Consider the following 56,899-nt stretch of genomic DNA (forward strand, 5'->3'; position numbering starts at 1 on the left):
AAACCCATAGGCATGGATTGTGTCATTGCCATTGCCGGCATTGTAACGGCCTGTAAAAAAATACTCGATCGACTTACCTACCGAACCCATGGCTCTTACCCTTTTCCCGGGACCGCGTGCGGTCCAGCCTTCCGCGCCCAGATTGAGCGCGCAAAAATCCTCTGGCCGCCCCGTATCCGGGCCGGACCTCATGTTCCATTCAGAATGATGTTAATGCGCGGTTATTCGGCCGCCTGCTGGTCTTCGACCGGCGGCAGAAGGCCAGCGTCCTGATATTGCTGCAGAAGGGCCTGGAGCTTCTCATCCTCCAGGAAGTTCCGCATCACGGACACCGCATAAAGAAAGCCCGGTAAGGGCATGGTCACGCATTGCCGTATTTCGGGCGGTGTGGTTTCGTCTTGCTCGCCGGAGGCCAGCTTTTCTAAATCCTGGCCGACAAAAAACAGCCGGACCACACCGTTGGCGCAATTCACGGCGGACAGTGTCTCGACAAATGTTTCGTTGATACGGTCTGTGGACATTCCAGTCTCTTTCCCCAATCATCAATCCGGCGCTGTTTGTCCTGCCCCGGATCTATTCTTGAACCCTCACCGCGTGCCCACCTCCCAACGCGGTACTCACCTGCGCCTCTATACCCAATTCCGGATTCGAAAACTGTGAAAAGTTTGTTAAATTTTTGCGGGGAACTGAAGTTTTTGTAATTATCTATGGTTGTTGATCCGGAATGTAAAAATTCCTGTCGGAAACCAGCAAAGCTGCTGTTTCAATCAGGCGGGTTTGGAGCGGTATCGGTTTATAAAAACTGAAATGGTGCTGCATTGCTAACCCTAAAATGACGGGTGCCGTATCGGTTATCCTGTCTTTCCGATTTATGCGCATGTTTTGTTCCAATTGAAACAATAATAGTTTCATTTGAAATGATTGGCGGCTATAGTGAGGGGAAATCAGGAACAGGTTCCGGCCACCATCAACGGCTGGAAACCAGGATCAGGGAGTGGCACGACCATGAGCAAGACATTCGCATCCACCGGGGATCTGGGCGAAAAGCAGATCACTTTCGCAAAGCTGGGGGAAGGGGCCTATGCCTACACGGCGGAAGGCGATCCCAACACCGGGATCATCATCGGTGATGACGGCGTGATGGTGATTGATACCCAGGCGACCCCGCATATGGCGGAAAAGGTGATGGCCAGGATTCGTGAAGTGACCGACAAGCCGGTCAAATATGTGCTGCTCAGCCATTATCATGCGGTTCGGGTTTTGGGGGCGGCGGCCTATGAGCCGGAAAATATCATCGCAAGCCGGGGCACCTATGAAATGATCGAAGAGCGCGGCCAGCAGGATTGGGAATCAGAGCTGGGCCGTTTTCCGCGCCTGTTTGAAGGCCATGAAACCATCCCCGGCCTGACCTGGCCGACCATCGTGTTTGAAAATAAGCTCACCGTGGATCTGGGCAACCGCAAGGTTGAGATCATGCATGTGGGCAAGGGCCACACCCAGGGCGATACCATCGCCTGGCTGCCGGAAGAGAGGATCTTATATGCGGGCGACCTGGTGGAATATGGGGCGACACCCTATACGGGGGACGCCCATCTGACCGACTGGCCGCAAACCCTTGATAATCTTTTGGCCCTGAAGCCTTCGAAGCTGGTGCCGGGGCGCGGCGACGCGCTGGACAGCCCGGAAAAATGTGAAGAGGCGATCGCCATGACAAGGGCCTTTATCTCGGACTTGTATCAGAATGCTCAATCCGCGGTGCGTGAAGGTCTGGACCTCAAGGGGCTGTTCGATAAATGTAAGATCGAGATGGACCCCAAATATGGTGACTGGGTCATTTACGAGCATTGCATGCCCTTTGATGTGGCCCGGGCTTTTGACGAGGCGGGCGGGATGGTGCGGCCGAAGATCTGGACCGCCGAACGCGACCAGGAAATGTGGGGTGCATTGAACAGCTAGCCCCTGATCGCCCGTCGTGCCAACCGGCAAAAGTTAACTGACGGATGGATCCTAACAGGAAGAAGGCCGCTCATGAAAAAGAGCGGCCTTCTTATTATTGGGTGTTTCTATCATCCGAGCCGATCCAACCCGTGATTGGGATTAGTCTGTCGCCAGGCGCATAGCTTCCTTCAGGATCTCCCGGTCGCCGATATGGTTTGCCAGCAGCAGGATCAGCTTGGCATTGACCCGGGCGCTTTGCTCATCGCTTAAATCCCGGTGGAGATCGATCAGTTCCTGATAAAAATCGTCCGGGCCGATAATGTTGGGATCCGTGTTTATCATAGTCATTCCCCTTCCTGCAGGCGGCCTGCCGCGCGATTGGTTGCCTGGCGGATTGCATCGGTGTCAAAACGGTGCCATCTAGCGGCAACATATTGATCCGGCCGTATCAGGTATGTGCTCCCCTGGCGCAGGTCATAGCGGTCGCGGACCAGACCGTTGGTATCTTCCAGATCGCGGCCGATCACCAAAACATCCACCGTAATGCCATCTACGTCGACCTCGGTGACGCCGGGCTGGTGATCATAGGTGAGGGCGACGAAACGGCCCCCCAGATGATGCAGCAGCCAACCCTCGCCCGCGCGGCTGCGTACGGGGGCGTCCAAGCAATTGCTGCCTGGGGTGAGCGGGCTGTTAAATGTGTCGCTTTCCGGAGTGTTTAGAGAGCTGTCTTTATACGGGGTCGGCAGGGAAAGCCTACCGGAATTGACCAGGGGTCTGGCAAAGCTATGGTCTTTTGCCAGATCCAGCACCGCATCCCGGAAGGCCCGGCTGACCGCGCTTTTGGGGGTGATGAAATCGGTGGACCGTGTCGAATTCATGATATTGTCGTCAGCAGCCAGCACCCGTTCATCGCTGTAACTGTCCAGAAGCCTGTCCGGGGCATGGCCCTCCAGAACCAGCTTTAATTTCCAGCCCAGATTATCCGCATCCTGCACCCCGCTGTTGGCGCCTCTGGCGCCGAAGGGGGAAACCTGATGGGCGGAATCACCGGCAAACAGAATGCGGCCATGGCGGAATTTCTCCATTCTGCGGCAGGCAAATTGATAGACCGAGGCCCATTCCAGCTCGAAATCCGCATCGGGACCGAGCATGGCCCGCAGCCGGGGCAGGATATTCTCTTCCCGTTTTTCCGCATCCGGGTCGGCATCCCAGCCCAGTTGAAAATCAATCCGCCAGACATTGTCGGCCTGGCGATGCAGCAACACGGATTGGTTTTCATGGAAAGGCGGGTTGAACCAGAACCAGCGCTCGGCAGGAAAGTCCGCCTTCATCACCACATCGGCAATAAGGAAACGGTCCTGGAAGGCCTGGCCGGTGAAATCGAGGCCCATCATGGTGCGAATATCGGACTTGGCACCATCGCAGGCAATGACCCAATCGGCTTCCATATGATAGAGGCCGTCGGGGGTTTCCACGCCCAGTGAAAGATGATCATCACATGTTTCAAGCATGGTTACTTTTGATTTCCAGCGGATATCCAGGAGGTCCGGAAAATCTTCGGCGCGCTTCACCAGATATTCCTCCAGATAATATTGCTGGAGATTGATGAAGGCCGGTTGTTCATGGCCGGATTCCGGCAGCAGGTCGAATTGGTAAACCAGATCCTCTTCCCGGAAGACCTTGCCGACTTTCCATAGAACGCCTTTATCCACCATCGGCTTTGCGCAACCCAGCCGGTTCCAGATCTCAAGAGGGCGTTTGGCGTAACAGACCGCCCGCGAGCCGACCGAGACCGTATTATTGTCATCCAGCAAGACAACCGAAATGCCCTGGCTGGCCAGGTCGATGGCCATGGTCAGGCCCACCGGCCCGCCACCGACGATGACGGCTTTGTGCCGTTTTATAATTCCCTCTCGTTGCTCATCCGATTGGATATAGTCAAATTCGGGAAAGTCATAGGTATTGAGCATCAAATCCTCCCTGTTCAAAAGGAAAGGGCCGGGGCTTGTTTTGTTTTCTGCCCCGGCCCTGTCTGCCCGCTTATTCCGCGTTGATGTATTTCACGACCTCTTGGTCGATGCGGCCAAAAATCGACTGGCCGGCTTTGTCTTTCATCTCAATCGAGATCCGGTCACCGAATTTCATGAAGGATGTTTCCGGGCTGCCATTTTGAATGGTTTCGATCATGCGAATTTCGGCAATACAGCTATAGCCAAGGCCGCCCTCTTTGACAGGGCGCCCGGGATCACCGTTTTCCTTGTTGGAAACCGTGCCGGATCCGATGATAGCCCCCGCACCCAACGGCCTGGATTTCGCGGCATGGGCCACCAGGGTGGGGAAGTTGAAGGTCATATCAACGCCCGCTTCCGGCTTGCCGAAAAGATCGCCATTCAGGGTGGAGAGCAGCGGCAGGTCCACCTTGCCGTCAATCCAGGCATCCCCCAATTCATCCGGGGTAATGGCCACGGGGGAGAATGCGCTGGACGGCTTGGACTGGAAGAAACCAAACCCTTTGGCCAGTTCACCGGGAATAAGGCCGCGCAGGGATACGTCATTCACCAGCATCAACAGTTTGATATGACCAGCGGCCTTTTCCGGGGTGATGGCCATGGGCACATCATCGGTAATCACCGCGATCTCGGCTTCGAAATCAATCCCCCAATCGTCGCTGGGCAGGGGGATCTGGTCGCGCGGGCCGATGAAGCTGTCGGAGCCACCCTGATACATCAGCGGATCGGTCCAGAAGCTCTCGGGCAGTTCCGCGCCGCGGGCTTTGCGCACCAGCTCCACATGATTGACATAGGCAGAGCCGTCCGCCCACTGATAAGCACGTGGCAGCGGACTTTCACAGGCCGTTTCGTCGAACGGCTCACCGGAAACGGCGCCGTTGTTCAGCTCATTATAGAGCGCCTGCAATTGCGGTTCAGCAACCGTCCAGTTATCCAGGGCCTTCTGCAAAGTGGCGGCGATATCCGCGGCGGCGACACAGCGGGTCAGATCCTTGGAGACGATGACCAGCCGGCCATCGCGGCTTCCGTCTTTTAACGTTGCGAGTTTCACGGGCTATATCCTCTTAACCGGTAAATTCTTTTTCATGCAGGAAGGATGCATGGCGCGGCGGCTGTTTGGTACGCGCCCATTCATCCAGCATCTCCGGGGCCAGTTCCTTCAGCTTTGCATGGGTCTCATCTGTGCCGGTGACACAAGTCAGTTCCAGGCGGTGTCCGTTCGGGTCGAAGAAATATATCGACTTGATGATGTCATGGTCGGTCGGGCCGATGACATCGATCCCCTGGGCCTGGATTTCGGCCTTGGCTTTCAAGAGGGCCTCTTCGTCGGCAACCCGGAAAGCGATATGCTGGACCCATGCCGGAGTGTTGGGGTCACGGCCCATGGGTGGTTTGCCGGTAATTTCAAAAAAGGCCAAGATGTTGCCGTTTCCGGCATCCAGGAACACATGCATGTAGGGGTCGGGTTCCTTGGTGGAGGGAACCTTATCCTCGGAAATTGCCACCAGGAAATCCATGTTCAGCACCCTCTGGTACCATTCAACGGTTTCCTTGGCATCATTGCAGCGATAAGCCACATGGTGAATTTGTTCGATCTTCATCGCTTTTCTGCCCTCAATATGTTCCGCCCGTTTTGCGTCGGCCGGCGTGAATTTGCAGTTTCTAACCCAAACTCGATTTTTTGCGGGTATCTGGTCTTGATAATAGTTGCAAATGAAACGATTGCAATATGAATCTGTTGTATATCAGTTATTTTGGCAGTTTTCTTTGTAAAAACAAGGGGAAGAGGGATGAGTGTGTGTTGGTAATATAATTACTCATCTGGTGGTGGTGTTGAACAAAAAATCCGCTTAGCCGTGGATTCTCCTTGCTTATTCGTTTTATACGAAATTATATTGTTTCAAACGAAACTAATAAGCCGGATGGCAGCCGGCATCGCAGTGCGAGGACACGAAAGTCCCGGAAGTTTTTGTTGAACAGGAAGGTGAAAGCCATGAAACGAATGATCTCTTTAGGGGCCGCCATTGGTGTGGCCATGGGCGCAGCGGTGCTGGGTACGGGGGCTGCCGCCGCAGAAACAATCCAGCTGAAACTCAGCCATTTCCTCCCGTCTTCCCATCCGACCCAAAAGGATTTCCTGGAACCCTGGGCGAAAGAACTGGAACAACGTACCGGCGGCAAGGTGAAGATTGAGATTTATCCGGCCGGTTCCGCCTTTGGTCATGTGGCCAAACAATATGACCAAGTGCGCGCCGGCGTGGTGGATATCGCCCACGGCCTGACCGGTTTCCCGCGCGGCCGCCTGCCGCGCACATTGATTATGGATTTGCCTTTCCTGGCTAAAAGCTCGGATGCGGCATCGCGCACGCTTTGGGAACTTTATCCCGAATATCTGGCAGAAGAATATAAAGGCCTCAAGGTGCTGGCACTCCATGCGCATAACCCGGGGCTGATTCATACGCGGGGCAAGCAGGTCAAAACCATTGATGATCTGAAAGGACTTCGTCTGCGCACCCCCAGCCAGGCGATTTCCATGATGCTGGAACAGCTGGGTGCGACCCCGGTTGGCCTGCCGCCGACACAGGTCTATGAAAATCTGCAAAAGGGTGTAATCGACGGCAACGTCTTCCCTTATGAGGCGGTCCACGGGTTCAAGTTGTTTGAAGTGCTGGATTATCATCTGGATGCCAAGGCCTATACCACCAGCTTCTATTTCGTCATGAATGAGAAGAAATACAACGCCCTGCCGGACGAGGTGCGTGCGGTGATCGATGATATTTCCGGGGAAAGTCTCGTGGCGAAATTCGGCCCCTGGTGGAACGAATGGGACAAGCCGGGCATCGAGGATATCAAAGCCAAAGGCAACCCGATCACCACCCTGGATGACGCGCAGCGCGCCGAATGGCGCAAGCAGCTGCAGCCGACCATTGACGGTTATTTGGATGCTGCGGAAAAAGCCGGTGTCGGCAATGCCCGCGAAATTTATGACGCGGCCGTGGACACGGTTGCCAAATACGACTGATTCTGAAGACGGGCCGGGCTTGCCGTTTTGAAAGCGGCAGACCGGCCCTAACCAGCTTGAGTGTTTTTATATGTTTGACCGGTTTCATCGCCTGCTGTTCCTGATAACACGCGCGGTTGCCTGGATCGGGATGCTGTTCCTGTTGGGGGCCATGTTCGTGACAACAGCTGATATCATCCTGCGCAAGATCAATACCGAAGGGATCTTCGGCACGATTGATCTGGTGCAATTGATGATCGTGGCGGCAGCCTATCTATCAATCCCCCATGCCTTCATGACCAAATCCCATGTGGCGGTGACCATCCTGTCCGACCGGATGCCGGCTCGACTGGCGGCTTTGACCGGTCTGGTCGGCATGGGGCTTTCATGTGCCTTCATGTTTTCGATCGCATGGTTCGGTTATGACCAGGCGGCCATGCAGCATGAATATGGTGATATCTCCCAAACCTTGGGAGTGCCGCTGATCTATTATTGGATCCCGCTTCTGTTCGGGGCGGGTCTAGCGGCGTTTGTGACCTTGGTCCTGAGTTTGGAATTTGTCGTGGGCCTCCTGACCGGCGGTGACGAGTCAGCGGCGGGGAGGGATTGAACTTATGTCTTCCTATATGATTGGCCTTGTGGCCTTTGCCTGTCTTTTTGGTCTGATCGCGATCCGGGTCCCGATCGCCATTGCCATGGGTATGGTTGGGCTGGTTGGCGGCTGGGTCCTGAACGGGCCTGACAGCATTGCCTTCATCATGGGATCGGTTCCATTTGAATCGATTTTCCCCTATTCCCTTTCCGTGATCCCGCTCTTCATTCTAATGGGGGTGTTTTCCGCCCATGCAGGGCTGTCGCGCTCGCTCTATGATGCGGTTCACGCCTTTATCGGCCATTTCCGGGGCGGTTTAGCCATGGCGACTGTTGGGGCCTGTGCGGCCTTTGGCGCGATCTGTGGATCGTCATTGGCAACAGCGGCGACCATGTGCCGGGTCGCCATGCCGGAAATGCGCCGACGCGGCTATGATGACGGCCTGGCCAGTGCCACCATTGCGGCGGGTGGCACCCTGGGCGTCTTGATCCCACCCAGTGTGATTATGGTGATCTATGCGATCCTGACCGAACAATCGATCGGCCGGATGTTCGCGGCTGCCCTGATTCCCGGCATTCTGGCGACGGTTCTATATATGCTTGCGGTTCGGATCCGCACCGGACGCAATCCAGCCTTGGGCCCGCCCGATGAGCGTGTGGATTGGTCCGGCAGGTTGCAGACCCTGTTGAATGTCTGGCCGGTCCTGTTGTTGTTTGGTGTGGTGATCGGGGGTATTTATGCGGGCTGGTTCTCACCCACCGAGGCGGCGGCGATCGGGGCCATTGGCGCGTTCCTTCTGGCGCTGGTCCGGCGCCAGCTCAATCTTGCGGTCTTCAAGGATTGCTTGGGGGAAACCGCCAGCACCACGGGGATGATATTCCTAATCCTGATCGGTACGGCGGTTTTCAACTATTTTGTTGAAACCACCGGCCTGCCGCAGGCGCTGGTGGCCTATGTCACGGGACTGGGCTGGAACGCCTATCTGATCCTGGTGCTATTGGTCCTGTTTTACATTATCCTGGGGTGCTTCATGGATGCGCTTTCCATGATCCTGTTGACCCTGCCTTTCGTGTTCCCGCTTGTGACATCTCTTGGATTTGATCCGATCTGGTTTGGTGTGATTATGGTTTCCGTGGTCGAGGTCGGCCTGATTACACCGCCGGTTGGCATGAATCTCTTTGTCATCATGGCTTCGACGCCAGGCCTGAAGTTGCAGACGGTCAGCCGCGGGGTGGTGGCTTTTCTGTTGGCCGATGTGGTGCGTCTGGCCCTGCTGATCCTGTTTCCGGCCCTCTCGCTCTGGCTGCCGGCCATCATGATGGATTGATCTGATATGAACGAAGAAATGCCTGAATTCGACCTTCACGCCTTTTTCCCCTATCAGGTGCGGGTTTTCTACCGCACGGTCAGCCAGTCGGTGACGGAGGTTTATGCCCGCCGCCACGGCCTGTCGGTACAGGAGTGGCGCGTGATGGCGGTCATGGGCAATGACCAGCCCATGGCGGCGGGTGATCTGGTGGAAAAATCCAGCATGGATAAGGTCCAGATCAGCCGGGCGCTCAAACGGCTGGAGGAAACCGGCCTGCTGCACCGGCGGGAGGACCCGGCCGACCGCCGGCGCGTGATCCTGACCCTGACTGATCAGGGTAACGCCATTTTCCGGGAACTTGTGCCCTTGGTGCTGAAGCTGGAACAGGATCTGCTCGCTGGATTGGATGCAAAGGAACGGGCAAGCCTGCTTGGTCTGATGGAAAAAGTGAAGGCAAATGCCGAACGGGCCATGTCAGCGGAAAAACAAGAACCTTAATCCAGGGATGGGAATATGAAACTATACACCTATTGGCGGTCTTCAGCGGCATACCGGGTGCGTATTGCGCTGAACCTGAAAGGGATTGCCTATGAGGAAGCCTTTGTTCATCTTGTCCGCGACGGGGGTGACCATCTGAAAGCGGCCTATGCGGCGCTCAACCCGCAAAAACTGGTGCCCAGCCTGGAGCTGGAGGATGGCACGGTGCTGACCCAGTCCCTGGCGATGATCGACTATCTGGAAGAAACCCATCCGACACCGGCCCTGTTGCCGGATCAAGCGGTCGGGCGGGCACGTGTTCGGGGGCTTGCACAACAGATTGCCTGTGACATTCACCCGGTCAACAACCTGCGTATCCTGAAATATCTGACCGGCGAGATGGGCCTGTCTGATGCAGACAAGACCACCTGGTATCGCCATTGGGTGGAGGTCGGGTTCGAGGCCCTGGAAAACAGCCTCGCTAACAGCACGGAAACCGGCCGCTTCTGCCACGGAGACCAACCGGGGCTGGCGGATTGCTGCCTGGTGCCCCAGGTTTATAATGCGCGCAGGTTTGACGTGGATATGGCCCGATATCCGGTGCTGGCCGGGATAGATGCCGCCTGTCTGGAATTGGAGGCGTTCCGACAGGCAAGTCCGGAAGAGCAGGGGGATGCGGCCTGAATCCGAGGCCGGGCTCAGCGGAACTCGGCGGGGATGCAGTTGCCGCGGTCGCGGGAGCCATAGCGTGCAAAAATGTCCGCCATCGTGCCATTCTGCCGCAATCGGTTGATGCTGGTTGTTATTTTGCTGGCCTGTTCCAGTGCGGGTGAATTCATGGCGATGGATAAATGGGTTTCGAGAATGTCGATCCGGATCGGCTCGGCCACATGGTCACGCCAGTTTTTGGGAAGGTCCACGGGGGATTCAAAAAAATAGAAGGCGTCATAGACTGCGGAATTGATGACAAAACCGTCGAGGCGCTGCCGGACCAGCATTTTGAGCATGGCCTGGTTGGACGGCACCGATACTTCCTGATAGGCTATTTTATCGCGGAAACGTTTCTGGAAATATCCGCCGCTGATGGTGCCGATCCGCCGGTTTGACAGATCCTCCATGGATTTGATGTCGCTGTTCCTGGCCGGGATCACATTGGCGGTCAGACATCCCACATTGCCGATAAAGACGACATTCGGAACCATCAGCGGATCCTTGTAGGAGATCAGCATATCAACCTGGCCGTTGGAAGCATCCCGCAGGGCGCGAGGCACCGGCATCAGGCGGGCATCGATTTTTATGCCGCTGTCATTTGCGATGGCCTCGGTCATATCGAAAAACATGCCCTTAGGCGTGCCACTCTGGTCGCGATAGCCAAAGGGGAAAAAATCGATCACAGCCAATGTGGGAGCGTTATCCGCCTTGGCGTGGAGGGTGGAAAGCAGCAGGCAAAGGGCGAAACCCGCCAAGACGTGCATGGATCAAATACTCCTTCCTTAGGACGTGCATCCTACGCCTGATCGGGCCTTAGTGCCATAGGTCAGCCGCGGGCCAAAGATTTGCCTGCGGTATTGTGGTCTGCTGACAGAAGGCTGTCAGCAGACACCGGATAAGCTGTTTGCATCATCAAAAATTTAGGGAAGACAGTGTCATGAGCTTTAAACCGGAACATTTTATTGTTTGGGGGGAACTGCCGGTAACCAATCTGGAAAAATCGATTGATTTTTATCAGGCGGTATTCAAAACCGAATTGCGGATCGATGATACCGGGCCGCAGAAAATTGCCATGTTCGTGGCTGCGGATGGTGATGGAGGGGTGGCAGGCCATCTCTATGAAGGCAAGCCGCCGGCAAGCGGCACCGGCCCGACCCTTCATTTTATTGTCCCCGATCAGCTGGAAGATGCGATGGCGCGTGTGACGGAAGCCGGCGGCAAGGTGGTTTCCGATCCGATCGGCATCCCGCCGGGCCGTTTTGCCTATGCGGAGGACCTGGATGGCAACTCTATCGGGCTGTTTGTTTTCAATTGACCCAGTTTATCGGCCGGGCGGGGTGGTCAGCGCTTCCAGAAGATCCGCGCAGACCGCTCTGTCCCGGAAGGTTTCCGATGTGATGAAATGATATCCCCGGTCACTGGTGAGGGGCGCGAACGGCAGGGATGCCAGGGTGCCCGTTTCCAGGAAATCGGTAACCACCCCTTTCCAGGCGAGCGTGATCCCATGCCCCATGAGGGCGAGATTCAGCGCGATCCCATGGTTGGTGACGGTCATGGCCGGTTGAATAGCAGGCTGGGATGGGGCGTGTTTTTCCCGCCAATCCTCCCAGGTCAACCATCGGTTTTCCGGATCCTCCAGTGCTATCAACGGGGCTTCGGACAGGAGGGATTCTACACTTTTGCCGGCCCACATCTCGGCCTGGGCGGGGGCGGCCACCGCGATCACTTCCTCGTCCAGCAGTTTGCTGGTCACAAATCCCGGCCATTGATCTGACCGGCCGAACAGGATGGCGCAATCACATTCATTGAGATCGATATCCGCATCCAGATCCGCACTGACGAGGCGGACATCCAGTGATTTTTTGATGCGTCGGTAGGTTTCGATGCGCGGCAGTGCCCAAAAAGCGCCAATGCCCGGATAGCTGGCCAAAGTGATGGCCCGTGTTTGTGAATGGCGGCGCATGACCTGACTGGCGCGGGCAATTTCGCCAAGGCCGGTGCGGATCGCGTCATAATAATCATGGGCCAAACGGGTCGGCAGGATGCGGGCTCCCTTTTTCTCAAAAAGCTTTACCCCGAGGTCCCGTTCCAGCAGGCGAATTTGATGGCTGATGGCCGGCTGTCCCACATTCAGGCTGCCCGCTGCCTGGGTGAAGCTGCGCAGCCGGTAACAGGCTTCAAAGGCACGGATGGCTTTCAGGGGTGGCAGGTCTTTCATGCTTCATCATCGAAAAAATTGATAATGGGATGAGAATTACAGATATTCCTCTTTCCCGCAATCATCGGATAGTCTGCATGTCAGACGATATTTTACCGATCAAGAGGGAAAGGGACCATCATGTCCGCACCGATTCTGGCGATTTCCCGCCGCACCCGCCGCACACCCTACACCGACCGGATCGAAGCGCTCGGTGTGAAAGCCTATACCGTCTATAACCATATGCTGTTGCCGACGGCGTTCATTTCCCCGGAAGAGGATTATTGGCATCTGCGCCAGCATGTGCAGCTATGGGATGTTGCCTGCGAGCGTCAGGTGGAGATCAATGGGCCGGATGCGGCCCGCCTGGTCCAGTTGATGACACCCCGCAACCTGAGCAAGGTCGTGGTCGGCCAGTGTGCCTATGCCCCCCTGGTGGATGAAAAGGGCGGCATGATCAATGATCCAATTATCCTGAAACTGGCGGAAGACCGCTATTGGCTTTCCATTGCCGATTCAGACGTCCTGCTCTGGGCCCGAGGGCTGGCGGTTGGCATGGGACTGGATGTGGCCATCTGTGAACCCGATGTGTCGCCCTTGGCGGTGCAGGGGCCGAAGGCCGATGATCTGATGGCGGATGTCTTTGGCGAGGATGTGCGCGACATTCGTTTCTTCCGTTTCAAATGGCTGGAATTCAGGGGTCATCCGCTGCTGATCGCGCGCTCCGGCTGGAGCAAACAGGGCGGGTTTGAGATCTATCTGGATCGGTCTGATATGGGCGAGGATCTTTGGGACACGATCTGGGAGGCGGGCGCACAGTATGAAATCCGGCCGGGATGCCCCAACCTGATCGAGCGAATCGAAGGCGCGCTGTTGTCCTATGGCAATGATTTTACCAATGACCACAATCCGCTGGAATGCGGGCTTGGCCAATATTGCGATCTGGATAGCGAGATTGACTATCTGGGAAAACAAGCCCTGTTGGCTGCGCGGGACAAGGGAATTACCCGCCAGTTTCGTGGGGTTTCCTTTGAGGGCGAGCATTGCCCGTCCTGGCGGCAGGCCTGGCCGGTTCTGAAAGGCGGGCAAAAAGTGGGCGAGGTGATGTCCGTTTGCCGGTCTCCCGCATTGGACAGAAATATCGCGATTGCTATGATGGATAAATCCGCTTGGGAGGGCGGAACGGAAATTGAGGTGGAAACGCCGGAAGGGCGACGCCGAGGCATGGTTTGCGATCTGCCGTTCAAGGTGCCGCCGATGGAATAAAAAAAAGTACGAAGGGAGCCGTGAATGAATGATGAAATGCCGGTCTGGGATTACGCCCCGACCCCAGCGAACCATGTGCCGCTCTCGCCGCTTTCTTTTCTGAAACGCACCAAGGATGTCTACCCCGACCGCACCGCACTGATCTATGGCACGCGCCGATACAGCTGGGCGGAATGTTATCAACGCTGTGTAAGATTGTCGGGTGCGCTGAAAAAGCATGGGGTTGGCAAGGGGGATGTGGTCTCTCTCTTTGCCGCCAATACGCCGGAATTGTTCGAAGCCCATTTTGGGGTGCCGATGGCTGGCGCAGTGCTCAATACTATCAATATCCGCCTGGATGCAGATACGGTTGCCTATATTCTGCGCCATGCGGAAAGCAAACTGTTGATTACGGATGCGGGATTTGCCGCCACGGTTCGTGAGGCGCTGGAAATATTGGGACGGGATGACCTCACCGTCATTGATATCGTTGACGGGCAATTTGGGCCGGAAGAATCGGAATTGCTGGGGTTGATGGAATATGAGGCCTTTCTGGACACCGCGGACGAAGCCAGCCACTGGGTCTTGCCGGATGATGAATGGCAAACCCTGGCATTGAACTATACCTCCGGTACCAGCGGCCGGCCGAAAGGGGTCCTATATCATCACCGCGGCAGTTATCTGATGACCATGGGCACGGTTCTGGGCTGGGGCCTATCCGGCCATCCGGTCTATCTTTATACGGTGCCGATGTTTCACTGTAACGGATGGGGGCATGCCTGGACCATGGCGGCCCTGGCCGGAACGGTGGTTTGTTGCCGTGCGGTGACGGCGGACGCGATCTTTGAAGCGATCGAGACCCATGGGGTCACTCATCTGGGGGGCGCGCCGATAGTTTTATCCATGCTGGTCAATGCCCCGGATCACGAAAAACGCCCGGTCCGCCATCCGGTCAAGGTGATGACCGCTGGTGCACCGCCCCCGGCGGCAATCCTGGAAAAGATCGGTGCACTGGGCATGGAGGTGATGCAGGTCTATGGCCTGACCGAGACCTATGGTCATGTGGTGCAATGTGCCTGGCAGCAGGAATGGAATGATCTCCCCGCAACTGAACAGGCGGAGATCAAGGCGCGCCAGGGTGTTGGTTTCCCGATGAATGAAGAGGTTCGGGTGGTGAACCGGGATAATGGTTTGGAAGTGCCCCGTGATGGTGAGACCATGGGCGAGATCCTGATCCGTGGCAATACGGTGATGAAGGGGTATCTTAAGAATCCGCAGGCCACCGACGAAGCCTTTGTTGGCGGCTGGTTTCATTCCGGTGATCTGGCGGTGGTGCATCCTGATGGGTATCTGGAAATCCGCGACCGGCTGAAGGATATTATCATCTCCGGGGGCGAGAATATTTCATCCGTTGAGCTGGAAGGGGTTCTTTATCACCATCCCGCGGTCGCCTTTGCCGCAGTGGTGGCGAGGCCGGATGAAAAATGGGGCGAGAGCCCCTGTGCCTTCCTGGAGTTGAAAGAGGGTGAAACCGTGTCGGAAGCCGATATCATCGCCCATTGTCGGGAGCATCTGGCCGGGTTCAAAATCCCCAAATCCGTGGTGTTTTGTGAATTGCCGAAAACCGCGACGGGCAAGATTCAGAAATTCATGCTGCGTGACAAAGCCAGATCACTATGAGGGGTGCCTACCAGGGAACCCGTTGCCCTTTGTGATCGAAAAAGCCGCCACTCTCCTCCGGGGAAAGACCATCAATGACAGCCAGCAATCGTTTGGCGGCTTCGTCCGGGCTTAAGGTGGCATGGCGGCCGCGATAAGGTTGGCTCAATGGCGTATCCACGGTGCCGGGCTGCAAGGCCACGACCAAAGAACCGGTCTTCTTCATTGATAGCTCGATGGCAGCGGTGTGGATGATCTGATTAAGGGCCGCCTTGGAGGCGCGATACCCGATCCAGCCGCCGCTTGCATTGTCGGTGATGGAACCGACACGGGCGGACAGGCTGGCAAAGATCGATTTGCGACCGCGCGGTAAAAGAGGGGAAAAATGTTTCAATAGCAGGGCCGGGCCGATGCTGTTGACCAGAAAGGCTTCTGCCATCCGTACCGGATCGATCTGGCGGATGGTCTTTTCCGGGCGCGCGCCCTTGATGGTCAGGACACCGGTCGCATCGATCATAAGATCAATCTCCCCCTGCCGGGACTGGATGAAGGCGGCTGCCTCGGCCAGGGTATCTTCATCGGAAAAATCGATTGCCGGACTGCCGGTGCGGCTTAGGGCAAAACACTGTGCGCAGTTTTCCATTTGCTCAATCTGGCGGGTAAGTGCGCGACCGATGCCGCCCGTCGCACCAAAAACAATGACCGTGAAGCCTGGACGAAGACTTTCCATGGAATGCTCCGGGGATGTGATAATCCTGTTCACCTTACGGATGGAAGGAAAAGCCGGATCAGCTGTAATCTCGTAACAAATTGTTAACCGTACAGTCATTAATTCCGCATGCTGGCTAACTAACGTGCCGCACACTGTTTTTAGAGTGTCTTGAATTCAAGAATTATTAGGGGAAGTTCAACATGCGCGTTAACCGCCATCAATTGATGGGTGTGCTGGCTGGTCTGATGACTGCCGCAGGCACCGTCCAAGCTGCGGATGAGGGGAGTTATTTCCAGCGGATCAACACCTATCCGGTATATGAAACCCTGGATGCCGGTGTGGACAAGAAAACCGAAACCGTTGCGGAAATCATCTATGCCAGCAAAGACGGCAGGACCCTGGTTTTCACTGACAGCCCTGGTGAGGCCGTAGTCTTTGTTGACGCTGCTGATCCGGCAAATCTGAAGTCGCTTGGCCGCACGGCCCTTGGCGGAGAGCCGACCTCCGTCGCGGTTGCCGCCAAATATGCGCTTTCCGGCACAAATACGTCCAAAAGCTACGTTGAGCCGTCGGGCCATCTGACCGTGATTGACCTGGCAACCCGCAAGGTTGCGGCCACCTGTGATGTGCAGGGGCAGCCGGATTCCGTGGCCATCAGCCCGGACGGGAAATTTGTTGCCATTGCCATTGAAAACGAGCGTGACGAAGACCTGAATGACGGCGTGATCCCGCAGATGCCGGCGGGCCATGTGGCGATTTTCGATCTCGACAAGGACGGCAAGCCGACCAACTGTGATAATGCCCGTATCGTTGGCATGACTGGCATGGCGGAAGTGGCCCCGGAAGATCCGGAGCCGGAATTCGTTTCCATCAATGAAGATAATATCGCGGTTGTGACCCTGCAGGAAAACAACCATATCGCTTTAATCGACCTGGCCAAGGGCGAAGTGATCAACCATTTCTCTGCCGGTACCGGCAGTGCCCAGGCCATTCCGGTCAAGAAAGCCCGGATGAGTGATGCCAGCGGCGCGATCAAGGATGTGCGCCGTGAGCCGGACGCCGTTGCCTGGATCGATAATGAGCGTTTTGTGACCGCGGATGAAGGCGATTACGAAGGTGGCTCGCGCAGTTTCACCATCTTCAACAAAGACGGTGATGTTGTTTATACAAGCGGTGCCGATATGGAGCATCTTGCGATGTCTCATGGCCATTATCCGGCCAAGCGGGCGCATAAGAAAGGCTCTGAGCCGGAAGGTGTCGCGGTTGGAACCTTCAATGGTGAACGCCTGATCTTTGTGAACAGCGAGCGCGCCAACTTTGTGGCCGTTTACAAAGACACCGGCGTCAAGCCTGAGTTCAAACAATTCCTGCCGACCCACGTGAAGCCGGAAGGCCTGCTGGCCATGGGCGATCAGGGCCTGTTTGTTGTGGCCAACGAAGAAGACAGTGTAAAAGACGGTGTCCGTGCGGCGCTCAGCCTCTATCGTTTTGGCGCTGATAAAGCGGAATATCCCACCATTGTTTCCGCCAAGGACGGCCAAACAGGCGCGCCGATCGGATGGGGGGCCCTGTCCGGTCTCGCAGCGGACCCGAATGATCACAAAACCGTCTATGCGGTTTCTGACAGCTTTTATGATGAAGCCCGGATCTTCAAGATCGATGTTTCCAAGAGCCCGGCCAGGATCGTGTCCCATATGGATCTGACCGGTGGTGCTGAAAAGAAATATGACCTGGAAGGCATTGCGATCGCCAAGGATGGCGGTTTCTGGCTCTCTTCCGAAGGCCATCCGAAAAAAGAGATGAAACATCTGCTGCTCAAGGTTTCCGCAAACGGCAAGATGGAACAGGAAATCTCCATTCCCGACGATCTTCTGGCCCAGGCAAAGCGTTTCAGCCTGGAAGGGGTCACATCCTATGAAGACGCGGGTGAGACCAAGGTTGTGATCGCCGTTCAGCGCGAATGGAAGGACGATCCGAAAGGCATGACCAAACTGGCGGTCTTCACGCCCTCCAAAAATGAATGGGGTTATGTTCATTATCCGCTGGATGCGCCGAAAAGCCCGGCTGGCGGCTGGGTTGGCCTCTCGGAAATCACCCATGTGAAAGATGGCACTTTCGCCGTGATCGAGCGTGATAACAAAGGCGGTCCGGATGCTGCCATCAAGCAGGTGACCCTGGTGTCCCTGAAGGATGTTAAACCGGCCCCGCTTGGCGGCAGCCTGCCCGTTCTGGAAAAGCGGGTGGTCCTGAACCTGCTGCCGGCCATGGCGGCCAATAACGGCTGGACCCCGGATAAGGTGGAAGGCCTGGCCATTACCGCCAACGGTCGTATCCTGGCTGTGACTGATAATGACGGTGTGGATGATGCGACCGGCGAGACCCAGCTTCTGGATCTCGGCCCGGCCAGTCAGCTGCAATAACGGCTATTCATAATCTGCTTTCCGGCAGAGAAATGAGGGAAATGCCCGGCTTTCGCCGGGCATTTCTTTTGTTGAGTTAGTTAGATGCAATTTAGATAAAATTATAATTAAATTGCGTCGGATTCCCTTACATTAAAACAATATGATGCTATCTAATAAAAGTGCAAGCCATTGAAGACATGAAGAAACCTCCAAATGGCACATATCCTGCGATATCGGGGGAGAGGCTGTATCCCGCAGAAACATTAGGATACGCTTCATTTTCATGAATGGGGGAGTAAGCACATGAGTTTGTCCAACCTTTGTAAAACAGTTATCATGGCCGGTGCGCTGGTTGTATTTGCCGCCGGCGCACAGGCGGCGATTGTCGGTGTGTCCGGTGACGGTATGATGATCGCACCGCCGGCCAGTGTCGAAGACGATCATGCCGCCAACCAACATCAGACTCTCCAGCTCGGCTTTGACGAGCGTCAGTCAGTCACCCTGGGTGCGGATCTGGCGGTTGATGGCGGTATCATAAGTGCCGGCACAACGGTCAGCAGCCATATGATTTTGTTCAATACTGATGGTACTGATCGTGCGTCGGCATTGGCTGAATGGACCTTTGACGGTGTAATCCTTGGGGTCATGTCCGATGCAGGTGGCACGTTGGAAGCGGCCAGTAACGCCATCCTGGGCCTTGGATCCGTAATTTATCCGGGGGCGTTCCCGGCACGCGGTTTTGAAGGTCGGGATTATTATTCCGTTGTGGGCGCTAGTCTTGAGGTCCTGATGGAAGTGACCGAACCGGGCGACTGGATCCGTGTGGTGACCGCCTCTCGGGATGTCCCTGCACCTGAAAGCATGTTGTTGTTTGGTCTGGGCCTGTTGGGGCTTGGCCTTTACGGCCGTCGGCGCCGTTCCGCTTAAGGGCGTTTCCACAGTCGAAGATTATGAAGGGGCGGCCTGATGGCCGCTCCTTTTTTTGGCGGACCTAGTTCGTTGTGATGGGGGCTTGTACCTGGGCACCCAGCTCGACAAACTTGCTAAAATCAAATCCTGTATGGTTCCGGTAAATCGCATCGACGGTCCCATCCTCATGCATGCTGCCCAAGGCATTGTCGATCCGGTCCCGCTCGCTTTTCAAAGAGGTGTTGAAGGAAGGGTATAGTGCCTGGACATTATGCACGGGCAAAAGCGGTTTCACGGCAAAGCCTTTGTTTGAAATGATATTTTGCATAACGACAGCATCGGCATAAACCAGATCCAATCGATCAAGAACCAACATTTCCGCTGCATTTTCTTCCGTACGCAGCCATTCGATCACACGGAAACCCGCATTCAAGATCTCCGTGCTATATTGAAAGCCCTGGATCAGCCCCAACCGTTTGTTGGTCAGTTTGCCGATATATTCAAAACGCCCGTAATCATCACCCTCCCGCATCCAGAAGGCTTGGATGTAGAGTGCACTGGGGTGCTGGCCATGGATGTATCCTGGCCGGTCGATCGCATCCATGGCAAAGGCCATCTCCGCCCGCTGGACCAGCGCCAGGCAGCGTTTCCAGGGCAGGCTGGTCAGGCTCAGATCAAAACCCGCTCGGTAAGCGGCCTCTTTGATCAGATCCACCGTGATGCCATGGGGTTCATTATCGCGCATGCCGGTGTAGGGTTCCCAGATTACAAAACATCCCTTCAGCGGTTCCGATTGCGCGGGTGTTGTCCAAAGGCCGGATAGAAATGCGGCCATTATCCCAAATCGCCAAATCCTGAATATCATGGATAGTGCCTCCCAAGCTCATTTCCATGTCTCGGGCAGTCTATCATAATTAGCTTGTTACTTGGTTAACGGTGGCTCAGACAGTATCCGGCTGACCATGATCGGTATCATGGCACAGGCTGTGATCGCTCAACACCTCCACCACCCGGCAGCTTTTGATTTTACCACCCTTGCATTGTTTGATCATGCTTTCCAATTCCCCTTTCAAGGATTGCAGGCGGGCAATCCTATGCTCGACTTCGGCCAGCTGCTCCTTGGCGATCACATCGGCTTCGTCACAGGAATGGTCGGGATCATCTGATAGGCTGAGCAGTTTACGGATCGCGTCCAGATGAAAGCCCAATTCCCGGGAATGGCGAATGAAGGCCAGGCGGTTGCGGTCATCCTGGCTGTAGACCCGCTGGTTGCCGGCGGTGCGCATGGCGGGCGGCAGCAAGCCGATTTGTTCATAATAGCGGATTGTCTGCACTTTGCAGCCGGTTTCCCTGGCCATGCGGCCGATCGAATATTCATGCGCCATGTGCATTTTTCCTCTTGAAGCTCTAGTCGCTGTAGCTCCTATCTTGATCTGAGTTGATAAAGTTTCAAGGAGTTTTCGCTGTGGAAATCGCAGGAAACAAAGCACTGGGGGAAACGGACAAGCGCACCATCTGCTGGTCGGTCGGCGGCATGGATTGTGGTAGTTGCGTGAAAAAGATTGAGGGGGCGTTGTCGATCCTGCCGGGGGTGGCGGAGATCCAAGTTTCAATGATGGCGGAAAGCCTAACAGTTCACTTCGTCAGTGATCAAACCGATCCGGATGCGGTGGAAAAGGCCGTGCGCAAGCTGGGTTTCACCCCCAGTCGCATGGATAAGGAGCTGCCCGAAAAGACAGAGGAGGCAGCCTGGTATCAATCCAATAAGGGGAGGCTGGTGGTCATCAGCGGTGCCCTGTTGCTGGCCGCATGGGGCGTCAGCGCTTCAATGGCGGCGCCATACGGCCAATGGGCTTTTGCCGGCGCCTGCCTGCTGGGTTTGGTGCCGATTGCGAAAAAAGCCTTTGCGGCCTTGCGCGCCGGCATGCCCTTCACCATTGAGATGCTGATGACGATTGCAGCCTGCGGCGCGCTGGTGATCGGTGAGGCGGCGGAAGCGGCTTTGGTGGTCTTTTTGTTTGCTATTGGTGAACTGCTGGAAGGAGTGGCGGCGAACAGGGCGCGGGCGGGCATTCGTGCGCTGGGTGATCTGGTGCCGAAAACAGCTATGCTTCTCATCGACGGGAAACTGTCGGAAGTACCGGCTAGTTCCCTGGCCATTGGCCAGTCAATCCTGGTCCGGCCCGGTGACCGGATTGCTGCGGACGGTATGGTGGCATACGGCATTTCCGCTGTGGATGAAAGCCCGGTCACGGGCGAATCCGTTCCGGTCACAAAAGTTGCGGGGGATCAAGTCTTTGCCGGTTCGATCAATGTGGAGGCTGCGCTGACGGTAACGGTGGCCAAGGCCGCGGCAGACAATACCATTGCCCGGATCATCCGCATGGTAGAGGAAGCCGAGGCGGCCCAGGCACCGACAGAGCGTTTCATCGACCGGTTCAGCCGTTATTACATGCCGATCATTGTCGGGATGGCAATCCTGGTAGCCCTGGTGCCGCCGCTTGGATTTGGCGGAGCATGGGAAACCTGGACCTATCGGGCGCTGGCCCTGCTGCTAATCGGCTGTCCCTGTGCGCTGGTGATTTCGGTGCCGGCCTCCATCGCATCGGCCCTGTCGGCGGGTACAAAACGTGGATTGCTGATGAAAGGCGGCTCGGTCATCGAGGCGGCGGCGGAAACACGGCTTGTGGCGTTTGATAAGACCGGCACCCTGACAGCGGGTGAACCGCGCGTCACTGATATTCTGCCAAAGGCCGCTAACGTGACCGAGTGCCTGGCTCTGGCTGCCGCGGTGGAGTCAGGATCCAGCCATCCGCTGGCCAGGGCAATTCTTGACCGGGCGGCAGAGGGGGGCGTTTCCCCGCTCTCCGCCAATGATATCCGGGTCATTCCCGGGCGCGGCCTGGAAGCTTTGGTGGAAGGGATAAAGGTTTTTGTCGGCTCTCCCCGCCAGATGGCGGAGGACGGCTTGCTGGCCAGCACGGTAGAAACTGAGATTATGGCCTTGGAAGAACAGGGGAAAACGGTTGCTGTGATTACCCGCGACGGCCAGCTATGCGGTCTGGTCGCCCTTCGGGATGAGCCGCGGGACGACGCGGCTGAAACGATATCCGATCTGAAAAGCATGGGGATCCAATCGGTGATGCTGACCGGGGATAATGCGCGGACCGCGGCGGCCATTGCAGGCGGGCTTGGCCTGGAATACCGAGCTGAACTTCTGCCCGATGACAAGGTTGCGGCTATCCGCGAATTTTCTATGGACCGACCGGTCATGATGGTCGGTGACGGGATCAATGATGCGCCTGCCCTGGCCCTGGCCAATGTCGGGGTGGCCATGGGCGGTGGCACGGATGTGGCGCTGGAGACGGCGGATGCTGCTCTGCTGAGCAACCGGGTTTCCGATGTGGTCGCCAAGATCCGACTGTCCCGGGCGGCCATGGGCAATATCCGCCAGAATATTGTGCTGGCCCTGGGCCTCAAGGCGATCTTCCTGGTGACCAGTGTGCTGGGTGTCACCGGCTTGTGGCTGGCGATCATGGCCGATACGGGCGCGACGGTTCTGGTGACCTTGAATGCGTTGCGCCTGCTGGGTTACAGGCCGGAACGGTAGGCGGAGGGGCTGGTGCCATATTCGTCCCGGAAAGCACTGGCAAAATGGGCGGAACTTGCAAAACCTGTGGCAAGCGCCACATCGGTGATCGTCAACGGGGTCAGCGTTAGCAGGCCCCGTGCCTTTTCCAGTCGCAGGCTTCGATAGAATCCCATGGTGCGACATCCCAGCTTTTCCTGGAATAACCGATTCAGCTGGCGCGGGCCGGTGCCGGAAAAAAGGGTGAGCTGATCCAGCGAGAGCGGGTCGGCAATATGATTTTCCATGGCTTCGATTGACTGGATCAGGGCCGGACTGGTGATGTGATAGCGCTCTGCGATGCCCGCTCGCTGAGGCCCACCGGATGGGCGGATGTCGGTATGCATATACCAGTCGCTGACCTGGCGGGCGAAATCAGGACCGTGATGTTCTGTGATCAGGGCATGCATCATGTCCAATGGCGCGATCCCGCCTGCCACCGTGATACGGTCCCGATCCATGACATAGAGGCTGCGTTCCACAATAAGCTCTGGATGAGATTCTTTTAGCATGGCGGCATGTTCCCAATGAACGGTCATGCGTCTGCCCTGCATCAATCCGGCATTGGCCAGAATCACCGGACCGCCGGAAACCCCGCCTAAACGCACCCCGCGCCGGTCGAGCCTGCGCAGCCAGGCAAAGATATGCCGATCCTGGAATTGATTGGGGTCACCACCTGCAAAGACTAACAGGAGGTGATAATCCTCTTGCCGGCCTGCCGGTTCGGTTGCGGGAATCAAGGCTCCACTGGAAGTTTCTGATTGCTCGCCAGCGGCGGGAATCTGCCGGATATCGTATAATTCCGCACCCGCTAGCAAATTGGCGGCACGAAGGGGTTCAACCACGGCGGAATAAGACATCAGCGCAAAGCCGTCGACCAGCAGCAGTCCGAACCGGAATGGGGCCGTATTTGTTGAAGTGATGTCCATAATGGAAAAGTTATAGGCTGTTTTAAGAAAGTCAATTGGGCTGCGCGGGGAGATGATGCCGGGCAGGAGGACAGCCATGCATTTTTCCGGTTTCAAGATCATCAAAGAGGCGCTTACCGGTCATAAGGGCTGGAAGCCGACCTGGCGCACGCCGGACCCCAAGACTGAATACGACATTGTCATTGTCGGCGGCGGGGGGCATGGCCTGGCAACGGCCCATTACCTGGCCAAGGTTCATGGCATCACCAATGTGGCGGTGTTGGAAAAAGGCTGGCTGGGGTCCGGCAATATCGGGCGCAACACCACGATTGTCCGATCCAACTATTTGCTGCCGGGGAATGAGCCATTCTATGAATGGTCAATGAAATTATGGGAGGGCCTGGAACAGGACCTTAATTACAATGCCATGATGTCCCAGCGCGGGATCCTGAACCTGTGTCATTCCGATGCCCAGCGCGATGCCTTTGCCCGGCGCGGCAATGCCATGATCATGGCGGGGGCCGATGCGGTTCTGCTGGATGAGACGGGGGTGCGCGATATGTGTCCCTATCTTGATTTTGACAATGCGCGTTTTCCCATCAGGGGCGGCCTGCTGCAGCCGCGCGCCGGCACCGCCCGCCATGATGCGGTTGCCTGGGGCTATGCCCGCGGGGCCGACAGCCGGGGCGTGGATATCATCCAGATTTGTGAGGTCACAGGCTTCCAGATCGAAAAAGGTGTCTGTAAAGGCGTTGAAACCAGCCGGGGCCGGATTGGCGCGAAGAAGGTGGCGGTCTGCGTCGCCGGGTCTTCCAGCCGGGTGATGGAACAGGCCGGCATGCGCCTGCCAATCGAATCCCACGTTTTGCAGGCCTTTGTCTCAGAAGGGCTTAAACCTGTGCTGCCCGGTGTGATTACCTTTGGCGCAGGACATTTTTACATCAGCCAGTCGGACAAAGGCGGCCTGGTCTTTGGCGGTGATATCGATGGGTATAACACCTATGCCCAGCGCGGTAATCTGCCCGTGGTGGAAGATGTCTGCGAAGGCGGCATGGCGATCATGCCGATGATCGGGCGGGCCAGAATGTTGCGCATGTGGGGCGGCGTGATGGATATGTCCATGGACGGTTCCCCATTCATCGACAAGACCCCTATCGAGGGCCTCTATTTCAATGGCGGATGGTGTTATGGCGGCTTCAAGGCGACCCCGGCCAGTGGCTGGTGTTATGCCCATTTGCTGGCAACGGATCAGCCCCATCCGGTGGCAACGGAATACCGGCTGGACCGGTTCCGGCGCGGGCGCATGATCGATGAACGCGGCGCTGGCGCCCAGCCCAACCTGCATTAAGGGGAGAAAAGGCAAATGATCATTCATCATCCATTGTTGGGCCCCCGGGATGCGGCTGAATTTTATGTGCTGGGTGACGCGGCCCTGATCGACCGCCCGGACGGGCAGGCGGAGGATGCGGCAGAGCGGTTCTATGGCTATCTCTATCTCAGGGACAATCCGGCGGGTGAACATCGCGAGCTCTGGTATCATGAACAGGGCGACCGTTCCTGGCTGGTGGTGACCCGCGATACGCTGACCCATGAAATTAAGAAAGTGGAGCTGGCGCGCGATGTGGCGCTGCAAAAAGGGCGTGGCCAATGACCCAGGTTTTCAGGATTGAGGGCGGGCTGATCAACCGCGCCAAACCGCTTAGTTTCCAGTTTAATGGCCGGGCGATGCAGGGCTATGAAGGCGACACACTGGCCTCCGCTCTGCTGGCCAACGGCCAGCGACTGGTTGGTCGCTCCTTCAAATATCACCGGCCGCGCGGGATCTTCACTGCTGGATCAGAAGAACCCAATGCCCTGGTGCAATTGCGCGAGGGCGCATTCCAGGAACCCAATACACGGGCAACGGTGGCGGAATTGTTCGACGGGCTGACCGCCCGGTCGCAAAACCACCGTGGTTCCCTGGAATTTGACCTGATGGCGGTCAACGATCTTCTATCTCCTTTCCTGACAGCGGGTTTTTATTACAAGACTTTCATGTGGCCCAAGGCTTTCTGGGAGACGCTTTATGAGCCGGTGATCCGCGCGGCGGCTGGCCTGGGGCGGCTCTCGATGGAAGAAGACCCGGACAAATATGACAAGGGCTTCCTGCATTGTGACCTGCTGGTGATTGGTGCAGGCCCGGCGGGGTTGAGCGCGGCCCTGCTCGCCGGCCGATCCGGCGCGCGGGTGATCCTGGCGGATGAGGATTTCCGCATGGGCGGGCGGCTGAATGCGGAAACGCTGGCGATCGGGGATCAGACCGGGGCCGATTGGGCGGCATCAACGGTGGCGGAACTGGCGGCCATGGCCAATGTTAGCCTGATGCCGCGCACCACTGTCTATGGCGCTTATGATCATGGCATCTATGGTGCGTTGGAGCGGAGAACCGACCATCTCGCCCACAGCAATGGTAAGCCCCGCCAGGTCCTGTGGCGGATCTATTCCAAGCGAACGGTGCTGTGCGCCGGGGCGACCGAGCGGCCCATCGCCTTTGGCAATAATGACCGGCCTGGCGTGATGCTGGCAGGGGCGGTCCGTGCCTATGTGAACCGCTATGGTGCGGCGCCGGGCAAACGGGTTGCGGTTTTCACCAATAATGATGATGGCTGGCGCACGGCGCATGACCTGGCGGCAAAAGGGATCGCGGTGGCCGCGGTCATTGATGTGCGGGAAAAAGCCGGTGTCACAGCGCCCAACGGCGTGGAAAGTTTCTTGGGCTGCCGGGTGGTTGATATAAAAGGCCGCAAAGGGATTAAATCTGTGATCCTTTCAAACGGCCAGGCAATCCTGACGGATTGTCTGGCGGTATCAGGCGGATGGAATCCCAATGTGCATCTCACCTGTCATCAGCGTGGCAAGCCCGTATGGCGCGAGGAATTGAATGCCTTTGTGCCGGGGAGGGACCTGCCGGTGGGCATGGTTGTCGCGGGGGCGGCGAAGGGCGAGATGACCCTGGGCGCGGCCCTGAAGGATGGCGCGGACCAGGCGGCAGAGGTTTTAACAGCACTCGGGCGTTCCGTCCCCGCCGGGGATAGGCCGACGGCAGAAGATGAACCTAGCACCGGCACGGCTTTTTGGTATGTGAAAGAGAGCAGTAAACGCGCCTGGCTGGATTTGCAAAATGATGTGACGGTCAAGGATGTGAAACTCTCCCAACAGGAGGGGTTCCGGTCAGTTGAGCATCTTAAACGTTATACCACGCTGGGCATGGCGACCGACCAGGGCAAGACCGCGAATATCCCGGCCCTGGCGGTGATGGCGGATTGCACCGGAAAAACCATTCCGGAAACCGGGACCACCATTTTCCGACCGCCCTATACACCGGTGCCTATCGGTGCGCTCGGTGGCCGGGCCAGGGGGCGGAATTTCCGCCCGACCCGCCTGACCACCAGTCACCAATGGGCGCAGGATCAAGGTGCGGTTTTTGTCGAGGTTGGGCCGTGGCTGCGGGCGCAATGGTATCCTAAAGAGGGGGAAACCCATTGGCGCGACAGCGTGGATAGGGAAGTCAAAGGCACCAGAAGGTCGGTCGGGATCTGCGATGTGACCACCTTGGGCAAGATCGATGTCCAGGGCCGGGATGCGGCGGAATTTCTTAACCGGGTCTATGCCAACGGCTTTGCCAAACTGGCGGTGGGCCGGGTGCGCTATGGCCTGATGCTGCGCGAGGATGGCATGGTCATGGATGATGGCACCACGGCCAGGCTGGGGGAATGTCACTATGTCATGACCACCACGACCGCCAATGCGGTCAACGTCTTCCGTCATTTGGAATTCTGCCGTCAGTGCCTGTGGCCGGGCATGGATGTCCATATCATTTCTGCAACCGAGCAATTTGCCCAATATGCGGTGGCGGGACCCAATGCCAGGAATGTGCTGCAAAAGATCGTTGATCCGGAATTTGACCTCTCCAACGAGGGGTTTCCCTTCATGGCCTGTGGCGAGGTCACGGTCTGCGGCGGCACACAGGCCCGACTGTTCCGGATCTCCTTTTCCGGTGAGCTGGCGTATGAAGTCGCGGTTCCGGCCCGTTATGGTGATGCCATGATCCGTGCCCTGATGCAGGCGGGGGCAGAATATGATGCCGTGCCGTATGGCACGGAGGCGCTTTCGGTCATGCGGATCGAAAAGGGCCATCCTGTGGGCAATGAGCTGACCGGCCAGACCACGGCGCGCGATCTGGGGATGGCGCGCATGGTTTCCAAGAAAAAAGACTGCATTGGCAATGTATTGTCCGAACGGGACGGCCTGAATGACGAAGACGGACTGGCCCTGGTTGGGTTCAAGCCGGTGGATCGTTCAAGAAGCCTGAAGGCAGGTGCACATTTCGTCGCAAAGGGTAAGCCGGTGACCACAGAAAATGATGAAGGCTGGATGAGCTCTGTCGCCTATTCGCCGGAACTGGGCCATGCCATCGGCCTCGGGTTCATCAGGCGCGGGGCAGAGCGCCATGGTGAGATTGTGGTGGCAGCGGATCTGCTGCGCGGGGAACTGACCGAGGTCGAGATTACCTCGGCCCATTTCATTGATCCGGAAGGGGAGCGGTTGCGTGGCTGATATTATTTTGAAGGCAAAGAGCCCGCTGGATGGTTTTTCCCGGGATTGGCCCGGAATCACCCTGCGCGAAGTGACCGGGCGCGCTCTGGTTTCTGTTTCCATCCCACATGGCGGTGAGGCGGCCTTGGGGCAAAAACTGTCCCAGGTTTATGGCACTATCATCCCTGCGGTCGGGGAAAGCACCGCCAGTCCGGTGGATAATGCCCACCTGTTGGGATTGGCCAGGGATCAGTTTTTCATATTGTTCGACGAAGGCGGGCAGGCGCCCTTGGCGGCGGTATCGGCGAAACTGGCGGAGGTGGCCTATCTGACGGATCAATCCGACAGTTGGGCGATGTTGCACATCTCCGGGCCCAACAGCCGGGCGGCGCTGGCGCGTATCTGCCTGCTGGATCTGCATCCGGACCATTTCCAGACCGGGCAGGTAGCCAGAACGGTAATGGAGCATCTGGGCGTAATCATCCTGCGGGACGGGGCGGATTCCTTCCTGTTGCTTTCGGCCCGGTCCTCGGCGCAGAGTTTTTTGCATGCTGTGACGGTTTCAGCAGAGAATGTCACCTGACGTTTAAAGGCCCAGAGGGTGGGCCGTTTGCCAGGAATTGGCCAGCAGGGATCCGCCCAATGCGACCAGCAGTAAACCGCCGGACAGGGCGACGGCCATGCCGCCGACCATGAACAGGCGGCCACTGCCCTGCGCCACCAGGCGACCGGCCAGGTTCCTTGCATTCACCGCCACCAGGGCCAGAACCGCCACGGCGATGGCGGTGCCCAGCGACATGGCGGCAACCGCCGCGACACCGGCGGCCGATAGTTTCAGCGCCTTGGCAAAGACCAGCACCAATACTGCGCCGCTGCAGGGGCGAAGCCCAATGGACAGAATCACGCCAAGCGCGGTTTTCCAATTGCCCTCCAACTGGTCGGCGGTGGGGGCATGGGCATGACCGCAGCTTGAACAGGTAGTATCATGCCCCTGATGATGGTCATGATGGTGGTGGTCATGATGATGATTATGGCTGTGTGACGCTGAAGCGGTCCGCAGACCAATTACCGCCTTGGCCGCCCGCCAGACCAGCATGATGCCGATCAGGGCGACCAGGGCATAACTCATCCGTTCCGACCAGGTGACCGCTTCCGAGGTTTCCCTCGGCAGCCAGCCTGCCAGATAAATCAGGCCGTATACCAGGACCAGTGCCACCAGTCCCTGGCAGAAGGCGGCCAGCGTGGCCAGCAGAATTCCGCGTCCGACCTTTTCCTTTTGTGTGACCAGATAGGTGGTCAACACCACCTTGCCGTGACCGGGGCCGGCGGCATGGAACACCCCATAGAGGAAACTGGCCAGGATCAGGGCCCAGGCCGCTGAAAAGCCGCCATCATTCTTCAAGGTCTTCAAACCTTCGGTCAGATCCGCATGAAAGGCCTTTTGCTGGGCAATCACCCATTGCAGGAACTCTCCCCAGATGGAGACATCATTACCGGCACCCGCGGCGGCCATGGCTAGACCGGACAAGAGCAGGAGGGGGATCACGAACCGCATGAAACCGTCACCTGTTCCGCGAAGCTGAGACCAAGGTCATTACCGCCGCTCTCGGTCTTGTCGAGCGATGCGGCATAGGAGGCAACCGACGGGTCCGGGTTCGGCTTGGTCAGGGTGAAATCACATCCCGTCGGCGCGCCATCCATGATCACGGCGTCATTCCCATCCACATGCAGCATCTCCACATAATAGCTGGGGTCAAAAATCGCGTAGGTGAAAGGGCTCTCCGATAGGGGGAGTGGCGTTTCAAACGGCAGGGTAAAGCTCATTTCCAGCCGGTCCTGACGCATGCTGCTGACGATATTGTCAGGCAGACCATAGGCGGGTTGTGCATCATTCTGGCGGGCCAGGGTGAAATAATCATAGTCGCGCAGGTTGCTCAGATTTGATTTCGCCAACAGGTCCAAGGCGTCCTGATCGGGTTTGCCGTCACCATCCTTATCCTGGCCGTCGGTTGCATACGCGCTGTAAAATTCGTCAAACAGCCAATGCTGGCGCAAGGCCGTGATCCGGCCTTCCTGATCGAACAGCACTTCGACCCGGATATCGACAAATGCGTGGGGATGTGCCAACGCGCCGGAGAGCGGAATTAGTGTCGGTAACAGGACAATCAAATACTTGAAAAACGGACGCATGAGGGACTTTCACTGATAATTTGACGTTACTATGTAACATGCCGTCCAAGTGACGCAAAGTCCTCAATTGTGACATTTCTTGGATATGCCAGCTGCCGAGTTAACGCCTATGATTGATTTGCCGTTATTTTCCTTCCCATGTCAGTATTGGCACATTTTGAGGCGCTAACGGAAAACCTGCTTGCCATCGTTTCAGGCTCACTAAGAGACATCGAGCCGCGCTTGTCGCGGGTTGAACAGAAACGGAAAGGCGGGCGAAAATGGCACGCGAAAGACGGCGGCGGTCCAGAAATGGACAGTCTGACCGGACAGACAATCACATTCCCCAATTGCCCTGGCGGATGATCAGAAATCCGAACAAGCCTTATGAGCTTTTTGATGAGGATCAGATCGACGCCATCCACAAGACATCCATGCGCATCCTGTCGGAGCTTGGCCTTCGGGTGATGGGCGATAATGTACTGGACCTCTTCGAACAGGCCGGTGCCAAGGTTGACCGGTCTGAAAAGACGGTCAGGATTGATGAGGATCTGGTCAACGATGCGCTTGCCACCGTGCCTTCATCCTTCACATTGACCCCGCGCAATGGGGATAAAAAAATATCATTGGGTGGCGATCATATGGTGTTCGGCCTGGTGGCGGGGCCGCCCAATGTCCATGATCGGGTCAATGGCCGCCGGTCGGGCAATTACCAGGATTATGTCAATTTCACCAAGCTGGCCCACCATTTCAATGCGATCCATATGATCGGCAACCAGGTCTGTGCGCCGATTGAAATGCCGGCCAACTCCCGCCATCTGGATACCTATAATGCCAACATCACCTATTCTGACCTGGCCTTCCATGTGACGGCCATCGGGCGCGGCCGGGCGCTGGATGGGATCAATATGATGGCGATCAGCCGGGGCATCTCGGTTGAGGATATGAAGACTGACCCGGGTGTAATCACGATCATTTCCGTCAATTCACCCAGATTGCTGGATGACGCCATGGCCGATGGTCTGATTACCATGGCCGAACATGGCCAGCCCTGTTCCATCACGCCTTTCACCCTGATGGGGGCGATGACGCCGGTGACCCTGCCGGCAGCACTGGCGCAGCAGAATGCCGAGGCATTGTTCGGCGTGGTGCTGACCCAGCTGGTCAATCCGGGCGCGCCGGTCATGTATGGTTCTTTCACCTCCAATGTGGATATGAGGTCCGGCGCGCCGGCCTTTGGCACGCCGGAAAATACCAAGGCCAATATTGTCGGCGGCCAGTTGGCCCGCCGCTATGGCATTCCTTACCGCACGTCGAACGCCAATGCGTCCAACTGTGTGGATCTGCAGGCGGCCTATGAAACCGGGAATGCCACCTGGGGTGCGGTCTTAGGCGGGGCCAACATCATCTATCATGCAGCGGGCTGGCTGGAAGGCGGCCTGACCGCCAGTTACGAAAAACTGGTGCTGGATGTGGAAATCTTGCAGCAGATGATGGAATTCATGACGCCTGTCAAATTCGATGAGGATGAATTGGCATTCGAAGCCATGAAACAGGTCCCGTCCGGCGGTCATTTTTTTGGCATCGATCATACCATGCAGCGCTATGAAAACGCCTTTTACCGGCCCATGCTGTCCGACTGGACCAATTATGAAAACTGGGAGCTGGCGGGCGCCAAGGACGCGCTCACCCGGGCGACTGAAATCTGGCAGAAAGCCTTGGTGGAATATGAACAGCCCGCCCTGGACCCGGCGATCCGGGAAGAACTGGACGCCTATATGGCCAAACGCCGGGAAGAGATCGGTGACGGGGAACCCTAAGAGACAAAAATCAGGTCAAACAATCGCGTATCGTTTAAGGGATCAATTGCGATGGAAATGAATAATACGGCCCAGGCCGTTGTGATTGGTGGCGGGCTTGTCGGCTGCTCCATCCTGTATCATCTGGCCAAGCTGGGCTGGACCGATGTGATGCTGCTGGAACGGTCTGAATTGACCTCCGGCTCCACCTGGCATGCGGCGGCGGGGGTGCATGGGCTGCATGACAATAACAATATTTCCAAGCTGCAATATTACACTATGAAGCTCTATGCAGAGCTGGAGCAGGAAACCGGACAATCCTGCGGCATCCACAAAAACGGCTATATTTATCTGGCACAGACGGAGGATCGCGAACATCAATTGCGTATCCAGGCGGCCAAGGCGAAATATTTCGGTGTCGATTTCTACGAACTGTCCCTGGATGAGGTGCGCAAGATGCATCCGTTGGTCAATCTGGAAGGGATCCGCTGTGCCTTTCATGAACCGGACGCCGGACATGTAGACCCCAGCGGCGTCACCTATGCCTATGCGCAGGGCGCGCGGCAGAGGGGTGCTGCGATCCACCGGTTTACCCCGGTGATTGAAACCAACCAGCGAGCCGATGGCACATGGGATGTGGTCACCCCCAACGGGACAGTCCATACCCAGGTGGTGATCAATGTGGCGGGCCTTTGGGGGCGCGAAGTGGCCAAGCTGGCCGGTTTCGAGTTGCCGCTGATGACCATGGAACATCAGTATTTTGTGACGGAAAACATCCCCGAGATCGAGGGGCTGGATTACGAATTGCCGGCGGTCGCGGACCGGGACGGCGAATATTACCTGCGCCAGGAAGGCAAAGGTCTGCTGGTCGGGGCCTATGAAAAAGACGGGCGTTTCTGGGCGGAAGAGGGCACACCCTTGGATTTCGGCCATGAATTGCTGCCTGATGACCTGGACCGTATCACCGAGAATGTGATGCGAGCCTGTGAGCGCATCCCTGCACTTGGTGAGGCCGGGATCAAGCGGGTCATTAACGGGCCGATGATCTGGACCCCGGATTCCGCAGCCCTCTTTGGACCGGTACCGGAGCTGAAAAACTATTATTGCTGCAACGGCATTATCCCCGGTTTCTCGCAATCGGGCGGCCTGGGCATGATGCTGGCGCAATGGGTTGTCGAGGGCGAGCCGGAATTGGATATGTTCCCCTGGGATCTGGCGCGCTATGGCAAATGGGCGGACAAAAAATTCACTAAGGAGCGGGCGCTGGATTGTTATTCCCATCGCTTCAAGATTCATTTTCCCTATGAAGAACGCGCGGCGGGCCGCGCGGTGCGCACAAGGCCGCTTTATGAAATTCAGAAGGACATGGGCGCTGTCTTTGGCCTGAACTATGGCTGGGAGCATCCGCTTTGGTTCGCCGGTGAGAGTGTCGAGCCGAAGGAGGATTACGGCTATACCCGTCAGAACTGGCATGGGCCGGTGGGCGAAGAATGCGAGGCGCTGCGGGCCGGGGCCGGTCTGATCGACATTTCCAACTTCGCGAAATATGAGATCAAGGGTGCTGGTGCCGCCGATTGGCTGAACCGGATTGTGGCCAACCGGGTTCCTGGCGTTGACGGCCGTTCCTGCCTGACGCCGCTTTTGTCCGTGCGTGGCGGCATTGCCGGTGATTTCACCATCACCAAACTGGCCGATGATCATTTCATGATGTTCGGATCGGGTATGGCGGAACGCTATCACCAGCGTTTCTTCCAGATGGTGGAAAAGCCGGAGAGTGTCACATTCGAGAGCCTAACCGAAAGCCATTGCGGCTTTAACCTGGCAGGCCCCAACGCTCGGGAAATCCTGTCCCGATTGACCGAGGGGGAGGATCTATCCAATGAAGGGCTGCGTTTCATGCGCTCCAGGCCAATGAAGGTGGCTGGCTGTGACGCGCTGGTGCTGCGGGTCTCCTTCACCGGAGATCTTGGCTATGAAATCTATATGAAGGAAGAAGATCAGGTCGCGGTCTATCAGGCGATCCTGGAAGCGGGACAGGATCTTGGCATTCGGCCGGTCGGTGGCCGGGCGCTTCTGAGCCTGCGTGTTGAAAAGGGATATGGATCCTGGGGTCGGGAATATTCCCCAGAATATTGGCCGCAGGAAGTGGGGCTGGACGGACTGATCAAGTTGGATAAGGAAGAAAATTTCCTGGGCAAGCAAGCCTATCTGGCGCTGAAAGACAAAGCGCCGCGGGAGAAACTTGTCTCACTTTCGGTTGAAACACCGTTCAACGCCGATGCAGTTGGTGGTGAACCGATCTTTGCTCTGGATGGCACCCCCGTGGGGCGGGTCAGCTCCGGTGCTTTTGGTCACACGGTGGGGACGTCCCTGGCGCTGGGCTTTGTGAAGACGGCTCATCTTAAACCGGGTGCGGAATTCGATATTGCGATCCTGGGGAAACCGCACCGGGCCAAATTGTTGGAAACACCGTTGTTTGATCCGAAAGGGGAGCGGCTTCGTAGTTAAGTTCGTTCAATTTTGACATCTGTCAAAACCTATTGGGGCGCTGATCAGCGCCCCTTTCTTTTTTTGGCTGCCGAGCCTGGTTAGCCAGCCTAAACAACTATCGAAAATCAATCGTTTCCCTGATTGGGGTGCCGTGCGTTAGGTTGTGGCCAGCAACTTTGAACAAACCGGGGATCTGCGGAATGATTGGTGAGACACATGGCCTGATGGGGGCGGTGCGGGATCGTTTTCATCATGTGGATGAATGCCCTTATCAGGGCGAGCGGGTGTTTTTTGAAAATGCCGGCGGGGCGCTGACCCTGAAATCGGTGGTGGATGTTTCGGCAAAACTGGCCGCCGTGCCGGATAATCAGGGGCGCGACAACCCGGCCTCCAAAGAATTGATGCGCCTGATCGATCAGGGCAGGTCGGATATCCACACCTTTTTTGGCGCAGGCTCGGGCCGGGTCTTTGTTGGGGAAAGTGGCACCGAGCTGCTGTTCCGCCTGATTTCGGTTGCCTGTTTGGGCGCGGAGAAACCGGGCCGGGTGGTTGGCAGCACGCTTGAACATCCGGCCACCAGCAGTGCCTGCACCCGCTGGGCATCGGTTGCGGGCCATGATTATGTGCAGGTGCCGCACAATAATGAAACGGGAACCGTAACGGCGGCTGATTATCTCGCGGCCCTGACGCCGGATACAAAAGTTGCCACTATCATTCATACCTCGCCCGTGACCGGCATGGGGGTTGATGTGGGGGGAATTGCCCGTGAGATCCGCAAAATCTCGCCCGACTGCTTCATCATCGTGGATGGTATCCAGCATGCCGCCCATGGGGGGCTGGATATCGATCGTTATGACATCGATGGTTATGTGATCTCGCCCTATAAGGTCTTTTCCCGCCATGGTTATGGCATCGCCTGGGTTTCTGATCGTTTTTCCAAATTGCCGCATGATGTCTTGGTGGGCGCACCGGAAGGGCAGTGGGAATTGGGCACCAGGGATACAGCCTCTTATGCCACTTTTTCCCAGGTGGTGGATTATTTCGATTGGCTGGGCGGGCATTTCATCGAAAGCCAGGACCGTCGGGACCGGATCAAAGCGGCAGGACATGCCATTCATGATCAGGAACAGCACCTGACTGATGCCATGCTGCATGGCACGGGCAACCTGCGCGGGCTTGCGGAAATGGACCATGTAAATGTCTTGTTCGGTATTGATAATCCGGCGCGAGAAGGGTTGGTCGCCCTCACCGTTGAGGGCTTGGGCGCCGTGGAGGTGGTTGCGGCCTTGAATGAGCGCGGGATCCGCACCCATGCAAGGAAAGCCGACCATTATTCCGGCAATGTGCTGAAGCCAATCGGTCTGGACGACTGTGTCCGGGTATCGCTCTGCCATTATAATTCAGAACAGGAGGTGGCCTCCTTCCTGGCGGCCATGGCTGAAATCGGCCGATGAGATAAGAAAGGGGGAGAGAGCAAATACTCTCCCCCTTTCCTGCCTGCCCACGACTGGTTGCCCGTTAAAGCCCGATGATCGGCTGCAGAAGCCTTGGCAACAGGCCCTTGAATTTCAGATTACCGTCAACGGCGATCAGGCAGATGCAATCTTCATCCGAGTCCGCGATCGGCTGGTGCGAAACCTCGCTGTCCAGGGTGGCGATGTCGCCGCGTTTGAACCGTCCCATTTCATCGGTATAAGACCCGTGCAGGATCAGGGTCAATTCCGATCCATTATGCGTATGTTGCGGAATGGTCGTGCCGGGCGCGATTTTGAGCAGTTTCAATGTCTGGTCAGAACCACCCTCCGGCGTCAGGTCGAACTGTTTGACACCCGGGACCATGGATTGCCAGGGCAGGCTTTTCAGGTCGCTGTGGGGCAATAGTTGCGCCAACGGCCCCGGTACATCGGAAAGCTCCCTGCCGGATGGTCTGGATTTCGGTGCCTTGGCAATGGGGCCGGCTTCTGCGATCTGCGCAAAAATGCAATCCAGGCTGTCCTCATTGACGGCAACGGGCTGCTCGTGTTCCATCAACTGGCCGGCAATTGCTTCATGCTGTGCCATGCGTTCCCGGCAGACCGGGCACAGGGTCAGATGGCTGGCAAGCACCACCTCAAAGGCGTGGCTTGTGTGGCCTGCGGCATAGGAAAAAAGAACTTCCTCAGAAATGTGATGTCTTGGTTCCATCACGCATCCTCCAATGCCGCTTTGATCCGGGCAATAGCCAGTCTGATCCTGGATTTCACGGTTCCGATTGGAATATCCAGTTGGTTGGCAATCTCGGAATGCGACATATCACTATAATAACAAAGTTTAATCACTTGCAGCTGCTCATGGGACAGGTCCCGCATGGCGGCTGAAATTCTCTCGCGGTCCTCGGATCTGGCAACCACCGCCTCTCCATCCTCCAGCGGGTCCGGGACCAGGGCCGGGTCCGTCAGGTCCACATCCGCCCGAGCCTGTTTGCGCAGCCGGTCAATGCGCCGGTTCCTTGCGATCGTGAAGATCCAGGTGCTGGCCCGTGCCTTTGCAGGGTCGAACTGATGGGCCTTTTGCCAAATCGTCACCATGGTTTCCTGCATCAATTCCTCCGCCTGGGCCAGGGATGCCCCCTGTTTAAGAAGGAAGGCTTTGATGCGGGGAGCGAAATGTTGAAACAGACGCGCGAAGGCGTCGCGATCTTGGGATTGGGCGACCGACTGCATGTCGGCGGCGAAATCCGGATCCGCTGCTGGATGTCCAGGCATGCGCGCTTTTTCTGTCACTACAATGTTTCCGTGCAGCATTGAATGTCCCCATTCTAATCTAGAAGGGATTACGCTCAACCCGTGAAATTGGATCAATGAAGAATCATGTTAATCCAAAATTTGTTCCTTGGCGTAGAGGGATCAGACACTTAACAAAGCTTGGAGGTTCTATGTCCCAGACGCGTCGAAAGGTTGCAGTCATCGGTTCCGGCATTGCCGGACTGTCGGCGGCCTGGCACTTGTCCAGGCATTGCGATGTCACTCTGGTTGAAAAGGATGATCGTCTGGGCGGGCACAGTAACACCGTTGATACGATCGACGGTCCAGTGGATACGGGATTCATTGTTTATAACGAGAAATGCTATCCCAATCTGGTCCAGCTTTTTCGGCATCTGGATGTGAAAACCTGTGAAACGGAGATGTCTTTCGGGGTGTCGGTCAATGAAGGCGCTTTGGAATATGCCGGCCGGGATTTGGCGGGTATGTTTGCGCAGAAGTCCAATTTCGTGAAACCGGCCTATTGGAAGATGATCAGCGATATCCTGCGGTTTTACCGCAACGCAGGCATGGCCTTGGCGCAGTCCCGGGAAGGTGAGGAAACCCTGGGTGACTATCTCAGCCGAAACGGTTATGGGCAGATGTTCATTCAAGATCATATCATCCCCATGGGAGCGGCGATCTGGTCGACCCCGGCAAATCAGATGCTGAAATATCCCCTGCGCAGCTTCCTGGTTTTTTGTGAAAATCATGGATTGCTGCAACTGGAGAACCGGCCGCAATGGCGGACCGTGGTCGGCGGCAGCCGGAATTATGTCAATCGCCTGATGGAGGCGTTCAGTGGTCGTGTCCTGACGGACCGGCCAGTGAAAACGGTGGAACGCCTGGCGGATGGCGTCCATGTGGAAAGCCATAGCGGCTGGCAGCAGCGGTTCGATGATGTGGTTTTGGCCTGTCATGCTGATCAGGCCCTGGCCATGATGAAAGACGCCGGGCATCAGGAACGTGATCTGCTCGGACGCTTCAAGTATCAGCGTAACCGGGCCATCCTGCATACGGATGAAAGTCTGATGCCCAAACGGCGTTCGGCCTGGTGCAGCTGGAATTATCTGGCTGAGGGTGAAACATCGGACCGCGAACTCTGCGTCAGCTATTGGATGAATAATTTGCAGCCCATTGCAGGCAAGCGGGACTATTTCGTGACCCTTAACCCGATCCGGGAACCGCGCGCTGGCAGCATTGTGCGCAGTTTCCTTTATGACCATCCAATTTATGATTTGGACTCTGAAAAAGCCCAGCATCAGCTGTGGCATTTGCAGGGCAATGGCGGCCTGTGGTTCTGCGGCAGTTATTTTGGCTATGGTTTTCATGAAGATGGTATTCAATCCGGCCTTGCCGTTGCGGAGGCAATTTCCGGCATTGCCAGGCCCTGGTCTGTCCCGGCGGGGTCGGACCGGGTCAACCTGCCGGAAAGCTGGCTGGAGGCATGGCCGCATAAAGAGGAAGCGGCATGACGTTGGCTCTCAACAGCGCGCTCTATCATGGTACGGTGATCCATCACCGCCTGGCACCAAAGCGCCATCGGCTGAAATATAGTGTTTTCAGCTGGCTGATCGATCTTGATGAATTGCCGGATCTGGACCGCTATCTACGGTTATTTTCCTGGAACGGAGCCAATCTTTTTTCCTTTCATGACCGTGATCACGGCGCGCGCTCCGGGGAGGCTTTGAAGGATTATGCGCAAAGGCTCTGCGCAGAGGCTGGCAGTGAAGACATGATCGAAAAGGTGTTCCTTCTCTGTTACCCGCGCCTTTGGGGCTACAGTTTCAACCCGCTTTCGGTCTATTTCTGTTACCGTGCGGATGGGGAAATGGCCGCCTGCATTTATGAAGTGCGCAATACGTTTGGTGAAAGCCACAGCTATGTCATGCCGGCAATCCGGCCCGGTGTGATTCGTCACAGCTGTAACAAGACCTTTTATGTTTCACCCTTCCTGCCCATGGAGGCGCGCTACCAGTTTCATATCCGCCCACCGGGGGAAACCGTGACGCTTGGGATCTGCCACGAGGCAGAGGATGGCGCGAAACTAACCGCGGTCTTTGCGGGCACTCGCCAGCCGTTGGGCGACCGCCATCTGCTCACCGCACTGGCAGGCAATCCCATGATGACCGTGAAGGTGATGGCAGGCATCCATTGGGAGGCGTTGAAAATGTGGCGCAAGGGCTTTGCCTTTCATGCCCGCCCGGCCCCGCCGGAAACGCCCTACACCGTTATTTCTACTCGCGATATTGCCGGAAAATAAGCATGACCCAGATAGAAGAAATCTCCCCGATCGGACAAAATAGTCCCGCCCGCAAACGGTTTTTCCCAAGTCTTCAGGGGATTGCGGAACGTCAGGCCCGCAAGGCACTGGCGGAATTGAAACAAGGACAGCTTGATGTTGTTTTCCCCAATGGCGATGCGCGGGCCTTTGGGATGGAAGAAAGCCTGCGCGCCGATATCACCATCCATGACAGCCGGTTGTTCCGGCGCGCCCTGACTGGCCGTGAAACCGGACTGGCGGAAAGCTATATGGATGGCGATTGGGACAGTGGGGACCTCACCGCGTTGCTGCGGGTGTTGTTGCGCAATGAACCGCATTTTGTCTCCGCGCTGCCGGGCGGGGTATTGTCCCGGGTCGCCGGACGGGTGCGCCATCTGGTCAACCGAAACAGTCTGAGCGGTAGCCGGAAAAACATTGCCTATCATTATGATCTGGGGAACGCGTTTTATGGCCTTTGGTTGGATAAGACCATGACCTATTCTGCCGCGCTCTATGAAGGGCTGTCGCTAACCCTGGCGGAGGCTCAGAACCGGAAATATGACCGGATCGCCGAGTGGGCGGAGATTGGTGCAGGGGACAGAATTCTGGAAGTCGGCTGTGGCTGGGGTGGTTTTGCCGAACGCGCCTGCCTGGGAAAAGATGCGCATATACAGGGCCTTACCCTGTCCAAGGAGCAATGGGTCTTTGCTCGGGAGCGGGCCATAGAGGGTGGTTTTACAGATCGCTCTCAATTCCTGCTGCAAGATTATCGGGACAGCCAGGGCAAGTTTGATGCGGTTGTTTCCATCGAGATGTTTGAGGCGGTTGGCGAGGCCTATTGGAATCAGTATTTCACCATGCTGAAGGACCGGTTGAAACCTGGTGCGCCGGCGGTGCTGCAGGTAATCACCATTGATGAAGACCGTTTTAAACGCTATCGGCGCGGTGCGGATTTTATCCAACGCTATATTTTCCCAGGCGGCTTCCTGCCCACGATATCAAAGATGCGCGAATTGGGGCTGCGCCATGGTCTTGAAATGGAAGACAATTTGATGTTCGGGATGGACTATGCCCGTACGCTGTTGCTTTGGCGGAAGGATTTTGAGGAAAACTGGCCAGCCCTGGAAAAGATGGGGTTTGACGAAAGGTTCCGGCGCATGTGGCGTTTTTATCTCTGTTATTGCGAAGCCGGGTTCCTGGAAAATTCGATCGATGTCGGCCTCTTCAAATTTCGTCAAGCTGATTGACCGGGCTCAGTTGGCGCTGTACGGCGCCCCGGCATTTGCGCTCGCAATCCCGCTGATCCCGGCCCAGGTTCTGCTGCCGGAATTTTATGCGGCCAATACCGCGGTGGCACTCTCTGCGGTGGGGCTGGCCCTTTTGCTGGCGCGGGGGCTGGACTTTCTGACCGACCCCCTGATTGGGGCCCTGGTGGACCGGAGCCTGATGGCCGGGCGCGGTCTGCGCCGGATGATCGGCGGTGGGGCAATGCTCTGCGGCGGCAGCCTTTATCAGCTTTTCACCCCTGAACCGGGTGCGACGGCGCTTTATCTCTTTATCTGGTCTGCTTTGCTATTTTGCGGATGGTCATTCATCCAGATCCCTTACACGGTTTATGCGGCAAGATTGTCTGCCGTGCCCAAGGACCGGTTGCGTTTGAATGGTGCCCGGGAGGCGGCGGGTATCCTGGGGATCATGGCGGCTTCGATATTTGTTGCCATATGGGCAGTGGATGATCCGGCCCGGCAATTGCGGGATCTGGCGCTGCTGACCATGATTGCAGGAGGTGGGGCTCTTCTTTTTTTCTTATGGTTTATGCCGGTATTGCGGGCGGCACCGGACGACTTTCCCATAAAGCGGGATGGTTGGTTTTCGATGCTGGGTTTTGCACCGGCCCGGCGTCTGGTCAGCGCATGGTTTTTGAACGGGATTGCCAACGGGTTGCCGGCGGTCTGTTTCCCCCTCTATCTGGCACTGATCCTGGAAGGAAGCAGTACGGAAAAAGGGATTGCCTTAATGCTGTATTTCCTCTCCGCGGTTTTGGCGGTGCCGGTTTGGGTGCGATTGTCTTCATCCGTGGCCACGCACCGCGTCTGGTGTTGGGCGATGATCCTGGCCTGTATGGCATTTGCCTTGGTGCCGTTTCTGGGGCCTGGCGATATGGTGTTTTTCTCGCTTGTCTGCCTGGTGACGGGTATTGCCTTTGGCGCGGACCTGGCGTTGCCGCCTGCTATCCAGGCGGATGTTTCCGACTGGGACCGGGATCAGAATGGCCGGGACCGGGCCGGCAGTCTGTTTGCGCTCTGGGGCATGACCACCAAGCTTGCGCTCGGACTTGCGGCGGGCATTGCATTGCCGGTTCTGCAATGGGCCGGTGTTTCCGCCGGGGCGGAAAGCGCGACCGAGGCCGGGAAAACCGCTTTGATCCTGATCTATTCAGGCATGCCTGTCGTAATCAAGATAAGTGCCATTTGCCTGGTCTGGTCCTTTCCCAATGCATATCGGCCAATGATGCATCCTACGGGTTTTTCAGGAGAACGAGAATGAAACGGGTTTTGATGGCTTTTTTTGCAATATTGGCCATTCAGGGATGCAGTGGAATGCAGCCGGAGGATTTCGCCGGTCAGGAACCGGAACTTGATCTTTTTGAGTATTTTGACGGTCAAACGCAGGCGTGGGGCTGGTTCGAAGATCGCTTTGGAACGGTCCGGCGTCAATTTCATGTGTCCATTTCCGGCACAATTGATGACGGTGTGCTGACACTTGATGAAGATTTCACCTACCGCGACGGGGAACGGTCAAAGCGGGTTTGGCGCATCCGGAAGGATGGAAAAAGCGGTTATGCGGGCGAGGCTGATGACGTGATTGGCCGGGCCACGGGTCGTGTGTCGGGCAATGCGCTCAATTGGCGATATACCTTGGCGCTGCCCATCGGTGACAATGTCTGGCATGTCCAGTTTGATGACTGGATGTTCCTGCAGGAAAACGGGATCTTACTCAACCGGGCCGTGGTCCGAAAATGGGGGCTGGAGCTGGGCCGGGTTTCAATTTTTTTCTCTAAAGGGAAAGACGTTTCCTGATCCAGGCCATGGGCAGGCGCAGCAACGGCAGCCGACCATAAAAGTAAACGCCGGAATCCCAGTAATCCACATGCGCACTGATCCGGCCGGAAGGGTCCAGGCTGATCTCGCTGAAGCCTTCGAAATCCATCTTGCCGATCACGGGCGCTAACCCTGAGAAACGCCATTTAACAACCCGGTTCTCCTCTGTCGGGCTTTCCCAGATCGACAGGATTTCAAACCTGGGCGAACGCACATCCTTGCGGGTTTGTTCAAGCAGGCGGATCAGTTTTTCGGATCCCCGGAAGTCATTGAACGGGTCTTGAAACCGATAGTCATTGCTGACCAGGCTGTGGGCCTGGCTCAGGTCTGTACTGTCAATCTGCCGGAACAGGTCGAGATAGGCATTAAGGCTGTTCATTGTCATGATGCTCGGGGGTTCCGGTCAGTCGGCGTGTGAGGGGGAAAAAGAGACCATAAGGCAGGATTGCCAAGGCTTTCAATATCCAAACAAATTTTGCGGGAAAGGCAATTTCGAACCGTTTGCTGTTCAGGCCATGTCGGATGGTTTGTGCCGCCTGGTCGGCGGTTATCAGGAAAGGCATGGGAAAATCATTTTTGGCGGTCATGGGGGTTTCGACGAAACCCGGATTGATGATCTGGATCTGAACCCCCCGGTCCCGGCATTCTCCATGCAGGCTTTCGGCATAGCTGATCAAGGCCGCTTTCGTTGCGCCGTAGATCCCAGCGTTGGGCAAGCCGCGATAACCGGCAACAGAGCCGACAATGGCAATCCGGCCCCGTCCGCGTTCCAGCATGGCGGGCAGGATGCTGCCCACCCCGTTGACCACCCCCGTCAGATTGGTGGCGATTTGCTTTGCCGCGTCTTCGGGATTGATTTCACTGGTGGGGCCGGGCTGATAGATGGCGGCATTGAAGATGACAAGGTCGGGCAGGCCATGGTTTTCCATGATCCGGTCATAAGCCGCCCTGAGGCTTTCCACATCGGAAACATCGGCTGGTTGGCCATGAAAATGCGGATGGCCGGCGACCGCGGCCTCGAGCCGTTCAGAAGGGCGCGCGGTGAGACAGACCTGACTGCCTTCATCGGCCAGCAAACGGGCAAGGGTCTGACCGATCCCGCTGCTGGCGCCGGTGATCCAGACGGTCGGGAAGGCGGGGCCCGTCATGAAAGATGCCCCAGGCATTGGCGGCATCGATATTGGATGGTTGATCCGTCACTGGCCTGGAATTGCAGGGCGACCCAGCGGCCCTGGCGGTCGTACCAGACTTGGGTATCCAGCTCACCGCTATAAACATATCGGGTTGCCTTGATCTTACGGCCTTCCGCTTCAATCCATTCCTGCCCGGCGTTGGTGATGGTCACTTTGTTCAGATTGCCGGTGAGGGTGTTGAGCACCTGGTTTTGCTCTGTCACCGCCGCATTCCAATGATTGGTGGTGAAGATCGGGCCTGGAATATTGTTGGTGCCGTCAGGGCTTTTGATTTGAAGGGTCTTACCCCGCCGCATGGCATTGATTTCCCGGCGATCGTCATTTTCCTCTATGCGGGCTGACAGCCGGACCAGGGTGCTGCCATCCCAGGTTTCTTCAGACTGATAGGAAAAATCATACACAGGGAACATCATGAATTTCACTTCCAGGGACATATCTGCCTGGATTTTCAGGAAGCCGTCCTCCCGGCCAAACCGCATCACCTGTTTACCCACCGGCAATCCGTCCCGGAAAATATCATATTGGGCACGGGGACCATAAAGGCTCAGGGGATCGGTTTCGGCCTGGACAGCAGCCGACGAAAAGGCGGCAATGCCAGTGATACAGAAGACGAGCAGTTTGGCCGTGGCTCTCATGATTTTTTCCCAGAAAATGAAAGGTCATTTATGCTACGGATTTTCTGCCATTTCGGATTACCATTTTGACGGTTCCCCCTTTCATTTTCGCCCTATTCGACTATGATTTCGCCATGATTGAAATCGAACGAAAATTCCTGGTCCGTCATACCAATTGGGGCCAGCCGGAATCCAGCAGGAGAATTGAGCAGGGCTATCTGTTCATTGCTGAAGGACGGAGCATGCGGGTGCGCCGTACGGGGGAAGCCTACGAAATGACCTTGAAGGTTCAGGGCGAAGGCCTCATGCGCCACGAGATCAACACTGATATCGATGCGGCCCAGGGTCAAAAGATCCTGGACGAGCTTTGCGTTGAGCCGCCGATCCAGAAAACCCGGCATGTGATTGCCTTTGCCGGCAAGACCTGGGAAGTGGATGTCTTTGATGGGGCCAATGACGGCCTGATCATGGCTGAGATCGAGCTTTCTTCCGAAGATGAACAGTTCGACTTGCCTGATTGGATCGGTCCCGAAGTCACCGATGATGACAGGTTTTTCAATTCCGCCCTGTCCAGCCACCCTTTCCAGGATTGGGGCGTCAGCTATGATGATCTGATTGCCAGTAAGGAAGCGGCCTGACCGCTCGCCTGTTACGGTATGAATGTAAATAAGAAGCCCCGGCGATGAGCCGGGGTTTTTTCATTTGAAGGCAGTTGCCAGATCAGTCCAGTTCCTTGTTGATTTCACGCCATAGTTCCCGGTAGGAAAGCGCCGGTGCTGTCCGGGGGGCAAAATCACCGACCGGGGCCCGCTCGATTCCCATTTTCTCGACCGCGCTGGCATAGGGAATATTGGCCTCGATATGGCCTTTTCCCTTGGCGGCAAACTCTTCTATGATGTCCTTGTGCATTTTCTTGCGCCGATCGACCATGGAGAAGAAGGTGCGCAGCTTAAGCCCTTTGATTTTTTCCTCTTTCAGGAAAAGCCTGATCTGATCCAAGGTCCTGATGGACAAAGTGGTGGGCAGCATCGGCACGATCAGCATATCGCTGGCGCGGAAGATTTGCTGGGACAGTTCGGAAATGCTGGGCGGGCAATCGAATACGATCAGGTCATATTCTTTTTTCAAAGGCGTGATCAGTTTTTTCAGCCGGGAGTCTTTCTCATCGGCAAAGCGCAAATCCAGGTCACGATAGGAAAAATCGGCCGGCAGAAGGTCAAGGTTGGTGTAATCCGTGCCTTTGATCAGATCATCCAGGTCGGACTTGCCCTTGACGATTTTCTTGCCGCCGCCTTTGACTTTGGGTTTGACGCGAAAATAGAAACTGGTCGCGCCCTGGGGATCCAGATCCCAGATCAGGGTGCGCAACCCGGACTGGGCCGCCTGGTAGGACAGGTTGACGGCTGTGGCGGTTTTGCCGACCCCGCCCTTCATATTATAAATGCTGATGACTTTCATGCGGCCTTACCCCCGGCTTTTGAACAGTTTCTTGAAAGAATCCTTCACCTCGTCGGTGCTGAACGCGTCAAAACGCACATGAAACGCCCGTCTTGCCCCGCCTTGTTTCTGCAGGATGGAATCGGCAACCATGCCCATGGCCATCTGGGTTTCCACAGGTGCCTTTTTCGCTTCGGCCATGTCGCGGCCCAATTGTAAAATGGCGTTGGACTGAACCTCGGTATCCTGAAATTCCCCCAGGACATTCTGGAAACTTTTTAAGGCCTTGATCAGCTTGCCGATCTCACCGGCGGGATAAAGACTTTGGAAAAACTCCAGCAGATAGCGCAGTTTCTTGCAGGTGATGCGCAGGTCATGCAGCATTTCAGCGGGCGAATCCTCATCAATGGCGCCGCCTTCCTTCATCACTTTGCGATAGGCTTTCCAGATCCGGCTATCGGCCAACTCCTTGACCGGTAACTCGGCATCCTCGCCGCGCGAACTTTTCTGGTGTCCTTCAGTCAGATAATGACGCCAGTCATTGAGGATCTTGCGATAGCGCGCACTGCCGATCAGTCTTTGCACCTGAGCATGGGCTTTGCCCTGCTTGGAGACAAGGTAATCCTTGAATGGGGTCAGATAGTCCCGGTAGCTTTCGGAGATGCTGCCCTGGATTTTCGGGAAATCAAGCAGGTAGACATCAAGGTCGCGCATGTCGTTGGTTTGTTGGCCGATCCATTTGAAATCATCCTTGGCCTTGGCAATCACCTTGGGCGGCAGCACGCCTTTGTCCAGTTGGCTGAGCGCGGATCTTGTGCGGCGTATGGCGACACGGAAATCATGGAGGAATTCCGCGTCGATATTGGCGGCCGTTCCTTCTTCATTGCGCTCGATGGTGTCCAGCAAGGTGAGATGAACCAGATGGGATGCCTGCTGGGCGGTCATATGAGGTTCAAGATGCAGTTTCAATTTTGAACTGTAGTCACCCGGGGTGACTTTGATCAGATCAAGCCCTTTCAGGAATGGGGCACGGTCTTCGGTTTTACGCTGGTAGCTGTCATCCAACAAGGCCATGGCCTTCTCAGCGGCTTTGGCATAACCGCGGATCGGCTCCAGAACCAAACGGACGCCTAAGGCTTTCCGGGCGCGGGAACCGGGTTTGGCGGCCTCGATAGATTCCAGGTTCAACCGGAAGAGGGCTTTGCCCTCTTTGTCGCGCACTGCCATCGCTGTGCGCAGGGCATGCAGGTCCAGCCTGGCCATCAGGCGACGGACATCGATCAACTCTTCCACCATGTCCCTGATCCGCCCAGAGCCGAAATCATCGGCGAAACCGGTTTTCAGGCGACCGGGCATGGAGGCGAGGATTTCATCAGCGTTCAAAGATTCAACCTGGATATCGGATTGGTCCTCATGCTGGCTGACACAAAGGGCTTTGCCAGCGTCGAAGAGCCGCCAGTCAAAGGTGTCATAGTAGCTGAGCTTGAACGAACGCTCCGAGGCGGTCTCGACCTTGCCAACGCCTGCAAGAAGTTTGGCAATATCCAGTGCTGTGTCGGTATCGGCCAACTGGTAAGATACGGTTTCCCTGCTCACGATTTTAAAAACTCCCGTCGGCAAGGTGAAGCGGGAGTAGCTGGCCGAACGGCGGCCAGGGCATATGAAAATCGATCAATCGGTTACTCCCACGCCAGAACTGATTGTCGAGAGGGTGCTGCAAATATGTTTGGAAATCAAGGGCGATAGGGGAATAACTTGTCTCGATACAACCGGCCCCTGGCTCAATAAAAAACACCCGCGCTCTTAAGGCTATAGATAGTCTGTGAAGTTTGTGTGGCGGAAATATAGTTGTAAATGAAACTATTTCAAGCCTCCTTTGGGGGGAGGGTATATGCATCCCTTAAAAAGCCGCACTGACAACGCAGGGTCGTTTTATTGAGGGCGGCGTTTTTGTTGAGGGGGAACATCATGTTAGTCTTGCTGGGGCCTTTTCTTTTAACTTCATCCCGACTTGGGAGGCAGGTTTGAAAAATCTAGTGCCGGGTGTTCGAAATGCGGTGCGTGCCGTCATTCTGGAGGGCGGCCGGTTGCTGGTTCAACATAAATTCTATGCCGATGGTCGGGAACGGTTTGTGCTGCCAGGCGGTGCGCCTGAGGGTGGAGAGACCCTGGAACAGGGGCTAAAACGGGAATGCCGCGAGGAGATTGGCGCGGATATCACTGTTCTCCGGCTGTTGCATGTGGCGGACTTCCTGAAGCCGAGGGAAACCGACCCGGTCACCTACCGCCAGCAGGTGGAGTTTCTTTTTTTATGTCAGCTGCCGGAAGGCTATGTTGCCGGCAACGGCCCCCATCCGGACAAGCATCAGCAGGCGGTTTTGTGGCTACCGGTGGCCGAACTCTGTCATAAAAACTTCTTTCCCGGGGGCTTGAGCCGCCTATTGTCAAAGCCTATACAGGCTGAGCCCGTCTATCTGGGCCTGATTGAATGAAAAGTGTAAGGACCGCATGCAGTTACCCATCGCCGTCCGCGACAACCTCTTTTTCCTGCTCAGTGAAACCGCCTCCCAGGTGGCCAATCTGCAGGTCTTGCTGGAAACCCTGTCGGACTCTGTCGGCCAGCGCATCCTGGACCGGACCGGTTACAGCTATAATCTGAACATGCGCATCCATGACGGCTGCGCCAGGACCCTGCGCCGGTCGAAAAAGGACGATGTGGATATCTATTCCCTGCGCGCGGCGGAGAGCATTGCCTCCAGTCTGGAACAGATCACCGCGCTGACCCATGATTGTGTGCGATTGGTTCTGAAGCTGGATCAGGCCGACAAACTGAAAAAGCGCCCCCATGCCGCCCAATTGGAAGAGGTGATGAAGGGGATTGGCCTGATTGAAAAGGCGGTTGAGAAATATGATACCCGCCTGGCGCTGAAAATCGGCAATATTGAGCGCAAGTTGGATCGGGCCTATGACAAACTCTATCAGGAACATCTGAAGGAACTGCGCAAAACCAAACATGCCGAAGAGGTGGTGACATCGCTTTTTGTTGGTCAGCGGATTGCAGAAATGGGTGACGTTCTGTTGCTGATCAGCGAGGCAATCATCTCCGCCAGACTGGGCCAGCCGATGCATATGGAACGCTTTCGGTCGTTGGAAACGGCGCTATCGGATCTGGGGCTGAAAAAGGCGCGGGTTGAACCTCTGGCGGCGACCAAATCAGGAAGCGGCATCTCCGGGATCTCGGATCCCGATGCTGATGACAAGGATTACGTGGCGATCTTCAAGGACGGCAAGAAAGACAAGATGCTGGAAGAGCGCGACAGCGTTGAGAGTTGGCACGAGATCTTTCCTGGCCTGGCGCCGCAGATTTTTTCCTACAAGAAACAGGGTAAGCATGCGTCCCTCCTGATCGAGCATCTGCCGGGCCGCACTTTCGAACAGATCGTGCTGCAAAATGAAGATGATCTGCTGGGAAAAGCGCTTAAGCATTTGACCAAGACCCTGAACGCGGTCTGGGTGGAAACCAAATCGAAAAAGATTTATCCGGCATGCCATATCGGCCAGCTGCGTAAACGCCTGGACAGTGTGATTGATTTGCATCCGGATTTTCGGCCGGGACCGGTTAATATCAACGGCTGTTCGATCAAATCCATGGACCAGTTACTGGATCAGGCAGAAAAGCTGGAAGAGAAGTATCCGCCGCCCTTTTCCGTTTACATCCACGGAGATTTCAACCTGGACAATATCATTTTCGATCCCCAGGAGAAATCGATCCGCTTCATTGATCTGCATCGGTCGCGTTATATGGATTATGTGCAGGATGTGGCCGTGTTCATGGTGTCGAATTACCGACTGCAGGCGCTGGACAAGCCCACCCGGGAGCGCATCCGCCTGGTTGCGTCGCAAATTTACGCCTTTGCTGCGGATTTCGCGGATAAGAATAAAGACAGGAATTTTGAGATTCGCCTGGCGCTGGGCCTGGCGCGGTCATTCATCACATCGACGAGGTTCATTCTGGACCAGACCCTGGCCAGCAACATGTTCTGGCGCGGCCAGTATCTGCTGAAACGGGTCGGTGAGATCAAGCCCAAGACCGCCCGTGCCTTCCGCCTGCCTGTTGAGGAGCTGTTTAAATGAGCAATCTTAAAATCGCCGTGATCGGCATTCCCGGGAAATGGTCCACTGAAGTGCTGGGCGACGCGCTGGAACAGCGGACCGGTTATCGGTTGGTTTTGGATATGGCCGAGGTGACGGCGGATCTGGCCGATGGAAGACTGCATGCGCGTGGGGTGGATCTCACCATGCTGGACGGTATCATCGTCAAAAAAATCAGTCAGGAATATAACCCCAACACCCTGGATCGGATCGAGTTACTGCGCCTGGCGGAAAATAAAGGCGTGCGTATCTTCTCACACGCCGAAACGATTGTACGCATGATCGACCGGCTATCTTGCACCATGACGCTTCATAATGGCGGCATCCCCATGCCCGGCACCATCGCAACCGAAGATATCGAAGCCGGTGTGGATGCAGTTGAACGATTTGGCGGCGCGGTATTCAAACCGCTGTTTTCCACTAAAGCGCGCGGCATGTGCGTGATCGGCGCGGACCAGCCGGAACCGGCGATCCGGGCGGCGGTGGGGGCGTTTAAATCGGAAAACCCGATGATGTATATTCAGCAACGCCTGGACCTGCCCGGGCGCGACTATGGCATGGTTTTTCTGGGGGGCGACTATCTGGGGACCTATGCCCGTGTGTCCCAGGGCGACAGCTGGAACACCACCATTCAGGATGGCGGAAAATATGCGCCCCATGACCCGCCTCAATCTACCATTGATCTGGCCTCAAAAGCCGAACGGCTGTTTGGTATGGATTTCACCACGGTGGATGTGGCGGATACAGATGAAGGGCCGATTGTCTTTGAGGTTTCCGCATTTGGCGGTTTTAAGGGCGCCAAGGAAGGCATTGGCATCGACGCGGCAGGCCTTTATGCGGATTATGCGATTAACAAAGTGAGCAAGGGATGAAGGTAATCGAAGCAGCCGAACGCTTGATCAATGGGCGAGAGCTGATTGAAGGCTCGGTGACCCTGGATCTGGACGGTTTCACCGTTGCGGTCTATTCCAACGATGAACGGATGTTGGAACGGCTGGGAATTTATTTCTCTTCAGTGCTCGGTGCCGGGGAGCCGGACGTGGAAATCCTGGTGTTGGAAGGGGCAGTGCCGGAGCTGGAGCTGGCATTTGCCGACTGGAGCCGGGAACCGGGAAAGACGGGGCGCAAGGACGCGATCGCGGATCTGGAGGATGGCCGAATACTGCGCAAGGTGCGCACCGGCATGACCTTCCTGCAAAGCCGGTCCCATCTGATTGCGGCGGGTGCTTGTCTTGCCAATGACAATCAGGTGATCAATTTCATCCTGAACCAGCAGATGAGCCATATTCAAAACCATGGCGGCCTGATCTGCCATGCATCAGGGCTGGTCCGCCAGGGGCGCGGTCTTGGCATTGCCGGTTTTTCCGGTGGCGGCAAATCGACCTTGATGTTGAAAATGATGGAACAGGATGATGTTGATTTCCTGACCAACGACCGGCTTTTCCTGACCCCGGAAGCCGGTGCGGTGACGGCTCACGGCATTGCCAAGATGCCGCGCGTCAATCCGGGCACATTGCTGAATTCCGACCGCCTGCGCACGCTTCTTGGGGAAGAGCGATGCCGTGAGCTGGATAGTTTGCCGGTATCCGCGCTTTGGGACCTGGAAGAAAAATATGATGTGGATATTGAGGATTTCTATGGTGAGGGCCGGATTGCGGCCAGAGCGCCGTTTGGGGCCTTCCTGATCTTGAATTGGAAGCGGGATGGGATGGAGGATTGTGAAATTGCGCCGGTGGAACTAGATGAGCGTCCCGACCTGCTGCCGGCTGTGATGAAATCACCGGGGCCGTTCCATCAGGATACAGAGGGACGGTTTCTGGAAGATGGCGCGGTATTGGACCCTGCACCCTATTTGGCCTGCCTTACGAATCGGCCTATCTTTGAGGCCACAGGCAAAGTCGATTTTGATGCGGCTGTCCGGTTCATCCAGGCAATGAAACTGTAACCGACCGGAATAAGAGAACAGATAAATGCTCCGGGAAATATTAATTTACAGGCAGGGAAAAGCCCGTGACGGTGGCCGTCGGGGGGCCAGGGGCCGCAAATTGACCGATGAGGGCAAGCGCGATGCCCAACGCATGGGTGTCTGGCTGGACCGGAACGGGCTGGTGCCTGACCAGATCTATTCCTCCAATTCCTTTCGGGCCCGCAGTACCGCCAACAATTGCTGCAAGGCGGCCAACCTGGGCGTTGCCGAGGTGATCTTAGATGCGGACCTTTACCGGGCGGGTCGCAAGAATCTGATTGGCTTTCTCCGGAACCTGCCGGAGCAAACAAAACGGGTGATGATTGTCGGCCATAACCCGGGGTTGGAGAAACTGGTGAATTATCTGGGCCGGACATCCGACAAGGACAGTGCGGTGGAAATGGATGCGGGCAGCCTGGCCCATCTGCGTTTTACCGGAGGTTGGCAAAACCTGGATAAGGGCTGTGCGCAAATGATCCATCTGGTTCATCCACGCCAACTGCCGGAGAAATTCCCCTACCCAACCCCTGATGGTCCGGAACAGCGGCTCCGGCCGGCCTATTATTACAGCCAGTCGGCAGTGGTGCCTTTTCGCAAGCGCAAGGGCAAACTGGAAATTTTGTTGGTGACTTCGGGCGGTGGCAAAAAATGGATCATCCCCAAAGGCATTCATGATCCGGGCATAACCGCACAGGATTCCGCGGCCAAGGAAGCCTTTGAAGAGGCAGGGGTTCTTGGGACGGTATTGGATTGTAAGCTTGGCCAATACGCATATTCCAAATGGGGAGCGACCTGCGAGGTTGTGGTCTTCCCGATGGAAGTGACGCGCGAACTGCCATCCAGCCAATGGGACGAAAGCCATCGGGACCGCCGTTGGCTGCCCGTCAAAAAGGCGGCAAAGCTGATCAGCAATGATGATATCAAGCTGATCGTGAAATCCCTGCCGGATTGCCTGGGGGATTGCGGTTGATGAACGGGCGGATCGCGGTGCTTTTGCGTCACGGGGATTATCATCAAAAGCCGGGTGTTCCAAGCGCGCACCAACCCTTTCCGCTGACGGGGAAAGGGTGCCGCCAGGCAGCGGAAGCGGCCGGGTTGTTGATGGATATGGCGCGCGATAAGGGTTGGGCGGTCAACCCGGTAATTCACTGTTCAAATTTGCTGCGAGCCTGGCAAACGGCGGAAATCATCGGGGAAAACACGGATCTGTTCGAACGTCAGATCGGGCATGATGATCTGGCGGAACGCGGGGTCGGCAGCGCGGCCAATCTTACCGTGGCCGAGATTGAAAAAAGTCTGGCCGATGATCCGCGCTTTGATGCGCCGCCAAAAGACTGGAAAAGCAACAGTCACTATTGCCTGCCGTTGCAAGGTGCGGAATCGCTGATCCAGGCGGGCGCGCGCGTGGCAACCCGTATCGGTGAGATACTTCGGGCCGTAGAAGGGGGGACACAGCCGGTGATGACCGTGTTTGTCGGGCATGGGGCTGCTTTCCGGCATGCTGCCTATCATTTGGGAGTGCTGGCTTTTGAGGATATTGCGCGTCTAAGCATGTATCATGCAAAGCCGGTTGCCCTGGCGGATGGGGGCGATGCCCCCTGGCATCATATTGCCGGGGAATGGAAAATCCGCGCGGAAGCGGTAGAAAACCGGAATCTCGATTGACCATGGCCCGATTGAAAACCGAACCCCATGTGCCACGCTATCGTGGAAAAAGCTGGATTAAGCCCAAACTGCCGCGGGATGTGCGTGACTGGACCCATGGCGGGGAAAAATCCATAGCACTTGATGGTGACAGTCCGGAAATCCTGGCGGCTGTGTTGGATGAGTTCCATAAGCGCCGGGCTTGGAAATGGCCGAAGCGGCGCCATTACTTCTTTTCCGACCTGCATGGAGACCCGGATGCTTTTGCTGCTTCGCTGGTGGCCTCTGGCGGTGTTCATAAGACAGGGCCCGGGCCGACCGACTTCGTGTTGACACCCAAAGGCAAAAAGGGCGCCTTTGTCATTGGCGGGGACTGCTTTGATAAAGGCCCGAGTAGTCTTGGTCTGTTGCGCACGATCCACCATCTGATGAAACAGGGTGCGCGTGTGCGTGTGCTGGCGGGCAACCATGATGTCCGGGTGTTTCTCGGCATGGGCGTGGTCGGCCAGGAAAAAGATCCCCATAATGAGCATTTCTTTATCCGGACCGGCCAGAAGATCATCCCGCTGCTCAAGGAGGTTTGGGAGGAATATCTGGCGGACGGCAAGGGCCTGAAGGGTATTCCGGGGCGCAAGGAATGCCGCCGGCGGCTTTTCCCCGATGACCAATGGCCGGAAGCCTTTCCCAAGATCGCCGAGGGGAAGGTGCGCAAGGCCCAGATCCATAGGGAAATCGTCCGTATTTCCAAGAAAATGCAAAAGTTTGAAAAAGCCTGTGAGGAGCAGGAGTTGTCGCTGCGCCAGGTCTATGCGGCGGTGGAAAAATGGAAACAGTTGTTTTTGGACGCAGATGGTGAATTTCACTGGTTCTTCAAACGCATGCGCTTGGCTTACAAAGTCGGCTCGCTGTTGTTTGTCCATGCAGGGGTGGATAATGAGATCGCACGCGATCTGGGCCGCGGCGGCGTGCGTGAAATGAACCGTGCCTTTAAGACGGCATTGAAGGAAAAGCCATTTGATTTCTATTACGGCTCGCTCTGCAATACCGTCAGGACCAAATATCGCCAGGTAGATATGCCCTTTTCCACCAAGGGCGCGCGCCATGTGCGCAAGGCCGGGATTACCGCTATCATTCACGGCCATCGCAATCTGCATCACGGCCAGCGCATATCCAGCCGCAAGAGCCTGATCAGTTTTGAATGTGATGCGACCTTGGACCGGCATTCCAGGAAGAAGGAAAATGTCCGGGGGCATGGAGCAGCGGTGACCATCATTGAACCCAAGGGCTGTATCCTTGGGATCTCCAGCGATTATCCCTATGTGAAGAAATTCGACCCCAGGGAAACCCTGGATCATCTGAAAAGCATCCAGCCGAAACAGAGGCGACGCGTATGAAACAAAATGGACGATTCCGACATGAATCCCTTCAGGACCGCAGCAGCATCCAGGATTTGCTGAATGCCCTGAATGAGGGGATGGCCAGAGGCAAGCTGGTTTTAGAAAACGAGGATGGCAAACTGGAATTGAACCCTGCGGACCTGGTGAATTTGCGCATTTCCGCCACGGCCGATGAGGATCGGAACCGTCTGGATATCCGGATTTCATGGCAGGGCGAGCGGGAAGTGCCCAAGGGCAAGAAAATTCCGCTTAAATCGGACTGAGCCTGTTCTTAGATTTCAAAAAAGTTTCATTTGTATGAAATGGATCTGCCCCTAGAGTGAGACTCATAGGGTATGCAGCTATTTGAAGTGTGGGGGAAGACATGTTGCGCAAGAGAATTTTGACCGGCATGGCTGCCGGTCTGCTGGGGTTGTTGCTGTCCGGCTGTAACGATGGCGGGACCAGCCGGACGGTTACCCTGATTTCAGGATCCGAGAATAAATCCCTGTTTCCAATCGTGCAGGATTTTGCGGATCAGCAGGGCATCGACCTTGAAATCAAGGGGCGCGGTTCGGTTGATATCATGCTCGATATCCGAAAAGGAACCCGGGCCGAGGCGGATATCGTCTGGCCGGCGGCATCTTTGTGGCTGGAGCTAGGCGATCTGGCGCGGGTCGTGAAACATGAAAAATCGATCATGCGCTCTCCCGTTGTTTTCTGGGTTAAGAAAAATAAAGCGGAAACACTTGGCTGGACGGGCAGGGATGTCACCATGGCTGATATCGTATCGGCGGCGGAAGGCGGCCTGACCTTCGGCATGACGTCTGCCACCCAGTCCAATTCCGGGGCGATGGCCTATTTTGCGATGTTGTCGGCGGCGGCCGGCCGTCCCAATGTGCTGACAGAGGCGCATGTGAATGACCCGGCGGTGAAATCCCGTGTAGCTGAATTGCTCAAGGGGGTCGATCGCACTTCCGGTTCCTCCGGCTGGCTTGGTGATCTGTATCTGGAACATCCGGGTGCCATGGATGCGATGTTCAATTATGAAGCGGTCGGCATTGAGGTGAACCAAGCCCTTGAACGCGCCGGCGGTGAACCGCTTTGTGCGATTTATCCGGCCGATGGTCTGGCGATAGCGGATTCCCCGCTTGCCTATGTGGATAAAGGCGACAGTGATGATGATCAGGCGATCGAGGCATTTTTTCTGAAGCTTCAGGAACATCTTCTGTCCGATAAGGTTCAGGCTAAACTGGCGGCATCCGGCCGCCGGGTCGGGCCGCTGGGGCTTTCTTCTTCCACTCTCAGCGACACAGTGTTCCGTAAAGATTGGTGCATTGATACCGGGCGGGCCATTACCGCCCTGACCATTCCCGAGCAATCCGTGATTGAGGCCGCATTGCGGGTGTATCAAGGGGAAACCCGCCGTCCTTCCGAAATTGTTTTCCTGCTGGATTATTCCGGTTCCATGACCGGTGACGGCAACCACCAATTGGTGGAGGCCCTTTCCAATCTGCTGTTGGAAGTGAAATCCAAGACATTTTTCCTGGAGACCACGGCGGATGACATATTTTATGCGGTACCCTTTAATGACAGCCCGTTGGCCATCTGGAAAGCGACGGGGAATTCCGCGACATCCC

At 56.4% G+C, this 56,899-nt stretch carries 54 protein-coding genes (1 of these 54 cut by a window edge); 34 read left to right on the top strand and 20 right to left on the bottom strand.

Annotated elements, in window-relative coordinates; translation table 11 throughout:
* Window positions 1-221: 221 nt before the first annotated feature.
* On the bottom strand, window positions 222-521 hold the full coding sequence (locus DFP90_RS18780) for a peptide chain release factor 1 (protein ID WP_115938291.1): 300 nt from the start codon (window positions 519-521) through the stop codon (window positions 222-224).
* 484 nt (window positions 522-1,005) lie between these two features.
* Between DFP90_RS18780 and DFP90_RS18785 the strand changes: the two genes are divergently transcribed.
* Entirely contained in the window at window positions 1,006-1,956 is a 951-nt protein-coding gene (locus tag DFP90_RS18785; protein ID WP_115938293.1) for an MBL fold metallo-hydrolase, read from the top strand.
* A 141-nt stretch (window positions 1,957-2,097) separates the two neighbouring features.
* Here DFP90_RS18785 and DFP90_RS18790 read toward each other — a convergent pair whose 3' ends face one another.
* The 4 genes from DFP90_RS18790 to DFP90_RS18805 form a co-directional block, all read right to left on the bottom strand.
* Window positions 2,098-2,286 (bottom strand): DUF2783 domain-containing protein, encoded by a 189-nt coding sequence (locus DFP90_RS18790; protein ID WP_115938295.1) that lies wholly within the window; start codon window positions 2,284-2,286, stop codon window positions 2,098-2,100.
* Window positions 2,283-3,911 (bottom strand): FAD-dependent oxidoreductase, encoded by a 1,629-nt coding sequence (locus DFP90_RS18795; protein ID WP_115938297.1) that lies wholly within the window; start codon window positions 3,909-3,911, stop codon window positions 2,283-2,285. The genes DFP90_RS18790 and DFP90_RS18795 overlap by 4 nt, the downstream gene beginning before the upstream one ends.
* Window positions 3,912-3,981: 70 nt before the next feature.
* Window positions 3,982-5,001, bottom strand: a complete 1,020-nt coding sequence (locus DFP90_RS18800; protein WP_115938299.1) for a fumarylacetoacetate hydrolase family protein — start codon at window positions 4,999-5,001, stop codon at window positions 3,982-3,984.
* 13 nt (window positions 5,002-5,014) lie between these two features.
* Window positions 5,015-5,551 (bottom strand): VOC family protein, encoded by a 537-nt coding sequence (locus DFP90_RS18805; protein ID WP_115938301.1) that lies wholly within the window; start codon window positions 5,549-5,551, stop codon window positions 5,015-5,017.
* A 392-nt stretch (window positions 5,552-5,943) separates the two neighbouring features.
* Between DFP90_RS18805 and DFP90_RS18810 the strand changes: the two genes are divergently transcribed.
* The 5 genes from DFP90_RS18810 (at window position 5,944) to maiA (ending at window position 10,013) form a co-directional block, all read left to right on the top strand.
* On the top strand, window positions 5,944-6,972 hold the full coding sequence (locus DFP90_RS18810; RefSeq protein ID WP_115938303.1) for a TRAP transporter substrate-binding protein: 1,029 nt from the start codon (window positions 5,944-5,946) through the stop codon (window positions 6,970-6,972).
* Between the two features lie 70 nt (window positions 6,973-7,042).
* Window positions 7,043-7,561, top strand: a complete 519-nt coding sequence (locus DFP90_RS18815) for a TRAP transporter small permease (protein WP_115938305.1) — start codon at window positions 7,043-7,045, stop codon at window positions 7,559-7,561.
* 4 nt (window positions 7,562-7,565) lie between these two features.
* Window positions 7,566-8,870 (top strand): TRAP transporter large permease, encoded by a 1,305-nt coding sequence (locus DFP90_RS18820; protein ID WP_115938307.1) that lies wholly within the window; start codon window positions 7,566-7,568, stop codon window positions 8,868-8,870.
* 6 nt (window positions 8,871-8,876) lie between these two features.
* Window positions 8,877-9,350, top strand: a complete 474-nt coding sequence (locus tag DFP90_RS18825) for a MarR family winged helix-turn-helix transcriptional regulator (RefSeq protein ID WP_115938309.1) — start codon at window positions 8,877-8,879, stop codon at window positions 9,348-9,350.
* Window positions 9,351-9,365: 15 nt separating this feature from the next.
* The gene (gene maiA / locus DFP90_RS18830; protein WP_115938310.1) at window positions 9,366-10,013 is read left to right on the top strand and encodes a maleylacetoacetate isomerase; all 648 of its coding nucleotides are present in this window, start codon (window positions 9,366-9,368) and stop codon (window positions 10,011-10,013) included.
* A gap of 14 nt (window positions 10,014-10,027) precedes the next feature.
* Here the strand turns inward: maiA and DFP90_RS18835 are convergent, their stop codons facing one another.
* Window positions 10,028-10,804 carry a substrate-binding periplasmic protein gene (locus DFP90_RS18835; protein ID WP_115938312.1) on the bottom strand — a complete coding sequence of 259 codons (777 nt, stop codon included), beginning with the start codon at window positions 10,802-10,804 and terminating at the stop codon, window positions 10,028-10,030.
* A gap of 173 nt (window positions 10,805-10,977) precedes the next feature.
* Between DFP90_RS18835 and DFP90_RS18840 the strand changes: the two genes are divergently transcribed.
* Complete coding sequence (locus DFP90_RS18840; RefSeq protein WP_115938314.1) at window positions 10,978-11,355, top strand: VOC family protein; 378 nt, start codon at window positions 10,978-10,980, stop codon at window positions 11,353-11,355.
* Window positions 11,356-11,361: 6 nt separating this feature from the next.
* Here the strand turns inward: DFP90_RS18840 and DFP90_RS18845 are convergent, their stop codons facing one another.
* Window positions 11,362-12,258, bottom strand: a complete 897-nt coding sequence (locus DFP90_RS18845; RefSeq protein WP_115938316.1) for a LysR substrate-binding domain-containing protein — start codon at window positions 12,256-12,258, stop codon at window positions 11,362-11,364.
* Window positions 12,259-12,378: 120 nt separating this feature from the next.
* Here DFP90_RS18845 and DFP90_RS18850 point away from each other — a divergent pair, with 120 nt between their 5' ends.
* Window positions 12,379-13,503 carry a dimethylsulfoniopropionate demethylase gene (locus DFP90_RS18850; RefSeq protein WP_115938318.1) on the top strand — a complete coding sequence of 375 codons (1,125 nt, stop codon included), beginning with the start codon at window positions 12,379-12,381 and terminating at the stop codon, window positions 13,501-13,503.
* Between the two features lie 24 nt (window positions 13,504-13,527).
* Window positions 13,528-15,162, top strand: coding sequence for an acyl-CoA synthetase (locus tag DFP90_RS18855; RefSeq protein ID WP_245957121.1), 1,635 nt, complete (start codon window positions 13,528-13,530; stop codon window positions 15,160-15,162).
* A 7-nt stretch (window positions 15,163-15,169) separates the two neighbouring features.
* Here DFP90_RS18855 and DFP90_RS18860 read toward each other — a convergent pair whose 3' ends face one another.
* Entirely contained in the window at window positions 15,170-15,871 is a 702-nt protein-coding gene (locus DFP90_RS18860; RefSeq protein ID WP_115938320.1) for an SDR family oxidoreductase, read from the bottom strand.
* 182 nt (window positions 15,872-16,053) lie between these two features.
* Between DFP90_RS18860 and DFP90_RS18865 the strand changes: the two genes are divergently transcribed.
* Both DFP90_RS18865 and DFP90_RS18870 read left to right on the top strand, forming a co-directional pair.
* A complete protein-coding gene (locus tag DFP90_RS18865) occupies window positions 16,054-18,273 on the top strand; it encodes an esterase-like activity of phytase family protein (RefSeq protein ID WP_115938322.1) in 2,220 nt (739 codons plus the stop codon).
* Window positions 18,274-18,558: 285 nt separating this feature from the next.
* Complete coding sequence (locus tag DFP90_RS18870) at window positions 18,559-19,182, top strand: PEP-CTERM sorting domain-containing protein (protein WP_115938324.1); 624 nt, start codon at window positions 18,559-18,561, stop codon at window positions 19,180-19,182.
* Between the two features lie 64 nt (window positions 19,183-19,246).
* On the opposite strand, the gene DFP90_RS18875 is transcribed toward DFP90_RS18870, so the two are convergent.
* A complete protein-coding gene (locus DFP90_RS18875) occupies window positions 19,247-20,029 on the bottom strand; it encodes a substrate-binding periplasmic protein (protein ID WP_115938326.1) in 783 nt (260 codons plus the stop codon).
* A gap of 76 nt (window positions 20,030-20,105) precedes the next feature.
* Entirely contained in the window at window positions 20,106-20,549 is a 444-nt protein-coding gene (locus DFP90_RS18880; RefSeq protein WP_115938328.1) for a MerR family transcriptional regulator, read from the bottom strand.
* 80 nt (window positions 20,550-20,629) lie between these two features.
* Here DFP90_RS18880 and DFP90_RS18885 point away from each other — a divergent pair, with 80 nt between their 5' ends.
* Entirely contained in the window at window positions 20,630-22,774 is a 2,145-nt protein-coding gene (locus DFP90_RS18885; RefSeq protein ID WP_342767811.1) for a heavy metal translocating P-type ATPase, read from the top strand.
* On the opposite strand, the gene DFP90_RS18890 is transcribed toward DFP90_RS18885, so the two are convergent.
* Window positions 22,756-23,799: a GlxA family transcriptional regulator gene (locus DFP90_RS18890; RefSeq protein ID WP_181905454.1), complete on the bottom strand. Its 1,044-nt coding sequence runs from the start codon at window positions 23,797-23,799 to the stop codon at window positions 22,756-22,758. The genes DFP90_RS18885 and DFP90_RS18890 overlap by 19 nt on opposite strands.
* On the opposite strand from DFP90_RS18890, the gene DFP90_RS18895 reads away from it, so the two are divergent.
* From DFP90_RS18895 to DFP90_RS18910, 4 genes are read left to right on the top strand one after another with little or no spacing between them, the layout of a single operon-like run.
* Window positions 23,798-25,048, top strand: coding sequence for a sarcosine oxidase subunit beta family protein (locus tag DFP90_RS18895; protein ID WP_115938331.1), 1,251 nt, complete (start codon window positions 23,798-23,800; stop codon window positions 25,046-25,048). The genes DFP90_RS18890 and DFP90_RS18895 overlap by 2 nt on opposite strands.
* A gap of 15 nt (window positions 25,049-25,063) precedes the next feature.
* Window positions 25,064-25,351: a sarcosine oxidase subunit delta gene (locus DFP90_RS18900; protein WP_115938333.1), complete on the top strand. Its 288-nt coding sequence runs from the start codon at window positions 25,064-25,066 to the stop codon at window positions 25,349-25,351.
* The gene (locus tag DFP90_RS18905) at window positions 25,348-28,296 is read left to right on the top strand and encodes a sarcosine oxidase subunit alpha family protein (RefSeq protein WP_115938335.1); all 2,949 of its coding nucleotides are present in this window, start codon (window positions 25,348-25,350) and stop codon (window positions 28,294-28,296) included. Before DFP90_RS18900 ends, DFP90_RS18905 begins: the two co-directional genes overlap by 4 nt.
* Window positions 28,289-28,858 carry a sarcosine oxidase subunit gamma gene (locus tag DFP90_RS18910; RefSeq protein ID WP_181905455.1) on the top strand — a complete coding sequence of 190 codons (570 nt, stop codon included), beginning with the start codon at window positions 28,289-28,291 and terminating at the stop codon, window positions 28,856-28,858. Before DFP90_RS18905 ends, DFP90_RS18910 begins: the two co-directional genes overlap by 8 nt.
* A gap of 3 nt (window positions 28,859-28,861) precedes the next feature.
* On the opposite strand, the gene DFP90_RS18915 is transcribed toward DFP90_RS18910, so the two are convergent.
* Together DFP90_RS18915 and DFP90_RS18920 are read right to left on the bottom strand one after the other, a co-directional pair.
* Entirely contained in the window at window positions 28,862-29,830 is a 969-nt protein-coding gene (locus tag DFP90_RS18915) for a nickel/cobalt transporter (RefSeq protein ID WP_115938339.1), read from the bottom strand.
* Entirely contained in the window at window positions 29,818-30,465 is a 648-nt protein-coding gene (locus DFP90_RS18920; protein ID WP_115938341.1) for a DUF1007 family protein, read from the bottom strand. Before DFP90_RS18920 ends, DFP90_RS18915 begins: the two co-directional genes overlap by 13 nt.
* A gap of 260 nt (window positions 30,466-30,725) precedes the next feature.
* Here DFP90_RS18920 and DFP90_RS18925 point away from each other — a divergent pair, with 260 nt between their 5' ends.
* The 3 genes from DFP90_RS18925 to DFP90_RS18935 all read left to right on the top strand — a co-directional run bounded on the left by DFP90_RS18925 (window position 30,726) and on the right by DFP90_RS18935 (window position 36,187).
* On the top strand, window positions 30,726-32,264 hold the full coding sequence (locus DFP90_RS18925; RefSeq protein WP_115938343.1) for a trimethylamine methyltransferase family protein: 1,539 nt from the start codon (window positions 30,726-30,728) through the stop codon (window positions 32,262-32,264).
* 51 nt (window positions 32,265-32,315) lie between these two features.
* Window positions 32,316-34,751, top strand: a complete 2,436-nt coding sequence (locus DFP90_RS18930; protein WP_218044738.1) for a GcvT family protein — start codon at window positions 32,316-32,318, stop codon at window positions 34,749-34,751.
* Window positions 34,752-34,933: 182 nt separating this feature from the next.
* A complete protein-coding gene (locus DFP90_RS18935) occupies window positions 34,934-36,187 on the top strand; it encodes an aminotransferase class V-fold PLP-dependent enzyme (protein WP_115938345.1) in 1,254 nt (417 codons plus the stop codon).
* Between the two features lie 64 nt (window positions 36,188-36,251).
* Here the strand turns inward: DFP90_RS18935 and DFP90_RS18940 are convergent, their stop codons facing one another.
* Together DFP90_RS18940 and DFP90_RS18945 are read right to left on the bottom strand one after the other, a co-directional pair.
* Window positions 36,252-36,917, bottom strand: a complete 666-nt coding sequence (locus tag DFP90_RS18940) for a ChrR family anti-sigma-E factor (RefSeq protein ID WP_115938347.1) — start codon at window positions 36,915-36,917, stop codon at window positions 36,252-36,254.
* Window positions 36,917-37,477: a sigma-70 family RNA polymerase sigma factor gene (locus tag DFP90_RS18945; protein WP_115938480.1), complete on the bottom strand. Its 561-nt coding sequence runs from the start codon at window positions 37,475-37,477 to the stop codon at window positions 36,917-36,919. The genes DFP90_RS18940 and DFP90_RS18945 overlap by 1 nt, the downstream gene beginning before the upstream one ends.
* Window positions 37,478-37,647: 170 nt before the next feature.
* Here DFP90_RS18945 and DFP90_RS18950 point away from each other — a divergent pair, with 170 nt between their 5' ends.
* The 5 genes from DFP90_RS18950 to DFP90_RS18970 are packed head-to-tail and all read left to right on the top strand — an operon-like array spanning window position 37,648 to window position 42,856.
* Entirely contained in the window at window positions 37,648-38,988 is a 1,341-nt protein-coding gene (locus tag DFP90_RS18950) for an NAD(P)/FAD-dependent oxidoreductase (RefSeq protein ID WP_115938349.1), read from the top strand.
* Window positions 38,985-39,776, top strand: a complete 792-nt coding sequence (locus tag DFP90_RS18955; RefSeq protein ID WP_181905456.1) for a DUF1365 domain-containing protein — start codon at window positions 38,985-38,987, stop codon at window positions 39,774-39,776. Before DFP90_RS18950 ends, DFP90_RS18955 begins: the two co-directional genes overlap by 4 nt.
* Before the next feature lie 2 nt (window positions 39,777-39,778).
* Window positions 39,779-41,023: an SAM-dependent methyltransferase gene (locus DFP90_RS18960; RefSeq protein ID WP_115938351.1), complete on the top strand. Its 1,245-nt coding sequence runs from the start codon at window positions 39,779-39,781 to the stop codon at window positions 41,021-41,023.
* Window positions 40,989-42,323: an MFS transporter gene (locus DFP90_RS18965; RefSeq protein ID WP_147301062.1), complete on the top strand. Its 1,335-nt coding sequence runs from the start codon at window positions 40,989-40,991 to the stop codon at window positions 42,321-42,323. Before DFP90_RS18960 ends, DFP90_RS18965 begins: the two co-directional genes overlap by 35 nt.
* Window positions 42,320-42,856, top strand: coding sequence for a DUF3833 domain-containing protein (locus tag DFP90_RS18970; protein WP_115938355.1), 537 nt, complete (start codon window positions 42,320-42,322; stop codon window positions 42,854-42,856). The genes DFP90_RS18965 and DFP90_RS18970 overlap by 4 nt, the downstream gene beginning before the upstream one ends.
* On the opposite strand, the gene DFP90_RS18975 is transcribed toward DFP90_RS18970, so the two are convergent.
* Genes DFP90_RS18975 through DFP90_RS18985 form a run of 3 tightly spaced genes read right to left on the bottom strand, consistent with a single transcriptional unit; the run spans window position 42,834 to window position 44,705 of the window.
* Window positions 42,834-43,262, bottom strand: a complete 429-nt coding sequence (locus tag DFP90_RS18975; protein WP_115938357.1) for a DUF2358 domain-containing protein — start codon at window positions 43,260-43,262, stop codon at window positions 42,834-42,836. The genes DFP90_RS18970 and DFP90_RS18975 overlap by 23 nt on opposite strands.
* Window positions 43,243-44,025: an SDR family NAD(P)-dependent oxidoreductase gene (locus tag DFP90_RS18980; protein ID WP_181905457.1), complete on the bottom strand. Its 783-nt coding sequence runs from the start codon at window positions 44,023-44,025 to the stop codon at window positions 43,243-43,245. The genes DFP90_RS18975 and DFP90_RS18980 overlap by 20 nt, the downstream gene beginning before the upstream one ends.
* The gene (locus DFP90_RS18985; RefSeq protein WP_115938361.1) at window positions 44,022-44,705 is read right to left on the bottom strand and encodes a DUF6134 family protein; all 684 of its coding nucleotides are present in this window, start codon (window positions 44,703-44,705) and stop codon (window positions 44,022-44,024) included. The genes DFP90_RS18980 and DFP90_RS18985 overlap by 4 nt, the downstream gene beginning before the upstream one ends.
* 65 nt (window positions 44,706-44,770) lie before the next feature.
* Between DFP90_RS18985 and DFP90_RS18990 the strand changes: the two genes are divergently transcribed.
* Entirely contained in the window at window positions 44,771-45,322 is a 552-nt protein-coding gene (locus DFP90_RS18990) for a CYTH domain-containing protein (RefSeq protein ID WP_218044739.1), read from the top strand.
* Window positions 45,323-45,404: 82 nt separating this feature from the next.
* On the opposite strand, the gene DFP90_RS18995 is transcribed toward DFP90_RS18990, so the two are convergent.
* Both DFP90_RS18995 and DFP90_RS19000 read right to left on the bottom strand, forming a co-directional pair.
* A complete protein-coding gene (locus tag DFP90_RS18995; protein ID WP_115938363.1) occupies window positions 45,405-46,142 on the bottom strand; it encodes a ParA family protein in 738 nt (245 codons plus the stop codon).
* Window positions 46,143-46,148: 6 nt separating this feature from the next.
* Complete coding sequence (locus tag DFP90_RS19000) at window positions 46,149-47,717, bottom strand: CHAD domain-containing protein (protein WP_147301063.1); 1,569 nt, start codon at window positions 47,715-47,717, stop codon at window positions 46,149-46,151.
* A 428-nt stretch (window positions 47,718-48,145) separates the two neighbouring features.
* Between DFP90_RS19000 and DFP90_RS19005 the strand changes: the two genes are divergently transcribed.
* The 9 genes from DFP90_RS19005 to DFP90_RS19045 all read left to right on the top strand — a co-directional run.
* On the top strand, window positions 48,146-48,613 hold the full coding sequence (locus DFP90_RS19005) for an NUDIX domain-containing protein (protein WP_218044740.1): 468 nt from the start codon (window positions 48,146-48,148) through the stop codon (window positions 48,611-48,613).
* Between the two features lie 16 nt (window positions 48,614-48,629).
* On the top strand, window positions 48,630-50,255 hold the full coding sequence (locus tag DFP90_RS19010; RefSeq protein WP_115938369.1) for an aminoglycoside phosphotransferase family protein: 1,626 nt from the start codon (window positions 48,630-48,632) through the stop codon (window positions 50,253-50,255).
* Complete coding sequence (locus DFP90_RS19015) at window positions 50,252-51,145, top strand: GAK system ATP-grasp enzyme (RefSeq protein ID WP_115938371.1); 894 nt, start codon at window positions 50,252-50,254, stop codon at window positions 51,143-51,145. The genes DFP90_RS19010 and DFP90_RS19015 overlap by 4 nt, the downstream gene beginning before the upstream one ends.
* Window positions 51,142-52,218: an HprK-related kinase B gene (locus tag DFP90_RS19020; protein WP_115938373.1), complete on the top strand. Its 1,077-nt coding sequence runs from the start codon at window positions 51,142-51,144 to the stop codon at window positions 52,216-52,218. Before DFP90_RS19015 ends, DFP90_RS19020 begins: the two co-directional genes overlap by 4 nt.
* 25 nt (window positions 52,219-52,243) lie before the next feature.
* The gene (locus tag DFP90_RS19025; RefSeq protein ID WP_115938375.1) at window positions 52,244-53,209 is read left to right on the top strand and encodes an NUDIX domain-containing protein; all 966 of its coding nucleotides are present in this window, start codon (window positions 52,244-52,246) and stop codon (window positions 53,207-53,209) included.
* Window positions 53,209-53,904 (top strand): histidine phosphatase family protein, encoded by a 696-nt coding sequence (locus DFP90_RS19030; RefSeq protein WP_115938486.1) that lies wholly within the window; start codon window positions 53,209-53,211, stop codon window positions 53,902-53,904. The genes DFP90_RS19025 and DFP90_RS19030 overlap by 1 nt, the downstream gene beginning before the upstream one ends.
* A 2-nt stretch (window positions 53,905-53,906) precedes the next feature.
* The gene (locus tag DFP90_RS19035; RefSeq protein ID WP_181905458.1) at window positions 53,907-55,277 is read left to right on the top strand and encodes a metallophosphoesterase family protein; all 1,371 of its coding nucleotides are present in this window, start codon (window positions 53,907-53,909) and stop codon (window positions 55,275-55,277) included.
* Entirely contained in the window at window positions 55,274-55,543 is a 270-nt protein-coding gene (locus tag DFP90_RS19040) for an amphi-Trp domain-containing protein (protein WP_115938379.1), read from the top strand. Before DFP90_RS19035 ends, DFP90_RS19040 begins: the two co-directional genes overlap by 4 nt.
* Before the next feature lie 101 nt (window positions 55,544-55,644).
* A protein-coding gene (locus DFP90_RS19045) for a substrate-binding domain-containing protein (RefSeq protein WP_115938381.1) crosses the window boundary here: on the top strand, window positions 55,645-56,899 show its 5' portion. 347 nt of this gene lie beyond the right edge of the window; the window shows 1,255 of its 1,602 coding nt (coding positions 1-1,255); its start codon is at window positions 55,645-55,647; the stop codon falls past the right edge of the window.

Origin of the sequence: Aestuariispira insulae, from assembly GCF_003385955.1 — a bacterium.
Taxonomy (GTDB): Bacteria; Pseudomonadota; Alphaproteobacteria; order UBA8366; family Aestuariispiraceae; genus Aestuariispira; species Aestuariispira insulae.

Bases quoted from the DNA above. Each gene is read 5' to 3' on its own strand.
- DFP90_RS18880 (WP_115938328.1), bottom strand. From the start codon at position 20,549: ATGGCGCATGAATATTCGATCGGCCGCATGGCCAGGGAAACCGGCTGC.
- DFP90_RS18985 (WP_115938361.1), bottom strand. From the start codon at position 44,705: ATGAGAGCCACGGCCAAACTGCTCGTCTTCTGTATCACTGGCATTGCC.
- DFP90_RS19020 (WP_115938373.1), top strand. From the start codon at position 51,142: ATGAAGGTAATCGAAGCAGCCGAACGCTTGATCAATGGGCGAGAGCTG.
- DFP90_RS18870 (WP_115938324.1), top strand. From the start codon at position 18,559: ATGAGTTTGTCCAACCTTTGTAAAACAGTTATCATGGCCGGTGCGCTG.
- DFP90_RS19030 (WP_115938486.1), top strand. From the start codon at position 53,209: ATGAACGGGCGGATCGCGGTGCTTTTGCGTCACGGGGATTATCATCAA.
- DFP90_RS18935 (WP_115938345.1), top strand. From the start codon at position 34,934: ATGATTGGTGAGACACATGGCCTGATGGGGGCGGTGCGGGATCGTTTT.
- DFP90_RS18810 (WP_115938303.1), top strand. From the start codon at position 5,944: ATGAAACGAATGATCTCTTTAGGGGCCGCCATTGGTGTGGCCATGGGC.
- DFP90_RS18930 (WP_218044738.1), top strand. From the start codon at position 32,316: ATGGAAATGAATAATACGGCCCAGGCCGTTGTGATTGGTGGCGGGCTT.
- DFP90_RS19025 (WP_115938375.1), top strand. From the start codon at position 52,244: ATGCTCCGGGAAATATTAATTTACAGGCAGGGAAAAGCCCGTGACGGT.
- DFP90_RS18820 (WP_115938307.1), top strand. From the start codon at position 7,566: ATGTCTTCCTATATGATTGGCCTTGTGGCCTTTGCCTGTCTTTTTGGT.
- DFP90_RS18850 (WP_115938318.1), top strand. From the start codon at position 12,379: ATGTCCGCACCGATTCTGGCGATTTCCCGCCGCACCCGCCGCACACCC.
- DFP90_RS18835 (WP_115938312.1), bottom strand. From the start codon at position 10,804: ATGCACGTCTTGGCGGGTTTCGCCCTTTGCCTGCTGCTTTCCACCCTC.
- DFP90_RS18785 (WP_115938293.1), top strand. From the start codon at position 1,006: ATGAGCAAGACATTCGCATCCACCGGGGATCTGGGCGAAAAGCAGATC.
- DFP90_RS18795 (WP_115938297.1), bottom strand. From the start codon at position 3,911: ATGCTCAATACCTATGACTTTCCCGAATTTGACTATATCCAATCGGAT.
- DFP90_RS18900 (WP_115938333.1), top strand. From the start codon at position 25,064: ATGATCATTCATCATCCATTGTTGGGCCCCCGGGATGCGGCTGAATTT.
- DFP90_RS18965 (WP_147301062.1), top strand. From the start codon at position 40,989: ATGTCGGCCTCTTCAAATTTCGTCAAGCTGATTGACCGGGCTCAGTTG.
- DFP90_RS18915 (WP_115938339.1), bottom strand. From the start codon at position 29,830: ATGCGGTTCGTGATCCCCCTCCTGCTCTTGTCCGGTCTAGCCATGGCC.
- DFP90_RS18955 (WP_181905456.1), top strand. From the start codon at position 38,985: ATGACGTTGGCTCTCAACAGCGCGCTCTATCATGGTACGGTGATCCAT.
- DFP90_RS19015 (WP_115938371.1), top strand. From the start codon at position 50,252: ATGAGCAATCTTAAAATCGCCGTGATCGGCATTCCCGGGAAATGGTCC.
- DFP90_RS18995 (WP_115938363.1), bottom strand. From the start codon at position 46,142: ATGAAAGTCATCAGCATTTATAATATGAAGGGCGGGGTCGGCAAAACC.
- maiA (WP_115938310.1), top strand. From the start codon at position 9,366: ATGAAACTATACACCTATTGGCGGTCTTCAGCGGCATACCGGGTGCGT.
- DFP90_RS18825 (WP_115938309.1), top strand. From the start codon at position 8,877: ATGAACGAAGAAATGCCTGAATTCGACCTTCACGCCTTTTTCCCCTAT.
- DFP90_RS18865 (WP_115938322.1), top strand. From the start codon at position 16,054: ATGCGCGTTAACCGCCATCAATTGATGGGTGTGCTGGCTGGTCTGATG.
- DFP90_RS18980 (WP_181905457.1), bottom strand. From the start codon at position 44,025: ATGACGGGCCCCGCCTTCCCGACCGTCTGGATCACCGGCGCCAGCAGC.
- DFP90_RS18940 (WP_115938347.1), bottom strand. From the start codon at position 36,917: ATGGAACCAAGACATCACATTTCTGAGGAAGTTCTTTTTTCCTATGCC.
- DFP90_RS18860 (WP_115938320.1), bottom strand. From the start codon at position 15,871: ATGGAAAGTCTTCGTCCAGGCTTCACGGTCATTGTTTTTGGTGCGACG.
- DFP90_RS19010 (WP_115938369.1), top strand. From the start codon at position 48,630: ATGCAGTTACCCATCGCCGTCCGCGACAACCTCTTTTTCCTGCTCAGT.
- DFP90_RS18780 (WP_115938291.1), bottom strand. From the start codon at position 521: ATGTCCACAGACCGTATCAACGAAACATTTGTCGAGACACTGTCCGCC.
- DFP90_RS18815 (WP_115938305.1), top strand. From the start codon at position 7,043: ATGTTTGACCGGTTTCATCGCCTGCTGTTCCTGATAACACGCGCGGTT.
- DFP90_RS18890 (WP_181905454.1), bottom strand. From the start codon at position 23,799: ATGGCTGTCCTCCTGCCCGGCATCATCTCCCCGCGCAGCCCAATTGAC.
- DFP90_RS18960 (WP_115938351.1), top strand. From the start codon at position 39,779: ATGACCCAGATAGAAGAAATCTCCCCGATCGGACAAAATAGTCCCGCC.
- DFP90_RS18840 (WP_115938314.1), top strand. From the start codon at position 10,978: ATGAGCTTTAAACCGGAACATTTTATTGTTTGGGGGGAACTGCCGGTA.
- DFP90_RS18925 (WP_115938343.1), top strand. From the start codon at position 30,726: ATGGCACGCGAAAGACGGCGGCGGTCCAGAAATGGACAGTCTGACCGG.
- DFP90_RS18970 (WP_115938355.1), top strand. From the start codon at position 42,320: ATGAAACGGGTTTTGATGGCTTTTTTTGCAATATTGGCCATTCAGGGA.
- DFP90_RS18805 (WP_115938301.1), bottom strand. From the start codon at position 5,551: ATGAAGATCGAACAAATTCACCATGTGGCTTATCGCTGCAATGATGCC.
- DFP90_RS18855 (WP_245957121.1), top strand. From the start codon at position 13,528: ATGAATGATGAAATGCCGGTCTGGGATTACGCCCCGACCCCAGCGAAC.
- DFP90_RS19040 (WP_115938379.1), top strand. From the start codon at position 55,274: ATGAAACAAAATGGACGATTCCGACATGAATCCCTTCAGGACCGCAGC.
- DFP90_RS18975 (WP_115938357.1), bottom strand. From the start codon at position 43,262: ATGACAATGAACAGCCTTAATGCCTATCTCGACCTGTTCCGGCAGATT.
- DFP90_RS18845 (WP_115938316.1), bottom strand. From the start codon at position 12,258: ATGAAAGACCTGCCACCCCTGAAAGCCATCCGTGCCTTTGAAGCCTGT.
- DFP90_RS18945 (WP_115938480.1), bottom strand. From the start codon at position 37,477: ATGCCTGGACATCCAGCAGCGGATCCGGATTTCGCCGCCGACATGCAG.
- DFP90_RS19035 (WP_181905458.1), top strand. From the start codon at position 53,907: ATGGCCCGATTGAAAACCGAACCCCATGTGCCACGCTATCGTGGAAAA.
- DFP90_RS18875 (WP_115938326.1), bottom strand. From the start codon at position 20,029: ATGATATTCAGGATTTGGCGATTTGGGATAATGGCCGCATTTCTATCC.
- DFP90_RS18790 (WP_115938295.1), bottom strand. From the start codon at position 2,286: ATGACTATGATAAACACGGATCCCAACATTATCGGCCCGGACGATTTT.
- DFP90_RS18905 (WP_115938335.1), top strand. From the start codon at position 25,348: ATGACCCAGGTTTTCAGGATTGAGGGCGGGCTGATCAACCGCGCCAAA.
- DFP90_RS18920 (WP_115938341.1), bottom strand. From the start codon at position 30,465: ATGCGTCCGTTTTTCAAGTATTTGATTGTCCTGTTACCGACACTAATT.
- DFP90_RS18895 (WP_115938331.1), top strand. From the start codon at position 23,798: ATGCATTTTTCCGGTTTCAAGATCATCAAAGAGGCGCTTACCGGTCAT.
- DFP90_RS18950 (WP_115938349.1), top strand. From the start codon at position 37,648: ATGTCCCAGACGCGTCGAAAGGTTGCAGTCATCGGTTCCGGCATTGCC.